At 71.6% G+C, this 57,671-nt stretch carries 45 protein-coding genes (2 of these 45 cut by a window edge); 14 read left to right on the forward strand and 31 right to left on the reverse strand.

The annotated features are described in order from the left end of the window. The 6 genes from ACWGR4_RS24950 to ACWGR4_RS24975 form a co-directional block, all read right to left on the reverse strand. Positions 1-537, reverse strand: partial view of a winged helix DNA-binding domain-containing protein gene (locus tag ACWGR4_RS24950; RefSeq protein WP_452129765.1) — the 5' end (the start) only. The gene continues 600 nt to the left of window position 1, outside the view; the window shows 537 of its 1,137 coding nt (coding positions 1-537); its start codon is at positions 535-537; the stop codon falls past the left edge of the window. A 601-nt stretch (positions 538-1,138) separates the two neighbouring features. Further along, entirely contained in the window at positions 1,139-2,791 is a 1,653-nt protein-coding gene (locus ACWGR4_RS24955; RefSeq protein ID WP_452129764.1) for a CocE/NonD family hydrolase, read from the reverse strand. Beyond that, complete coding sequence (locus ACWGR4_RS24960; protein ID WP_452129763.1) at positions 2,788-3,804, reverse strand: dipeptidase; 1,017 nt, start codon at positions 3,802-3,804, stop codon at positions 2,788-2,790. Before ACWGR4_RS24960 ends, ACWGR4_RS24955 begins: the two co-directional genes overlap by 4 nt. Continuing rightward, positions 3,801-5,129: a M14 family zinc carboxypeptidase gene (locus tag ACWGR4_RS24965; RefSeq protein ID WP_452129762.1), complete on the reverse strand. Its 1,329-nt coding sequence runs from the start codon at positions 5,127-5,129 to the stop codon at positions 3,801-3,803. The genes ACWGR4_RS24960 and ACWGR4_RS24965 overlap by 4 nt, the downstream gene beginning before the upstream one ends. 26 nt (positions 5,130-5,155) lie before the next feature. Next, on the reverse strand, positions 5,156-6,577 hold the full coding sequence (locus ACWGR4_RS24970; RefSeq protein WP_452129761.1) for an MFS transporter: 1,422 nt from the start codon (positions 6,575-6,577) through the stop codon (positions 5,156-5,158). Positions 6,578-6,599: 22 nt separating this feature from the next. After that, positions 6,600-7,823, reverse strand: coding sequence for an NAD(P)/FAD-dependent oxidoreductase (locus ACWGR4_RS24975; protein WP_452129760.1), 1,224 nt, complete (start codon positions 7,821-7,823; stop codon positions 6,600-6,602). Between the two features lie 103 nt (positions 7,824-7,926). Here ACWGR4_RS24975 and ACWGR4_RS24980 point away from each other — a divergent pair, with 103 nt between their 5' ends. Together ACWGR4_RS24980 and ACWGR4_RS24985 are read left to right on the forward strand one after the other, a co-directional pair. Continuing rightward, entirely contained in the window at positions 7,927-8,841 is a 915-nt protein-coding gene (locus ACWGR4_RS24980; protein ID WP_452129759.1) for an ornithine cyclodeaminase family protein, read from the forward strand. A gap of 77 nt (positions 8,842-8,918) precedes the next feature. Then, on the forward strand, positions 8,919-9,593 hold the full coding sequence (locus tag ACWGR4_RS24985) for a GntR family transcriptional regulator (RefSeq protein ID WP_452129758.1): 675 nt from the start codon (positions 8,919-8,921) through the stop codon (positions 9,591-9,593). A gap of 409 nt (positions 9,594-10,002) precedes the next feature. Here ACWGR4_RS24985 and ACWGR4_RS24990 read toward each other — a convergent pair whose 3' ends face one another. After that, a complete protein-coding gene (locus ACWGR4_RS24990; RefSeq protein WP_452129757.1) occupies positions 10,003-11,211 on the reverse strand; it encodes an ROK family transcriptional regulator in 1,209 nt (402 codons plus the stop codon). Between the two features lie 258 nt (positions 11,212-11,469). Between ACWGR4_RS24990 and ACWGR4_RS24995 the strand changes: the two genes are divergently transcribed. After that, the gene (locus tag ACWGR4_RS24995; RefSeq protein ID WP_452129756.1) at positions 11,470-12,951 is read left to right on the forward strand and encodes a carboxylesterase/lipase family protein; all 1,482 of its coding nucleotides are present in this window, start codon (positions 11,470-11,472) and stop codon (positions 12,949-12,951) included. Positions 12,952-13,077: 126 nt separating this feature from the next. Here the strand turns inward: ACWGR4_RS24995 and ACWGR4_RS25000 are convergent, their stop codons facing one another. Beyond that, positions 13,078-13,857: an SDR family oxidoreductase gene (locus ACWGR4_RS25000; protein ID WP_452129755.1), complete on the reverse strand. Its 780-nt coding sequence runs from the start codon at positions 13,855-13,857 to the stop codon at positions 13,078-13,080. Positions 13,858-14,034: 177 nt separating this feature from the next. On the opposite strand from ACWGR4_RS25000, the gene ACWGR4_RS25005 reads away from it, so the two are divergent. Then, positions 14,035-14,646 carry an isochorismatase family protein gene (locus tag ACWGR4_RS25005; protein WP_380007218.1) on the forward strand — a complete coding sequence of 204 codons (612 nt, stop codon included), beginning with the start codon at positions 14,035-14,037 and terminating at the stop codon, positions 14,644-14,646. Here ACWGR4_RS25005 and ACWGR4_RS25010 read toward each other — a convergent pair. Beyond that, the gene (locus ACWGR4_RS25010; protein WP_452129754.1) at positions 14,591-16,714 is read right to left on the reverse strand and encodes an AfsR/SARP family transcriptional regulator; all 2,124 of its coding nucleotides are present in this window, start codon (positions 16,712-16,714) and stop codon (positions 14,591-14,593) included. The genes ACWGR4_RS25005 and ACWGR4_RS25010 overlap by 56 nt on opposite strands. A gap of 114 nt (positions 16,715-16,828) precedes the next feature. Here ACWGR4_RS25010 and ACWGR4_RS25015 point away from each other — a divergent pair, with 114 nt between their 5' ends. Further along, a complete protein-coding gene (locus ACWGR4_RS25015; protein ID WP_452129753.1) occupies positions 16,829-17,887 on the forward strand; it encodes an NADP-dependent oxidoreductase in 1,059 nt (352 codons plus the stop codon). Positions 17,888-17,935: 48 nt separating this feature from the next. On the opposite strand, the gene ACWGR4_RS25020 is transcribed toward ACWGR4_RS25015, so the two are convergent. From ACWGR4_RS25020 to ACWGR4_RS25050, 7 genes are all read right to left on the reverse strand, one after another. Then, a complete protein-coding gene (locus ACWGR4_RS25020) occupies positions 17,936-18,700 on the reverse strand; it encodes a hypothetical protein (RefSeq protein WP_452129752.1) in 765 nt (254 codons plus the stop codon). A gap of 104 nt (positions 18,701-18,804) precedes the next feature. Next, positions 18,805-20,928, reverse strand: a complete 2,124-nt coding sequence (locus ACWGR4_RS25025; protein ID WP_452129751.1) for a right-handed parallel beta-helix repeat-containing protein — start codon at positions 20,926-20,928, stop codon at positions 18,805-18,807. 285 nt (positions 20,929-21,213) lie between these two features. Continuing rightward, positions 21,214-22,194, reverse strand: a complete 981-nt coding sequence (locus ACWGR4_RS25030; protein ID WP_380007451.1) for a hydroxyacid dehydrogenase — start codon at positions 22,192-22,194, stop codon at positions 21,214-21,216. A gap of 71 nt (positions 22,195-22,265) precedes the next feature. Beyond that, positions 22,266-23,216: a carbohydrate ABC transporter permease gene (locus tag ACWGR4_RS25035; RefSeq protein WP_380007233.1), complete on the reverse strand. Its 951-nt coding sequence runs from the start codon at positions 23,214-23,216 to the stop codon at positions 22,266-22,268. Continuing rightward, positions 23,213-24,118, reverse strand: coding sequence for a carbohydrate ABC transporter permease (locus ACWGR4_RS25040; RefSeq protein ID WP_380007236.1), 906 nt, complete (start codon positions 24,116-24,118; stop codon positions 23,213-23,215). Before ACWGR4_RS25040 ends, ACWGR4_RS25035 begins: the two co-directional genes overlap by 4 nt. A 131-nt stretch (positions 24,119-24,249) precedes the next feature. Next, complete coding sequence (locus ACWGR4_RS25045) at positions 24,250-25,584, reverse strand: ABC transporter substrate-binding protein (protein WP_380042914.1); 1,335 nt, start codon at positions 25,582-25,584, stop codon at positions 24,250-24,252. A 119-nt stretch (positions 25,585-25,703) separates the two neighbouring features. Next, positions 25,704-26,888, reverse strand: a complete 1,185-nt coding sequence (locus tag ACWGR4_RS25050) for a substrate-binding domain-containing protein (protein WP_452132902.1) — start codon at positions 26,886-26,888, stop codon at positions 25,704-25,706. Between the two features lie 249 nt (positions 26,889-27,137). Here ACWGR4_RS25050 and ACWGR4_RS25055 point away from each other — a divergent pair, with 249 nt between their 5' ends. After that, on the forward strand, positions 27,138-29,078 hold the full coding sequence (locus tag ACWGR4_RS25055; RefSeq protein WP_452132903.1) for a DUF2264 domain-containing protein: 1,941 nt from the start codon (positions 27,138-27,140) through the stop codon (positions 29,076-29,078). A gap of 13 nt (positions 29,079-29,091) precedes the next feature. Here the strand turns inward: ACWGR4_RS25055 and ACWGR4_RS25060 are convergent, their stop codons facing one another. The 3 genes from ACWGR4_RS25060 to ACWGR4_RS25070 all read right to left on the reverse strand — a co-directional run bounded on the left by ACWGR4_RS25060 (position 29,092) and on the right by ACWGR4_RS25070 (position 31,576). Continuing rightward, positions 29,092-29,760, reverse strand: a complete 669-nt coding sequence (locus ACWGR4_RS25060; protein ID WP_452132904.1) for a class I SAM-dependent methyltransferase — start codon at positions 29,758-29,760, stop codon at positions 29,092-29,094. 266 nt (positions 29,761-30,026) lie between these two features. Further along, positions 30,027-30,617, reverse strand: a complete 591-nt coding sequence (locus ACWGR4_RS25065; protein WP_380007251.1) for a lytic polysaccharide monooxygenase auxiliary activity family 9 protein — start codon at positions 30,615-30,617, stop codon at positions 30,027-30,029. A gap of 227 nt (positions 30,618-30,844) precedes the next feature. Continuing rightward, positions 30,845-31,576 carry a FadR/GntR family transcriptional regulator gene (locus ACWGR4_RS25070; protein ID WP_452132905.1) on the reverse strand — a complete coding sequence of 244 codons (732 nt, stop codon included), beginning with the start codon at positions 31,574-31,576 and terminating at the stop codon, positions 30,845-30,847. 153 nt (positions 31,577-31,729) lie between these two features. On the opposite strand from ACWGR4_RS25070, the gene ACWGR4_RS25075 reads away from it, so the two are divergent. From ACWGR4_RS25075 to argS, 4 genes are all read left to right on the forward strand, one after another. After that, entirely contained in the window at positions 31,730-32,284 is a 555-nt protein-coding gene (locus ACWGR4_RS25075; RefSeq protein WP_380007257.1) for a gluconokinase, read from the forward strand. Further along, a complete protein-coding gene (locus ACWGR4_RS25080) occupies positions 32,281-33,678 on the forward strand; it encodes a GntT/GntP/DsdX family permease (protein WP_452132906.1) in 1,398 nt (465 codons plus the stop codon). The genes ACWGR4_RS25075 and ACWGR4_RS25080 overlap by 4 nt, the downstream gene beginning before the upstream one ends. A 144-nt stretch (positions 33,679-33,822) precedes the next feature. Continuing rightward, positions 33,823-34,431, forward strand: coding sequence for a TetR family transcriptional regulator C-terminal domain-containing protein (locus ACWGR4_RS25085; RefSeq protein ID WP_452132907.1), 609 nt, complete (start codon positions 33,823-33,825; stop codon positions 34,429-34,431). 72 nt (positions 34,432-34,503) lie between these two features. Then, the gene (gene argS / locus ACWGR4_RS25090; protein ID WP_452132908.1) at positions 34,504-36,228 is read left to right on the forward strand and encodes an arginine--tRNA ligase; all 1,725 of its coding nucleotides are present in this window, start codon (positions 34,504-34,506) and stop codon (positions 36,226-36,228) included. Between the two features lie 119 nt (positions 36,229-36,347). On the opposite strand, the gene ACWGR4_RS25095 is transcribed toward argS, so the two are convergent. Further along, complete coding sequence (locus ACWGR4_RS25095; protein WP_452132909.1) at positions 36,348-37,163, reverse strand: hypothetical protein; 816 nt, start codon at positions 37,161-37,163, stop codon at positions 36,348-36,350. Between the two features lie 4 nt (positions 37,164-37,167). Then, the gene (locus ACWGR4_RS25100; RefSeq protein ID WP_380007272.1) at positions 37,168-37,845 is read right to left on the reverse strand and encodes a papain-like cysteine protease family protein; all 678 of its coding nucleotides are present in this window, start codon (positions 37,843-37,845) and stop codon (positions 37,168-37,170) included. Between the two features lie 237 nt (positions 37,846-38,082). Between ACWGR4_RS25100 and ACWGR4_RS25105 the strand changes: the two genes are divergently transcribed. Next, on the forward strand, positions 38,083-39,018 hold the full coding sequence (locus tag ACWGR4_RS25105) for a hypothetical protein (protein ID WP_452132910.1): 936 nt from the start codon (positions 38,083-38,085) through the stop codon (positions 39,016-39,018). A 117-nt stretch (positions 39,019-39,135) separates the two neighbouring features. Here ACWGR4_RS25105 and ACWGR4_RS25110 read toward each other — a convergent pair whose 3' ends face one another. From ACWGR4_RS25110 to ACWGR4_RS25120, 3 genes are all read right to left on the reverse strand, one after another. Next, entirely contained in the window at positions 39,136-40,080 is a 945-nt protein-coding gene (locus tag ACWGR4_RS25110; RefSeq protein ID WP_452132911.1) for a DUF6114 domain-containing protein, read from the reverse strand. A 72-nt stretch (positions 40,081-40,152) separates the two neighbouring features. Further along, positions 40,153-40,809, reverse strand: coding sequence for a DUF6230 family protein (locus ACWGR4_RS25115; RefSeq protein WP_452132912.1), 657 nt, complete (start codon positions 40,807-40,809; stop codon positions 40,153-40,155). A gap of 223 nt (positions 40,810-41,032) precedes the next feature. Beyond that, positions 41,033-42,523 carry an MFS transporter gene (locus ACWGR4_RS25120; protein WP_452132913.1) on the reverse strand — a complete coding sequence of 497 codons (1,491 nt, stop codon included), beginning with the start codon at positions 42,521-42,523 and terminating at the stop codon, positions 41,033-41,035. Between the two features lie 217 nt (positions 42,524-42,740). On the opposite strand from ACWGR4_RS25120, the gene ACWGR4_RS25125 reads away from it, so the two are divergent. Both ACWGR4_RS25125 and ACWGR4_RS25130 read left to right on the forward strand, forming a co-directional pair. Continuing rightward, on the forward strand, positions 42,741-43,064 hold the full coding sequence (locus tag ACWGR4_RS25125) for an ArsR/SmtB family transcription factor (RefSeq protein WP_380007287.1): 324 nt from the start codon (positions 42,741-42,743) through the stop codon (positions 43,062-43,064). Between the two features lie 110 nt (positions 43,065-43,174). After that, the gene (locus tag ACWGR4_RS25130) at positions 43,175-43,375 is read left to right on the forward strand and encodes a hypothetical protein (protein ID WP_380007291.1); all 201 of its coding nucleotides are present in this window, start codon (positions 43,175-43,177) and stop codon (positions 43,373-43,375) included. 69 nt (positions 43,376-43,444) lie between these two features. On the opposite strand, the gene ACWGR4_RS25135 is transcribed toward ACWGR4_RS25130, so the two are convergent. Together ACWGR4_RS25135 and ACWGR4_RS25140 are read right to left on the reverse strand one after the other, a co-directional pair. Then, a complete protein-coding gene (locus tag ACWGR4_RS25135; RefSeq protein ID WP_452132914.1) occupies positions 43,445-44,374 on the reverse strand; it encodes an LLM class flavin-dependent oxidoreductase in 930 nt (309 codons plus the stop codon). 51 nt (positions 44,375-44,425) lie between these two features. Then, complete coding sequence (locus ACWGR4_RS25140; protein WP_452132915.1) at positions 44,426-46,141, reverse strand: amidohydrolase; 1,716 nt, start codon at positions 46,139-46,141, stop codon at positions 44,426-44,428. 97 nt (positions 46,142-46,238) lie between these two features. On the opposite strand from ACWGR4_RS25140, the gene ACWGR4_RS25145 reads away from it, so the two are divergent. Continuing rightward, the gene (locus ACWGR4_RS25145; protein WP_452132916.1) at positions 46,239-46,931 is read left to right on the forward strand and encodes a type 1 glutamine amidotransferase; all 693 of its coding nucleotides are present in this window, start codon (positions 46,239-46,241) and stop codon (positions 46,929-46,931) included. 115 nt (positions 46,932-47,046) lie between these two features. Here the strand turns inward: ACWGR4_RS25145 and ACWGR4_RS25150 are convergent, their stop codons facing one another. From ACWGR4_RS25150 to ACWGR4_RS25170, 5 genes are all read right to left on the reverse strand, one after another. Then, the gene (locus ACWGR4_RS25150; RefSeq protein WP_452134241.1) at positions 47,047-53,562 is read right to left on the reverse strand and encodes a DUF5979 domain-containing protein; all 6,516 of its coding nucleotides are present in this window, start codon (positions 53,560-53,562) and stop codon (positions 47,047-47,049) included. 230 nt (positions 53,563-53,792) lie between these two features. Further along, positions 53,793-55,079, reverse strand: coding sequence for an MFS transporter (locus ACWGR4_RS25155; protein ID WP_452132779.1), 1,287 nt, complete (start codon positions 55,077-55,079; stop codon positions 53,793-53,795). A 9-nt stretch (positions 55,080-55,088) separates the two neighbouring features. Then, positions 55,089-55,655 carry a GNAT family N-acetyltransferase gene (locus ACWGR4_RS25160; protein WP_380007309.1) on the reverse strand — a complete coding sequence of 189 codons (567 nt, stop codon included), beginning with the start codon at positions 55,653-55,655 and terminating at the stop codon, positions 55,089-55,091. Then, entirely contained in the window at positions 55,656-56,840 is a 1,185-nt protein-coding gene (locus ACWGR4_RS25165; RefSeq protein ID WP_452132780.1) for a type III PLP-dependent enzyme, read from the reverse strand. A 19-nt stretch (positions 56,841-56,859) separates the two neighbouring features. Next, positions 56,860-57,671, reverse strand: partial view of a DUF6271 family protein gene (locus tag ACWGR4_RS25170; RefSeq protein WP_452132781.1) — the 3' portion only. It continues 502 nt past the right edge of the window; the window shows 812 of its 1,314 coding nt (coding positions 503-1,314); its start codon lies beyond the right edge, outside the window — the gene reads right to left on this strand; its stop codon occupies positions 56,860-56,862.

The following is a 57,671-nucleotide window of genomic DNA, read 5'->3' on the forward strand; positions in this document are numbered from 1 at the left end:
ATGCACGATCGGCAACATGCGCTGGACCGCCGCCGCGAGCACATACCCGGAACGACCGGGATACCGCTCACCCAGGAGCCGGCCGAGTTCGCGCCGGGCGAGCTGCCCGTTGGCAAGCAACTCCCGTCCCGTGGCGGCGAGTTCGTCGGGTTCGAGGCCGCGCGTCTCGGCGGCGTAGTAGCTCGCGCGCAGTTCGGTCCCGGACGCGGGTTGGAAGTGCGGCCGGATCCAGGCGTAGTCCTCGGCGGCGGCGAGGTGCTGGGTGCCGCGCAGGAGCGGGCCGCGGACGACGTCCTTGTCCGTGTACAGGTCGGTCAACTCCGCCTGCCGAAACTCCGCGATGCGCGACCACAGGCCCACATACGGCCAGTTCGGCTCCTGCGCCTGCATGGCGACCAGGTGCCGGACAACCTGCGCAGCGGGCCGGCGGGTGCGCTCGGCGAGCAGCTGCCGGGCGATCAGCGTCCGGTTGAGCACGCGACGGGACACCGGGGTGCGCGAGACCGGGGGGCGGGGTGCGCGGGAAGAGGGCTCCATGGGCACAAGCATGCGCGGGAATGCGGCAGAAGCCGTTCCGCATTATCACCTCGTGGGTGGCCTGGTTGGTCTGGGGATGCCCCGTGTCTCCCGGGCCTACCGCGCCGTCGGGGCACGCCGACGGAGGTCAACGAGGCGGGAACACGTTGTCGCGAAAGGCGCCCATCATGTCCCCCGGTGCCTGCCGGTGCACCACGACGTAGGTCTCGTACCACCGCGAACCGCGAACCGCGTCCGGCGGAACGGGCGGCGCCGATCCGGGTGCTGCCCTTCCATACGAGTTGGGTGAAGGGTGCCCGGTCCGGGGCCGCTCCGAGTCGATGACGGGCCGCCGCCGGCGTGCGGGGCTCCACCGACTCGGACCAGCCCCGCACCAGCCACCCGCAACCCGCAAGCGTGACGCGCGCCGGAAGCGTTCAGCCGACTGCGCCAAGTCCGATCCGATCAAGGATGGACTGTCCATCCGGGACTGAAAGGGTTCATGGGTTTTACGCCTACCATCAGCACTTTGGCCGGGGGCCGGCGGCGAACCCGGTGCCGGCCCCCCACGTCGGCAGGCAGGCCATGTCGGGCTCATTGCCAGGCGCCGAAGACCGACCGGTCAGGGGATCACGGGCAGGATCAGGCGGGAGGGATGCGCCGGGCTGTGCCGGATCTCGTTGTGCGCCACCCGCAGTTCGGTGCCGTGGACGATCGATCCGCCGGTGTTCCGGTTCCGGTCGTACTTCGGGAAGGCACTCGACGAGATCTCCAGCCCGACCCTGTGTGTGACGGCGAACTCGTGCGCGGTGCTCCACATGTCGATCTCGACGTGATACACCTCGCCCGGCCGCAGAGCGAGCTCCGTGGCGAAGCCCTCCCGGTAGCGTGCGCGGACGATCCCGTCGCAGAGGCGGCGCCGCACACCGTCGGGTCCGACGTCGACGAGCTTCGCGGTGAAGTCGGTGTCGGGGGCATCGCTTCCGACGAACAACTCGGCGCGGACCGGACCGATCACCGTCAGCGGCTCCCCGAGCGGCGGTCCGAGGTAGACGAGGACATCGTCACGATCCTCGACCTCGGCGTAATCGTCGGGGCCGCCGATCTGCATCGACGTCGGCTCGGTGAGGAACGGGACCGGATCAGCCGGGTCGTACCGGTAGGTGTCCGCCGGCTCCTCCGAGGCCGGGGCCTCAGGGGTCAATCGCCCGCCGCCGCCACGGGTGTTGGCGTCACCCTCGCTGTGCAGGTACAGCGACGTCCACACGGTTTCCGGCAGCGGCCATTCATCGGCGTCGCGCCATTCCCCGCGTCCCATCAGGAACAACCGTGCTCGTGCTTCCCGGTCCACGCCGTTGTCGACACCCCGCAGATGGTGATCCAGGAACCGCACCTCGAGTTCGGTCACATCGACGTCCTCGGCATGGTCACCGAAGTCGACGTCACCGATCCTCCGGCCGCCCGCGCGGCCGGCGTCGTGCCCCCAGGGGCCCATCACCAATCGTTGCGCGCGCCGCGTCGCCTCTGTGGGTGCCTTCGCGATCATCGCCGCGAAGTTCCGCAGCGTTCCCGGTTGCACGTCGTCGTACCAGCCGGTGACGTGCAGCGCCGGTACGTCCACTTCGGACAGTTTCGATTGGTAGACGAGCGGGGCCCAGTACTCGGTGTCGCCGGGCGCATGTCCGATGTCCGCCCGCCAGTTTGCGCTGACGAACCCGGCGGCCTCGTCCATGGTGTACAGCGGGAGATGGCCGTAGACGGCGCCCCAATCGAATCCGGCCACATTCTGCATGGCGCGGCGGTCGACCATCCGGTACCAGCAGAGCTCCTGCGGAACCCGGGTTCCGGTCGGAAAGTCCACGAAAGGATCCGAGGGTGTCGCGTAGGCGACGATCGCACGCAGATGCGGCGGCTTCTCCAGCGCGGTCAGCCATTGGGCGTGGCCGGAGTAGGAACCACCCCAGCTCGCGACGTTGCCATCGCACCAGTCCTGGGCGGCCACCCACTCGATCACGTCATAGCCGTCCGGGCCTTCGTTCCGGTACGGCTCGAACGCGCCGTCCGAATCGCCGCGGCCGCGGACATCGTAGATCACGACCGCGTAGCCCCGCGCCGCCAGGAGTTCCGCCTGCGCGGGCCGCCTCGGGTCGTTCTTGCCATAGGGCGTGCCGACAACGATCGCAGGCGCCGGGGCGTCACCGGCCGGCCCGTAGCGGTCGGCCGCGAGAGTAACGCCGTCCCGCAGCGGAACCGTCAGGTTGTACAGGTTCTTCACGTGAGCTCCCTGAGCACTCGGAACAGGTTCCCGCCGACGATCTTGGCCACGACGGGCTCGGCCACGCCGTGCCTGACGAGTGCCTCGGTGACCAGCGGCATGCCGGCAGGTCCTTCGAGGCCGGGTACGAAGGTCTCCGCGTCGACACCTTCGATCATGAGCGGCCGGTCGCAGGTGGGGATCTTCTCGTCTAACAACTCGGCGACGAAGTCACTGCCGAGGCCGACATGGTCTTCCCCCGCGATGGCGATCATGTGGGCGATGTGCTCCACCAGGTGCTCGATCGTGGGTTTCGCATCGGTGAGGAAGCCGGCGAAGAAGTTGACACAGACGATCCCGCCGGTCGCCGCGATCCCGCGCACCTGCTCGTCGGTGAGGTTGCGGTGATGCGGGTATACCGCGTCGGCACAGGAATGGGTGGCGATCACCGGTTTGCCGGCCAGCTCGAGAATGTGCTCGACACTCGCCCTGCCGACGTGCGAGACGTCGATCAGCAGCCCAAGTTCCTGCAGCAGGCCGACCGCTTCGACCCCGGCGCGGGTGAGCCTGCCCCGGGTGGCGTTCTCGGCCGAGCCGTCGGCGAGCATCGTGCGCCCGTAGTGGGTGAAGGATGCCATCCGTACACCGAGCCGGTGCAGGGTCTGGAAGAGTTCGATGTCCTCGTCCACCTGGGGACAACCTTCCAACGCCAGGACCAGCGCGATGCGACCGGACGCGACTGCCGCGGAGACCTCGTCACCCGTCCGGCACAGGGCGACGACATCGGCATTGCCCTCGGCCAGCCGGTGCGCGGCCTCGATCATCCGCAACGTTTCCCGCAGCGCGCCCTCCGGCCGGAACTCGTCGTCGATGAACACCGGCAGGACCTGGATGTCGATCCCGCCGCCCCGCAGCTGCGGATACCAGCGCTCGCGGAAGTAGGAAGCCCAGATCTCTCGTGGTCGGCGTGCGACGAGCACCAGGAGATCGTTGTGGGCGTCACCGACGATCACCTCGTCATGGAAGCCGGTCACCCCGCCTCCTGCAGAATCCGCCGCAGGGCGACCAGCCCGGCGCCCACCTGGACCGCGACCACGTCCCGCAGCGGAAAGGGATTCCCCTCCGATACCGTGCCCGCGGCGTGGCAGGCCTGGTCGAACAACTCATCGGCTTTCCGGACGGTCGCCCGGAGGGCCGGTGCGTGGTTACCGGTGGCGAGTTCGGCCCGCAGCAGCCGTCGCAGCTGCCCGAGACCGCGCATCCGGATCATGATCGGGGTTATCGCGCCGACGAAGACTTCGCCGACCGCGGCGGGCCGCTCGTCCATCGCTTCGGCCGCGGCCCGCATTCCTTGCCCCAGCAAGGGGCCGAACCGGACCAGTGACTCGACCGAGGCCGTGAGGGGAGATCCGCTGCGCAGCGCTGGGCGGACCGCCGCCATCAGGTCGGCGAGCAGGTCCGATGATTCGGCCGTCTCCGTGGCCGCCCGACCGAACACCTCGCCTATCGTCCGGCCGGAATCGGTTTCGTCCGCCGCACACGGGTCGTTCCACATCGGAATCTCGGCGACCAGGGTGGTGGTCCCGTAGCGGGCGGCCCAGTGCCCGCTGGTTCCGCCGACTTCGGCGATCCCGCCGTCGATCTGCTCCGCGGGCGGGTAGAGGTAGACGCCCTTGCCGGGGCTGTCGAGCCCCGCCACGGCGGCGGAGTCCATCGCAAGGGGAACGGCACATTGGCCGGTGAACGCCAGCAGGTCCTCGGCGAGCCCCGGTACGTCATGGTCGAGGACGTAGAAGACGCCACCGAAATCGCAGTTGTGCAGCGAGTACTGGAACACCGGACGCAGGTCTTCCAGAATCCGCATCACCGCTTGGGTTTCCGGCAACGGCCTGTCGTAGTAACCATTCTCGGAGAGGTTGGGGAAGGTGTAGTCGACGTCGTCCACCGGCGCCGGGCGGTACAGGTGCTCGTGATAGTCCCGAATGGAGCGTGGGCCGGCGAACCACCCTTCGTTCATCCTGGCGGCGTCGGGGTTGGCCCAGGGCAGGAAATGCCACGTCAGGTCGTCGCGCAGTTCGGCGTGCTCGGTCACCAGCCGGGACAGATGGCCGACCGTCAGAGCGCCGTACGGCTCGTTCGCGTGCGGGCCACCCAGGATCAGGACGTTTCGCTCACCGTGCCCGATCGACAGGACACGGAGCGGATCACCGAGACGGCTCGTCCCGTAACGCCGCCAACGGCACAGGTCTGCGTTCGAGGCCGCCAGCGTTTCGAGGTCGCCGATCAGGCCGTCGACGGTGGGGATCTCGGCCCAGTCCGGGATCGTGGTGAGGTATCGCGTGATGTCGTCGGGAATCATGGATCTCCTGTCCATTGCGGAGTTTTTCAGCCGGCCAGGACGGCATCGTCCTGAGCTGTCCTCTTGACCTTCGCCGGTAGTGCCCAGCTCAGTACGACGGCGACCAGGCCGATCGCCGCACTGAGAAGGAATGCGGTCCGGAAATCGCCCCAGCTCGGGATCGGGGTGCCTCCCGCGGCGAGAACGCTCGCGCCGACTTGAGCGCCCAGCGCACCGCCGACGGCCTTGATCACGAAGATCACGCCGGTGAGGCTCGCCGTCCGTTCCATCGGGACCGTGGCAACCACGATGTTCATCGCCTGAGTCATGCCGAAGCCGGTACCGGCGCCGGCAACGGCGGTCGCCACGAAGATCACCCACGGCTCGCCCGCGCCGAGGAGCACGACGCCGGCCCCGGCGAGGGCCCCGGTTCCGAGCACCATCACCGCCCTGGAGCCGATCCGGCGCTCGAGCCGGCCGGTCAACGGGGCGGCGACGGTCCCGACCAGCCCGAGAGGCACCAGGCAAAGACCTGTCAGGGTGGCCGTGGCGCCGAGACCGTACCCGGTTTCGGCCGGAAGCTGGACCAACGTCGGGACCAGCACGAAGACCGCGAAACCGCTGAAGCCGACCACGAACGACACGGCAGAGACCAGCATCACCGACCTTCCGGCGAGTATTCGCAGGTCGACCAGAGGCTTCTCGGTCCGCAGTTCGACCGCGACGAACACGGCGAGCAGGACGAGCGAAGCCGCGGTGAGACCCAGGACCTCGAGAGACACCCAGCCCCACCTCGAACTTCCGGTGATCGCCACGAGCAGGGCGGCGAGGCCACCGCCGAGCAACACCGCACCGGTGACGTCGACCCTGCCCGTTTCGCCCGGCGGGCACGGCGGGACGACGAACCACGCGACGGCGAACGTGATGACGAGGAGTACGAAAGGCAGCCAGAAGAGCCACGTGTAGGGCATCCTCGCCACGATCGGCCCGGCTGCGAGGAGTCCGACGGCCGTCGACAACGCCCCGACCCCGATGATCAGGCCGTTCGCGGACTTCACCCGCTCGGGCGACTGGGTGTCACGGATCATCCCGATGGCCAGCGGAATCAGTCCCAGTCCGGCTCCTTGCAGAAGCTGGCCGACGGTCAGGACCCAGACCGACGTCGCCAGTGCGGAGACCAGCGTTCCGGCGCAGACGATGGCCAGTACCGCGAGCAGGACCCGGCGCTTGTCACGAATGTCGGCCAGTCGGCCGATGACCGGAGCGGCGACCGCCCCGGCGAGCAGGACACCGGTGAACACCCACGCGATCGCCGGGGTCGAGGCGCCGACGGCCTGCTGGATGAGGGGCAACGCGGGAGCCAACATGGTTTCCAGTGCCTGGTAAGCGAAAATACCGAGGACCAGGACGGCGAGGACGAGCCGGGCACGGGCAGAAGAAGGAGCAGGAGCAGGAGCAGGTGCGGTCATGGCAGAACCTCCGGTGGGAAGGTCACAGAAAACGGGACGACGTACCGACACTGCCTTTCTGCGCGGGCGCCAGAAGCCGCGCGACGATCCGGCCGGTGACCGGGGCGAGGGTCAGACCGAGGGTGCCGTGGCCGGTGGCCACGACGACGTTGCCCGAGTCACCCCCGAAGCGACGGATCACGGGCAACCCGCTCGGGGTCATGGGGCGCGCACCGCGCCATGCGGTTCCGTCCGCGGTGATCCGACGCACTGCGGGTAGCGCGCGTTCGGCCACGGTGCGAAGCCTCGCGATGGCTTCCGCCCTGGGTGCCCCCGGCGACCCACCGAATTCCATGCCGCCGGTGAGGCGGAGCCGGCCGGGTGTGGACGTGAGGATCACGTGGTCGTCCGCGCACATCAGTGCGTGGTCGAGCAGCCGATGCGGAACGGGAAGCGTCAGGCTCCAGCCGTAACCGGCTTCGACCTTCAGTCGGAGGCCGAACAGCCGCCCGACTGCGGTGCTGTCCGCGCCGGCGGCGAGCACGAAGGCCCTGGCACGAACAGGCCCTCCGGTGGTTTCGATCGTGTCCGCCCGACGATCCCGCATCCGGACCCCCACCACACGGTCGGTGCGCACGACCGCGCCACTGCGCACGGCGGCCGCCAGGACCGCGTTCGTCACGGTTGCGGGATCGAGGGCTCGATCGTCGGGGAATCGAACAGCGCCGGCGAATCCGTCGGCCATCCCCGGTTCGGCGTTCGCGAGGGCGGCGGCGTCGAGCACCTCATGCCGGATTCCCAGCCCTGCCAGCCGCGAAGCGGCCTTCCGTTCGGCCTGCCAGAGCGCCGGATCGCGGGCAACGTGCAGGAACCCGGACGAATACGAGCGCACGTCGAGGTCGTCGAGGAGATCGTCGTAGAGCCTCATACTCGCGGCGGCGAGTTCACCCAGCCGTCGCGCGTCGCGCATGGCGCGTCCCGGCCGGGACGCCACTGTGAAGCGCCCGAGCCACAGCAAGGTGCGCAGGGACAACGGACGACTCAGGGTGGCGGCCGGATCGGCGCCCCACAACGACCGGACCCCTGCCAGCAGAACACCGGGGTTGGACATGGGCAGGCTGTAACTCGGCACGACGAGGCCGGCGTTCCCCGCCGACGCACCACGCCCCGGATCCGGGTCCACCACCACGACGTCGGCACCGGAACGCGCGAGGTAGTAGGCGGCCGCGCTGCCGATGACACCGCCGCCCACGATGGCGACGTCCACTCGATTCGAACCCATGCTCACCTCACTTGGCGTTGCCGATAGGTTGTAATACCTTACACCTTAGGTGTCAAGCCTTAGCGGGTCCGCGACGAGAGGAGAAACGATGACGACCACGTCAGAGGAGGTACTGAGCGCGGAGGACGTCCGGCGCCAGGTGCCGATGCGTCGTGCGATCGACGCCGTGCGCGAGGTTCTGCTCGAAGTCGCCGCAGGCTCGTTCGTCCTCCCACCGCGACTGGTTGTGGGCGACGGCCGGATCCTGGTGATGACGGCGTTCCACCAACCGACCGGAACCGCGGCCGTGAAAGCGCTCGAAGTCCGACTCGACCGCATGCCTGCGATCATCGGCACCGTGACCTGGATGGGCACCAACGGCCGCATGATCGCCGACGCCTCGGCGATCACCACCCTGCGGACCGGTGCGATCGCCGGTGTGGCCACCGACGCGCTCGCTCCCCGCGACGCGTCCGTGATGACCTTGTTCGGCGCCGGAGCCCAGGCCCCGGACCAGATCCGGGCCGTGCACACCGTCCGGCCACTGACCGCGTTGACCGTGTTCGACCGGGACCGCCCCCGCGCCGAGAAACTCCTGTCCGAGTTGGAAGGCGAACTGCCCGGGGTACACCTGCGAAGTGCCGATGACGTCACGACCGCCTTGACCGACGTCGAGATCGTCTCGTGTGCGACCTCGTCGAGCACTCCCCTGTTCCCGGCAGACGCCCTGCCGGTCCGAGTACATGTCAACGCGATCGGCTCGTTCCGGCCGACGATGCGCGAACTGCCGGACGAGTTGCTCGCGACCGCGGACCTGGTCGTCGTCGAACAGATCGAGGCGGCCACCGACGAAGCCGGCGAGATCATCCACGCGCTCGAGACCGGCACACTCACCCGTCACCGGATCCACGAGCCGGCCGAAATACTCGAAACCGCACCGGAGACCACCGGGCGAACGGTTTTCAAAACCGTGGGAATCGCCGCTCAGGACTGGGCTGTCGCCCGCCTTTTGAGCAAGACCTGAACCGCGATACCTTATACCTCGGATAGGGTGCCGCGGCGGCTGGGCCGGGCGCGGCTTCGACAACCAAGGGGTCCACTATGTCCCGTCCCGGCACCACGGTCACACCCGGCACCGGGCTGCGGCGGCAAAGCCTTCGCGACGACGCCCGCCAAGTGATCCGCGCCCAGATCGTGGCGGGTGAAATCCGTCCCGGGACGCTGTACGCGATCGGCCAGATGGCCGAACAGCTGGAGGTGTCGATCACCCCGGTACGGGAAGCACTGCTCGATCTGGCCAAGGAGGGCCTGATCGAAATGGTGCGCAACCGGGGCTTCCGTATCCGCGTTCTGACCGAAGACGATCTCGATCAGATCATCCAGATCCGGTTGATGCTCGAAGTCTCCGCCGTCCGCGAGATCGCCGCTCGCGGACTCGTCGACGACTTCGCTCCCCTGCGCGATCTGGCCGCGCGCACCGAAGAGGCCGCGCTGGCTGGGGACTGGGTCGGCTTCCTCGGTACCGACCGGGAACTCCACCTCACCCTGCTCGGCCACCTGGGCAATCCCCGACTGGTCGCCATCGTCGGCCAGCTACGCGACCAAGGCCGCCTGTACGGCCTGGACCACGTCGCGGGCACCCGGGACTTCCTCGAGTCCACACGGGAGCACGACGCGTTGCTCGACGCTGTCGCGGCCGGAAAAGCGGACGAGGCCGCCGAACTGATGAGCACGCACCTGAAACACGCTCGCGGGATCTGGGCCGGTGTCGTGTAGTCGGCCCCTCTACCGCGCCGTCCGCGCTCATCTGCACGTCGTCGACCCCGGTGAGGGCTTCGACGAGGGCTTCACCGGGGCCGGCCCCGAACCAGATGGTCGTTCGGAAGCAGGGCGAGTAACTACAGGCAATCGGACGGCTGTTTCGGCGTGTCGGCTTGCTTGGTGCAGAGAAGCCTCGCCCACTCGAAAGGCTTGCCGGCGGACTCGACCCGAGCGGTCTCCCTGCCCGCCGCTGCGGGCCGCTTTTTCGCCGGCCGACACACCCGCCTCGTCGGGAGCCCAAGTCTCGGAGTCGCGCACGCCGGCGCCCCATCACCGGCTCGCACCGGCTCAGGCCGGCCCGAGCCGGCCACCCGCAGCCGCCGACTCGCGGTCCACGGCGTGGCGTTCGGCGGCCTCGTCCGGGTTAGGGGTCCTGGGGGTTCAGGTGTGGGACCTGGGTCGGGGTGTTCAAGGTGGTTTCTCGGCTGGTTTGCAACGCGCCCCTCAGAGTGGCTTCCTCGGACAGCTTGCCTGGCGTGATGGTGGGTTCCAGGTGGGGGGCCACTGCGCGGCGGCCGGACAGGGTGGTGTTGATGCCGTCGGTGAGCCAGGGGTACCAGGTTGCCAGGTAGCCGCCGAGGATTACCTCGGCCGGGTCGACCAGGCCGGTGATGGCCAGTACCGCGGCGCCGACCGCGCGGCCTGCGGCGGTGAGGGCTTCGGTTGCGGTCGGGTCGCCGGCTCGTAGGCGGTGGTCGAGTTCGGTCAGGGCCGCGTCGACGCCCTCGTGTGTGGCGATGTCGGCGAGGCCGGCGGCTGCGGTGAGGGGTTCGGGGCCGACGTACATGGCCAGGCAGCCGCGTGCGCCGCAGGGGCAGTCGGGGCCGTCGAAGGCGAGTGGGATGTGGCCCACCTCGCCGGCCAGGCCGTGGGTACCGGTGTGGATTCGGCCGCCCACCACCAAGCCGCCGCCGACGCCGGTGTCGGCCTTGATGTACGCGACGGCGTGCGGGAGTTCGCCGCCCTGTTCGGCGCGGGCGTGGTACTCGGCCAGGGCGGCCACGTTCGCGTCGTTGACCAGATCCACCGGGCAGGCCAGGTCCGGCAGGTGCGCCGTCACCAGTGCCCGCAGGTCGGTCCTGGCCCAGCCGAAGTCGATCGCGGCGGCGACGGTGTGGCCGGGCCCGGTGACCGGCCCGGCCATGGCGATCACGACCCGCGCGAGGTGTGCGTCGGGCCGTGTGCGGACCACCTCCTCGGCGCGACGGATGGCGTCGGCGAGTACGGCGGCCAGCGGCTCGGGGTCGCCGAACGGCGCGTGGTGCGGGACGGACGCGCGGTGCACCACGTCGCCGGCCAGGTCGGCCGCCAGCACCTCGACCCGCTCCAGGGTCACCTGTACCGCGATCGCCACCACCCGCCCCGGCACCAGGCACAACAACCGACGCGGCCGGCCCCGCCCGCCGGAGGAGGCCGAGCCGACCTCGGCCACCAGGCCGCGCCCGATCAGTTCGGCGGCCAGCGCGGTGACCGACGCGTGGACCAGGCCGGTGGCCGCCGCGACCTCCGTCCGCGCGCACGGCCCGTGGGCGGCGATCTCGCGCAGGACCAGCGCCAGGTTGTGACGCCGCACGGCGGCGGTATCGGTGGGGCTGGGGCCAAGGCCGGGGCCAGGCCCGGGGCTGGGGCCCGGACCCGGGTCGGGTGTAGCGGCGGTGTTCACGTCGTCGATTGTGCCCTGGCCTCGCCCCGCTCCGGTGATTATTTTTTTCAACTCTTGCAATATTTATTGGCCCGGGTCGATACTCACCGACAAGACCCCGACAAGACCGTCGTACCAGTCGAACGCCGACCACCCCCGACGCCCGACCCCCGCACCCAAGGATCGCCCGTGTCCCAGCAGCCCCTCGTCACCACCACCCTGGGCCCCGTCCGGGGTGTGTGGCAGGACCGGTCCGCCCGCTTCCTGGGCATCCCCTACGCCAAGCCGCCCGTCGGCGACCTCCGCTTCGCCGCCCCCGAGGTCCCGGAGCCGTGGACCGAGCCACTGGCCGCCACGGCCTACGGGCCCACCGCCCAGCGTCGCGGCTTCGGCGAGGGGCCGACGATCATCCCCGAGCCGTCGATCCCGGGCGATGACGTACTCAACCTCAACGTGTTCACCCCCGACCCCACCCCGAACGCCGCGCTGCCCGTACTGGTCTGGATCCACGGCGGCGGCTTCGTGGCCGGCTCGGCCGCCAGTCCCTGGTACGACGGCCGTACCTTCAACCGCGACGGCGTGGTCCTGGTCTCGCTCGGCTACCGACTCGGCATCGAGGGTTTCCTGCACCTGGCGGACGCGCCCGACAACCGGGCCGTACTGGACTGGATCGCCGCCCTGCGCTGGGTCCGCGACAACATCGCGGCCTTCGGCGGCGACCCCGCCAAGGTGACCATCGCCGGCCAGTCGGCCGGGGGCGGCGCGGTCCAGACGTTGATGGCCACCCCGTCCGCGCACGAGTTGTTCCGGGCCGGCATCGCGGTCTCCGGCGCGGTGATGGACCCGCAGCGCCGCGCGGACGGCCTCGCCGTGGCCGCGCGCTTCACCGCCCGCACCGGCCTGCCCGCCACCGCCGCCGCGCTGCGCGACCTCTCGCACGAGGAACTACAGCGCCTGCAGGACCTGGTCACCGCGCCCGAGGACGGCGCCGCGCCGCTGCCCGAACTGCTCCTCGCGCCGTTCGCCGACGGCGAGTTGATCCCCGAGGACGTGCACGGCGCGTTCCGGGACGGCTCGGCCTCTCCGGCCCCGCTGATGCTCGGCGCGACCCACCACGAGTTCAACTTCGCCGCCGAACTCGGCATGGCGGACGCCCCGGTCGAGGCCGCCGTCGGCGTACTCGGCTCGATCGGCCTGTCGCCCGAGGGCACCGCGGCCTACCTCGCGCTGCACGAGGGCGCGACTCCCGCCGGGGTGATCGGCCAGGCGATCACCGACTCGCTGTTCCGGGTCGCCGCCTCGTCGATCGCCGAGGCGCGGGCGGGCCAGGACCGGCCGACCTGGATGTACGCCTTCGAATGGCGCTCCACCACCCCGATGTTCGCCGGCCAGGCGTTCCACTGCCTCGACCTGCCCTTCGCCTTCGACCTGCTGGGCGCCGAGCGCGCGCAGGACGCGACCGGCCCCGACGCGCCCGTCGCGCTGGCCGAGGCGATGCATGGGGCCTGGGTGTCGTTCGTCCGCGACCTCGACCCGGGGCGGTCCTGGCCGCGCTACACCCGCTCGGGGCGCGAGACGATGGTGTGGGACACGACGCCTCACGTCGCCGGTGACACCCTGGCCGCCGAACGCGAGATCTGGGCGACGCGCTCGGTTCCGACGACAACCTGATCGGGGACGGCCCATGGCGGGCCGGTACGACTGCCGACGGTGCCCGGTCCCGGGTGGGGCATGCCCACCCGGGACGGCCGTCCGCGCATGAGGGTCACGCGGTGGCGCGGTCCGCCCGCGGGCGGGTCACGCCGTGGTGCCGGCGAGCCAGTCGCGGTAGGTCGGGCCCGCGAGGGTGGCGTGCGGGCCGGGGAGCAGGCCGCCGTTCTCGAACAGGTCGCGATCCGGGTTGGCCGGGTCGCTCACCTCCTCGATGCGGACCGTGTGGCCGCGCCGTTCGAGCACCAGTCGCGCCATCTCGGCGAGGTTCTCCTCGCGCGGACCGGCGATCTCCGCGAACGGGGTACCCGCCGTCTCCGCGATCGGCCCGTCACCGGTGGCCAATTCGACCAGACCCTCCGCCACGGCCCGCGCGCCGATCAGCTGGGTACGCATCCTCGGCACATAGCACACCTCGCCGCGCATCCCCCAGCCCGCCAACTCCTCGACGAACTCGTGGAATTGCGCCGCCCGCAGGATCCGCACCGGCACCGGCCCGGCCAGTACGGCCTGCTCGTGGGCCAGCTTGGCCGCGTTGTAGCCCGCGACCGAGGCGTCGATCCCGATGATCGAGGCGACCACCATGCGCCGCACGCCGGTCTTGGCGGCCGCCGCCTGGAGGTTGCGCGCCGACGTGGTGAAGAACTCGGTGGCCTCCTGTTGGTCGGGCGAGGGTGTGCTGGACACGTCGATGACGCAGTCGACACCCTCCAGCGCCTCGGTGAGCCCCGCACCGGTGATCACATCCACGCCGGTGGACCGCGAGATCGCGACCACGTCGTGCCCGCGCTCCCGGAGCACGTCGACCACGTGCCGCCCGGCCCGACCGGTGGCTCCGACGACCGCGATCCTCGAACCAGTCTCCATGGTGTTCTCCCTCTTCGTATCCGTCCCGGGGCCGCTCGGCCCCGATGTGCTGCGACACCACGTTGACGATGCCGGGCACCCCCGTGTGACACCCGCGAGCAACCTATTTCAAACTCGAGTCGCGCAAGATTCGACCCCCTCGGCACCGTCGTGGGCGACCGGGCAGGATGGGGTGGCATGACGCAGAATGTGGACGCCGTCTCGGCATTGATCATCGTGGACGTACAGGTGGCCTTCGTCACCGGCGAAAGTGCGGTCCCGGACTCCGCGCGTGTGCTGGATCGGGTCGGCGCCCTGCTCGCCGAGGCACGGGCGCGCGGGTCGCTGGTGGTGCATCTCCAGAACGACGGAGCGGTCGGCGCGGACGACGAAACCGGTTCCCCCGGTTGGGAGTTGATGCTGCCGGTACGGCCCGGTCCCCGCGAGGTGGTGATCCGCAAGACCGAGGACGACGGTTTCGACGGTACGTCGCTGGCCGATGTCCTGGCCACGGCGAAGGTGGCCGGCGTCGCCGTGTGCGGCGTGATGTCCGAGATGTGCGTGGGAGCGACCGCGCGGGCCGCGCTGGAACGCGGCTACCGGGTGGTACTGCCGCACGACGCGCACGCCACGTACGACATCCCGGCCGCGCCCGGGATCAGCGAGGCGGTACCGGCCCCGATGGTCTCGCGGGTGGCCGAATGGGCGCTGGGCGACGAGGTCGAGATCGTCCCGCACGCCGAGGACGTCGTCTTCACCACCGCCGGCACGGACACCGCCCGCCCCGAAGGCGCGGAACACCCGGCGTAGCGCGGTCCACCGGCGCGGTACCCGCCGCCGCACCGTCAACGGTGGTCGTCCCTCGGATCGGGGCCGGTCGGCCCACGAGTTCGCCGGCTTCGCACAGCCGGTCCAGGCCGTACGCCCGGACCGATTCGGCCAACCGGTAGCGGGGGCCGCCGGGTTCGATCGTCATCGCGACGAGGGAGCGGTCCACCAGACGCGTCAGGGCGTCGATGACATCGAGGTCGCCGCCGTCCACCCCGGCGACCTCGATCACGTCCGGGAGCCGCCGGCCGCCCTCGGCCACCGACAGGCGGCGCAGCACGGCCTGTTCGGGTGGGGACAGCAGTTCCCAACTCCAGTCGAGGGTGGCGCGCAGGGTGCGGTGTCGGGTCGGGCCGGCCCGGCGGCTCGTAGTCACGATCGCGAATCGATCGTCCAGGCGGGCGGCCACCTCCGCCACGCCGAGGCCGCGTACCCGGCCGGCGGCCAGTTCCAGTGCGAGCGGGATCCCGTCCAGACGACGGCAGATCGTGGCCACGTCGGCGGCGTTGTGGGCATCGAGACAAAAGCCCGGCACGGTCGCGGCGACGCGCTCGACGAACAGCTCCACCGCCGCATGGCCCATCGCATCCTCCGGTGCCGCCTCGGGCGCGGGCACCGGCAGGGGCGGAACGGGCCACAACCGCTCGCCCGGTACGGCCAGCGGCTCCCGACCGGTGGCCAGAACCCGCAGACCGGGCACCGCCCGAAGCAGCCCCTCGGCGACGGTGGCAACCGCGTCGACGACGTGCTCGCAGGTGTCCAACACCAGGAGGAGCCGCCGAGACGCCAACACGGCGGCCAACAGGCGCGGTTCGCCGCCGACTCCCGGGGCCAGGCCCAGCTCCCGGGCGATCGTCGCGGCGACGTCGGCCGGGGTCGCGGTGGCGCGGTCAAGCTCCACAAGATCGACGAATCCGACCGCCTCGATGCCTGGGAGGCCATCGGCACCCGGCGGTGGTGCGTCCCGGGCCGCCTCGACCGCCAGCGCGGTTTTGCCCACACCACCGGGACCGGTCAGCGTGACCAGCCGTTCCGTGGCCATCAGCGCCCGCACCCGAGCCACCGCCTCCGCCCGACCGACCAACGGCGTGAGCGCGACGGGCAACCCGACCGGCACGGACGAAGCAGCGGCAAACGCGACGGAACCCGAGCCTGAGCCCGAAAGCGAGCCCGAGCCCGAAAGCAAACCAGAGCCGGAGTCGGGAACAGAACCCGCCTCCGCTGCCGAATCCGAAACCCATTCCGGTGCAACGGCCGCCCCCACTCGGGACTCCACCATCACCGAACCCCGCGCAGTCGCCTGCAACCCGGGATCCTGTCTGAGGATCCGCTCGTACAGCGCCGCCAGCTCCGGCCCCGGATCCACGCCCAGTTCGTCCGCGAGCCGCTCGCGCAGTTCCGCGTACACCGCCAACGCCTCGCTCTGTCGCCCGGCCAGATACAGGGCGCGCATGTACACCGCGCGCAGCCGTTCACACAGCGGGTGACGGGTCACCAGGTCGCCGATCTCGTCGACCGGGGACGGTTGTTCGCCCAGGTCGAGCCGGGCCAGCGCGTGCTCTCCCTGCGCGGTGATCCGTTCCTTGTCCAGCCGCACGGCCACCGAGCGGGCGAACTCCTCGTCGGCGACGTCGGCGTACGCGGGCCCGCGCCCCAGCGCCAACGCGTCGCTCAGCAGCGTCTTCCGCGTCTGCGCGTCCTCGGTGATCCTGGCCCGCTCGACCAGGACCCGGAAGCGGCCCGCGTCCACGGCGTCGGGCGAGACGGCGAGGCGATAGCCGGGCGGTTGCCACACCACCAGGTCGCGTCCGCCCGGTTCGGCGGCTTCCAAGGCGCGGCGCAGTTGGGACACCCGGGTCTGCAGCGTGGCGACCGGGTTGCGCGGGAGTCGGCGGCCCCACAGGTCCTCGATCAGCCGGTCGGCCGGCACCGGTCGGCCCTCGTGGATCAGCAGATCCGCGAGCAGCGCGCGCACCTTCGCCTCCGGAATCGGCACCGGCGCGCCGTCCTTCGTCCAGACGGCCAGCGGGCCGAGCACCCCGAATCGCACCCTCGCACGCTACCCCACGCGGATCTACAGCCGATCGGAAGGAAACCGGAAGTGCGGTCCGCCAACGTATGAAGTGCCGCACCGACCGAGAGACAAGACAAGGAAGCCCCCGCGATGAACCCAAAGAACAACAACAGCACCGACAACTCCAACGGCACCGACGCCCCGCGCCCCTCCTTGAACCGGGAAATCCACTTGGTGTCGCGCCCGGTGGGTGAACCGCAGCCGGCGAACTTCGCATTGGTCGAGACGGAGATCCCGGAGCCCGCCGAAGGGCAGATCCTGGTTCGCAACACCTGGATGTCGGTGGACCCGTACATGCGCGGCCGGATGAACGACGACGCCTCCTACATCGTCCCGTTCGCGATCGGCGCCGTGCTGGAGGGCCACGCGGTCGGCGAGGTGGTGGCCTCCCGCAGCGCGGAGGTCGCCGTGGGCGCGACGGTGTCGCACTTCGCCGGATGGCGCGAGTACGCGGTGATCGACGGCGCCGAGGCCACCGTCCTGGACGTCTCGACCACCCGCCCGCAGGACCACCTCGGCGCACTGGGGCAGGTCGGCTTCACCGCCTACCTCGCGGTCGCCGAGGTCGCTCCGGTACGCCCGGGCGACGTCGTCTTCGTCTCCGGCGCCGCCGGTGCGGTGGGCAGCCTGGCCGGACAGATCGCCCGCAACCTCGGCGCATCCCGGGTGATCGGATCGGCCGGCGGGCCCGGGAAGGGGCGGATCCTGACGGACGTGTTCGGCTTCGACGCCGCCATCGACTACCGGGCCGGTTCGATCGCGGAGCAGTTGGCGGAGGCGGCGCCGGAGGGCATCGACGTGTACGTGGACAACGTCGGCGGAGACCACCTGGAGGCGGCGATCGGGGCGATGCGGATGCATGGGCGGGCCGCCATCGTCGGCATGATCAGCGGCTACAACTCCACCGAGCCGGTCCCGGGCCCGAGCAACCTCTACGACCTGGTGCTTCGGCAACTGACCCTGAAGGGCCTGCTCGTGGTCGACCACTACGACAAGTTCCCGGCCTACCTCACCCAGGCGACGAAGTGGCTCGCGGACGGCAGCCTGCACACCCGGGAAACGATCGTGCACGGCATCGACCGCGCCCCGGAAGCCTTCCTCGGCATGCTGCACGGCGCCAACACCGGCAAAATGCTGGTCCGCCTGTGAGGCCCGCCCCCGGCAGCGCGGGAACGGGGATGCCCTTGACTTGCTCGGTCACTCCGCCTGGTGGACCACCGTGTCCGCACCCGGGCTCGGGAGGAGTCGGGTGGTTGCCGTGCGGTGGGTCAGTTCGGTGTTGAATGCCGTTGTCGTCAGGTCGCGGCGGAGTCGGTCGCGGGCCTCTTCGAAGGGTGGGGGGTTCGTCGAGGGGGGTGCCGTGGCCAGGAGTTCGGTGTATCGGGCGCGCAACCTGGGCTCCGACAGGTCTACTTCGAGGGTGGCTGCCAGTGCCGCCGACCACTCGGCGGTCTCGGTGCGGGCGAAGCTCTCCTCGTCATAGCGTGGTACCCCGGGGATCGGGCGGCCGGACGAGCGTGCCGCCTCTCGACGGGCGTTCTCCGTGTCCAGGCGGGTGCGGAAGCCCGCCTCGCTCGGGTCGGTCGACAGTCCGGCCTCGTACGCCCACCGGCGCAGCACGGTATCCGCGGCCGCCACCCGCAACGACCGCTCGACCAGTACCTCGTGCGGCGTGCGACCGGCGACCGGTGTGGCCCAGTAGGCGGCTCGCCCACCGTGCATCGGGAACTCGGCCACCACCTCCGCCCGCAGCCGCGTCGCCACCCGCCGCAGATGGGCAGCCGTCACCGGAACGTCGTCCACGGTCGCGACGACGGCGGCCGGATCGATGGTGGCGGCGGGCGGGGTCGCCGAGGACGAACCCGCCCGCCCGGTAGCCGCCGGGAACGGGTCGAGGAGAAGCACCGCGAGCGCCCCGACCACGCCGAGCGCGGCGAAGCCGAGCGCAACACGCGCCGCCACCCGGCGCCGCGCAGCGGAATCGGCGCCCGCGGCACCCTCCACCACGCGACCCCGCGCGGCGGGACCGGCGCCCCGTGCCCCCGCGGCCCGTCCTCGGCGGGACATCAGACGACCTTCACGTCGAACACGTGCAGGCCGGGCCCGGCGATCGGGCTGCCCGTCGGCAGGGTCACCGACGCCACCGTCCGGCCGGGGTCGATGGCGAGGGCGGCGACCCGTACCGTGACGTCCTCCTCGGAGCGGGCCGAGGCCGGCGTGCGGTAATCGGTCTGCGGTTTGTGGTGGTAGGCCGCCCGTACCGCAACCTGGTCGCTCGGGCCGGCGGTGGTGCTCCACCAGTCGCCGAGGGTCAGGGTCGCGGTCGTGGTGGTGCCGTCGGTGTAGGTGACGGTGGTCGTGCCGGTCTGTGCGCCGTACGCGCCCGCGCCCAGGACCACCAGGCGACTGCCGCTGCCGCCCAGCGCGATCCGCTGGCCGGCGGCCTTGACGTTGTCCGGCAGGCCGTACGCGCGCGGGTGCCACGTGAACTCGGCCCCGCCGGCGGTGACCCGGGCCCCCGGGACGTAGCCGGCCGCCGCGAGCGCCTGGCCGGAGTAGCTGCGGCCGGACAGGCCGAAGCCGCCGACGTTGGGATTGGCGTCGTCGCCGACCCCGACGTTGTTGTAGGCGGCGGCGATCGAGGGGTACAGCGGCGGCGCGGCCACCGCCGGGCCGTTGTACGCACCCCGGTTGACCCCGGCTCCGTCGGCTGGGACGGCGTTGCCGAAGTAGTCGCTCGTGCCGAGCCCGGGGACGGCGACTCCCGTACCCAACGCAGGAGATCCGGCGAGCAGCGCGTAACCTGCCGCGTCGGTGCGGCCGGTCGCCGTACCCGGTGCGGCCAACCTGGGATCGGTGGTCACGGCGGAGGTGTCGCCGGTGGGCGCGGTGAATCCGCCGTGGTAGACGTTGGCCCGATAGTCGACGCCCGTGCCGGTGGGCAACGCACCCTGGCCCGCGACGAAGACGTTGTTGGCGACGAGGGTGTTCGCGCCGGGACCGTTGGGGAGTTCGACGTCGAGCTTCTTGCTCGGGCAGAAGAAGGTGTTGTTGTACATCCGCAGCGGACTGGTGTTGTCCCCCGAGGCGTTGGCCCTGATCCGGCAGTCGTCCTGGGCGATGTTGAAGCGCAGCACCTGGGTGGCGTGGAAGTTGCCGAAGGAGGTGCAGTTCTGGCAACCCAGGTAGAAACCGCCGCCGTTGTCGTGCGAGTAGTTGTACTGGTAGGTGCACGATCCGGTGATCGCGCCGTCGCAGTCCCACGCGGTGGAGTCGAAGATCGACGGCCGCTGCCGGGTGACCTCGTTGTATTGGAACACCGGGTCGCGCGAGTTGATCGGCCACATGCCGGCGAAGTTGCCGTTCAGATACGGGTACTTGCCGCCTCCGCCGTCGTCGAAGAGGTTGTACTCGACAAGCGGCGCGTCCGAGCCGTGCACCACGATGCCGTCGCCGCCGACGCTGCGGATGCTGTTCGCCCGGATCAGTACGTCGCGGTGGAAGTCGGCGGGCTTGACCGAGATCTTGATGCCGCCGCCACCGGTGTCGTGGACCTGGTTGTCGGCGATGGTGATGCCCTCGATCGGGCCGGCGGTCGCCTTGCCGAGCACGACGATGCCGGCCGACGCGGAGAACCAGCCCGCGTTGGTACCGGTCTTGTCACTCCAGCCGGCGACATCGGAGACCTCCAGGTCGCGCAGCACGATCCCGTACTTGCGGTCCGGGGTGGTGGTGTCGACCTGAACTCCGGTACGCAGCGCCTGAGTCGGCGCCGGGTTGGTCACGTGCAGGCCCTGTACGGTCCACCAGCTCTGGTCGACCAGGCGGAGGGTGGAGGGGCCGCCGGTGCCCTGCACGATCGGGCGCGGGCCTTCGCCGTAGGCGCCGATCGTGACGGGGTTGCCGGGGGCGCCGTTGCCCTTGGGTTGCAGCGTGCCGACGCAGACGGTGCCGGCGCGGAGCAGGATGCGGTCGCCTCCGGCGTAGGTGCGGGAGTTGACGGCGCTCAGGTCGCCGAGCGGGTCGTCTGGGCTGCCGCCGCCGTCGGGTCGGCCCACACCGCAGTCGACGTAGGTCGTGGTGGGGCCGGCCGTCGCGGCGCCGGCGGTCGGGGCGAGAGCGGCCAGGCCGGCCAGGCTCGCGATGAGGGTTGTCGCCAAAGTGGCGGCAATCGGTCTGAAGCCGTGCATGTGACCTCCGGTCGAGGGGGTCTTGCAAGTGCATCCGGCGGGGGCCGGAAGAGTGTGGCTCGGGTTGACTCGTCGGGTGGCCCCAAACGCCGGCCGGGCTGAGATGGCTTGGGTACGAACAGCCCGGACCGAAATCACTCGGCCTGGGGTGGCCTCGGACGCCGGCCGGGCTGAAGTGACCGGCCGGGGGTGGCCTCGGACGCCGGCCGGGCTGGAGCGGGTGTTCGAGGTTGACCCCGCCCCGACGCCCGAAGGCGGGGTTCGGGCGTCGGGGCGGACGGAGGGTCAGGCCGAGCGCGTGAGCGTGGCCGGTTCCACCTCGTGGGCGAACGGCACGCCCCGGGTGTAGCGGTCCAGTTCGTCGAGGGCCGAGGCGACCATGCGGCGGAGTTCACCGCCGAGAGAGCCCGCGATGTGCGGGGTCAGCAGGACGTTGGGCAGGTCGTAGAGCGGGGACGCGGGCGGGAGGACGTCGGGCTCCGTGACGTCGATGACCGCGTCCAGGCGGCCCGCCACCAGCTCTTCCGTAAGGGCTTCCTGGTCCACCAGCGAGCCGCGCGCGGTGTTGATCAACGTGGCGCCGTCCCGCATCAGGGCCAGGCGGCGGCGGTCCAACAGGTGGTGGGTGGACTCCAGTTCGGGGGCGTGCACGCTGACCACGTCGGAGCGGCGCATCAGTTCGTCCAGGTCCACCCGTCGCGCGCCCAGTGCCTCGGCCTGATCGGTGGTCACGTACGGGTCGTGCAGCAGCAGTTCGAAGTCGAACGGGCGCAGCAGTTCGAGCACACGCCGGCCGATCCGGGACGCGCCGACGATCCCGATGGTGCGCCGGTAGTTGCCGAATCCCGGGAACCGGGCGTCCCAGTCGACCAGGCGTCGCTCCGCCCGGTAGGCGTCCCGGATCCGCAGCACCCGCTTGTTGGCGAACAGCACGGCGGCGACGGTGTATTCGGCAACCGGCAGCGCGTTGGCCGCCGCTCCGGAGGAGACGATCAGCCCGCGCGCCCAGGCCGCGTCGGTGAGGTGGTGCTTGACCGATCCGGCCGCGTGCACCACGGCACGCAGCCTCGGCGCACGGGCCAGGGCCGCCTCGTCCAGGGGCGCGCTGCCCCAGCAGGTGAACAGCACCTCGGCCTCGGCCAGCGCCGCGACCGCGTCGGGGGCGGCGAAGTCGGCCGCGATCAGGTCCAGGTCGACCTCGGCGAGCGCGGCCAGTCGGGTCCGGGCCTCGTCGTCCAGGATGCGAGCGGCCACGGCCGGGTCCATCGCGAGCAATACCCTCGGTCGCCGCCGCTCCGGGCCGCCGAGTCGGGTGGTGGTGGTAGTCGTACCGTCGGTCACTTGACGCTCCCCGCGGACAGCCCCGAACGCCAGTGGCGCTGGAGCGAGACGAAGGCGACGACCAGCGGGACGACGGCCATCAACGATCCGGTGATCACCAGCGGGTAGAACTCGGGCGACGCGTGCGCGTTGGTGTTCCACGAGTACAGGCCCAGGCTCACCGGGTAGAGCTTCTGGTCGGAGAGCATCACCAGGGGCAGGAAGAAGTTGTTCCAGATCGCGGTGAACTGGAACAGGAAGATGGTCACGAAGCCCGGCATCATCATCGGCAGGGCCACCGAGCGGAAGGTGCGGATCTCGCCGGCGCCGTCCATCCGGGCCGCTTCCAATACCTCTCCGGGGATGTATCCGGCGCTGAACACCCGCGCCAGGTAGACCCCGAAGGGGTTGACGATCACCGGGATGAACACCGCCCAGAAGGTGTTGACCAGGCCCACCTTGGAGGCGAGCAGGTACAGCGGCAGCGCCACCGCGGTGGTGGGCACGAGTACGCCCAGGAGCACGCCGCCGAACAACTTCTCCTTCCCGGGGAAGTCGAACTTGTCGAACGCGTAGCCGGCCAGCACGCTCACGAACGAGCCCAGAGCGGCGCCGACGCCCGCGTACAGCAGGCTGTTGAGGTACCAGCGCCAGTAGATCCCGTCGCTCTCGTTGTTCACCGCCTTGACGTTCTCGGTGAAGTGGAATCCGTCGAAGGCGAAGCCGTCGCCGCCGAACAGGCCGCCCATGTCCTTGGTTGCGGCGATCAGCAACCAGGCCAGCGGCAGCAGCATGTAGAGGGTGGCCAGGACCAGGGCGCCGTTGACCGCGATCCTGGACATCAGCGCCTCGGTGGCGCGGCCCTTGGCGCGGGGGCGGCGGGCGGGTCGGCCGGTGCGGGCGGGGGTCGGCGCGGGCGCGTCGGCCGCAGCGCCGCCCGAGCCCGGGTGCTGCACGGTGGTGCTCATGCGGTCCTCCGTCCGGACGACAGGCGGGTGACGCCGAACGACAGCGCCGCGGCGAACACGGCCAGCAGCACCGAGGCGGCGGCGGCCAGGCCGAAGTCGTTGGCGCGGAAAGCGGCCGAGTAGGCGTACATGTTGGGCGTCCAGGAGCTGCCGACGGCCGGATTGGCGTCGCTGAGGATGGACGGCTCGGTGAACAGTTGCAGCGAGCCGATGATGGTGAACAACATCGTCATGGCGACGGCGGCGCGGATCATCGGGATCTTCACCGACACCGCGATGCGCACCGGTCCGGCGCCGTCGACGGTGGCCGCCTCGACCACCTCGCGCGGGATCGCCTGGAGCGCGGCGTAGAAGATGATCATGTTGTAGCCGATCCACTCCCACGTGGCGATGTTGACGATCGAGAACAGCGCGGTGTCCGAGGCCAGGAAGTCCCAGTGCAGACCGCCGGATTCGAGCAGGTCGATGATCGGGCTCAGGCCGGGGGTGTACAGGTAGACCCAGATCAGCGCGGCGATGATGCCGGGCACCGCGTGCGGCAGGAACAGCGCGAGTTGGAAGAACCTGCGGGCCCGGGCCAGCGCCGAGTCGAGCAGCAGCGCCAGCGCCAGTGCGGCACCGACCATGATCGGGATGTACAGCAGGCAGTACAGGCCGATCGCGATGAAACCGTCGCGGAACTTGTCGTCGCCGAGCGCGTCGGCGTAGTTGCCGAGGCCGGTGAACACCCGTCTGGTGCCGCCGAAGCCCAGGCCCGAGGTCTTCTCGGTGAACAGGCTGAGCCAGATCGCGTACCCGATCGGCACGATCATGGTGGCGATGAACAGCACGTAGAACGGGGTCAGGAACAGGGCGGCGGTGGTCTTCCGGCGCCGGCGGCCGGCGCGCAGGGATGAGTTCATGGAGTGGAGCTGCTTCCTGGTGGCGGTCCCCCGACGCGCGACGGCGCGGCGCGCGTCGGGGGCCTGCGGATCTCGGATCCGGAATCGTCGTCGCCGGGCGGGCCCGGCGCGAGGCGTCGACGGTCGGTCGGCTACTTGACCGAGATGCCGCGCTTCTTCAGCTCCTCGACCGTGGTCTTCTGGGCCTCTTCCAGGGCGCCCACGATGGTGCCGCCGCTGGAGAGCTTGCCGAACTGGTCCTTGAGGATGGTGTTCGTCTGCGTCATCGACGGGCCCCACGTCCAGCCGGCGCCGACCTTGCCCGCGGCGTCGGTGAACAGCGGGTAGATGTCCTGCTTGCCGAAGTAGCCGGTGTCGAAGAACTGCGAGGCGGTGGGCACCAGTTCGGTGGCGGCCGGGTAGGCGCTGGAGGTGCCGGAGGCGATCCGCGCGGAGATGCCCTCCTTGGTGGTGGTCATCCACTCGATGAAGGTGAGCGCGGCCTTGCTCTTCTTGCTGTCCTTGCTCACCGCGAAGGTCGAGCCGCCGAGCATGGCGTTGGCCGGGGTGCCCCAGTCGGGCAGCGGCGCGACGGCCCACTTGCCGGCCAGGTCGGGCTGGCTGCTCTTGAGCACGCCCGCGCTCCACGAGGCGCCGACGATGCCGACGGTGCCGCCGCTCTTGAGGTCGGCGTTCCACTGCTGGCTGAACGAGGGCTGCACGCGCACCAGGTCGTCGGAGACCAGCTTGTTCCAGTACTCGCCGACCTTGCGCGAGTTGGGGTCGGTGAGCGAGACCTTCCAGGACTCGCCCTCGGTGCCGAACCACGCGCCGCCGGCCTGCCAGGTCAGGCCCGCCATGGTGCTGGGGTCGTCGGGGTAGAAGGTGCCGATCCGGGCGTTCGGGTCGGCCTTCTTGACCTGCTCGGCGGCGGCCCGGTACTCGTCCCAGGTCTTGGGCACCGCGATGTTGTGGTCGGTGAAGAAGTCCTTGCGGTAGTACAGCGCCATCGGCGCGGCGTCCAGCGGCACCGCCCAGGTCTTGCCGCCCAGTTCGGTCAGCTTGTTGACCGACGCGGGGAACTTCGACTTCAGCCCGGACACCTTCGAGGTGATGTCCTGCACCGCGCCCTGGCTGACGAAGTCGGGCAGTTGCGGATACTCGATGGTCAGCACGTCGGGGGCGTTGCCCGCCTTGACCGCGTTGGACATCTTCGCGTAGCCGCCCGCGTTGCCGGACGGGATCTGCTCGTACTTGACCTGGATGTCGGGGTGCGACTTGTTGAACGCGTCCACCACTTCCTGGGTGCCCTTGGTCCAGGACCAGAAGCTCAGCTCCTGCTTCTGCCCCGGGGCGCCGCCCGCGGCGGGGCCGGCGCCCGTGTCCTTCTTCTTGTCGTCGTCGCCACCGCCGCAGGCCGTGACGAGGCTCAGGGCGGTGACTATGCCGACGAGAGCCGTGCCGAGTCGGATGGATGTGCGCTGCATGGATGCTCCTGGGTCGAACCTGCATCGAAGGCGATAGCGAGCATCATTCGTTCAGGAGCGAACAGCGTCAAGAGCAAATGAACAATCGATGAAAAACGAAACTCGCTATGATCGTTCGATCACGCAGGGGTTCGGTCGGTTTCGCTCGTTCGCGAGGGGGTGGTCGGTGTCGGTACGGCGGACAGGGTCGCTCCGCTCGCCTCGATCGGCGCGTCCGGGTCGACCGGCTCGGTGGTCGACCGCAGCCGCAGCCTCGGCACCAGCGAGATGTGTCGGGGTGCTCGTCCCTCGTCGCCGTCGGCGAGCCGCGCGGCAAGCAGTTCGACGGCGATCCGGCCCACCTCGTGCTTGGCCGGCGCGATCGCACTCAGCGGCGGGTCGGCCAGCGCGGCCACCTCGTCGTCGTAGGCGATCAGCGCCAGGTCGCCGGGCACGTGCAGGCCCGCCGCCCGCAGCCGGGACACCAGGAGCAGTGCGTCCTGGTCGTTGTGCACCAGCGCGGCGGTGGCGGCGCCGGTACGCGCCGCCTCGATCACCCGCGTCACCGCCCGGTCGAAGCCGTCCGCGTCCTCGCCCGGATGCGGCGTCTCCACCCCGGCCGGATCCGGCGGGGTCAGCCCGAGCGCGGCCATCGCGGCGGTGTACCCGGCATGCACGGCGGGCGTGGTCGGGCTGCCCAACCGGGCCACGAGCAGGATGCGCCGGTGGCCGAGCGTGCCCAGCCGGCGCACCGCCTGGGCAGCGCCGAGCGCGTGGTCGGAGGCGACCCGGTCCAGGTGTTCCAGCCCGGAGCCGATCTCGGCGCGGCGCTCCACCAGGACCACCGGCACCGGCAGGCGCCCCATCCACGCGTCCTCGCCGCCCGGTCCCGGCGCGCGCGAGGGGGTCAGCAGCAGCCCGTCCACGCCGCCGCGCAGCAGCTGGTCGACCTGATCGCGGTCCTCTGCGGGCAGATAGCGCGAGATGCCCAGCACGAGCCGGCCGCCGATCGCCTCGACCGCGTCCCGGGCGCCGCGCACCACCTCCGGGAAGTAGTAGGTGGCGGACGGGACGAGCATGCCGATCGTCGGGCCGTCGTGGCCGTTCACGGGAGGCCGGCCCGCGGTGGGCGCGGCCGGGCGCGCGTGCGGCAGGGTGGCGCCGCCGTGTACCCGCGCGAGCAGCCCGCTCGCCACCAGCGCGGTGACGTCGCGCCGCACGGTGACCAGGGAGACGCCCAGTTCCTCGGCGATCTCCACCACCTTGACGCTGCCCCGCTCGCGGGCCGTCCTGAGAATGAGTTCCTGTCGCTGTTCCGCCAACACCGTGGACGTCGTCCTTCCGAGTCGCGCACGCCTGCGCCCGGCGTGCCCCCCTGGCGTCCGGCTGCTGTCCGGCCGCCGCCTCAGCCTAGGGCATCGCCATTCGATTTTGATTGAAAAGGATCGTTCGATCAAACCGACTCTTGACCTGATCGATCGACCCCACCTAGCGTGTCGACGGCCGAACGGGTCGAACGGTCGATCGGTGGGCGCGAGAACGCCGACGGCCGAGCCGCCGAGTCGAGGAGATCCGTGAACACACCGCACCCCTTCGTGCTCCCGCCGGAGGACCGCACGCTGAGCCCGTACACCGGTTGGACGCGCGCGCATTGGGAAGCGGTGGCCGACGGCCTGCTCGCGGCGGTGCGCCCGTACCGCTCCCCCGGCGGCGCGCTGATCACCCTGCCGGGCCGCACCAGCTGGTCGGGCGTACGCTCCGACGGCCTGGAGGGGTACGCCCGCACCTTCCTGCTCGCGGCGCTGCGCGCGGCCGGCGCCGCGGCCTCCGGTCGGCCGGTCCCGGCCGGCCTGCTCGAACCGTACGCCGACGGTCTGCGCGCGGGAACCGCCGCACCGGGCACGGCGGATCCGGAGTCCTGGCCGGCCGTGGTCGACCGCGGCCAGGCGATGGTGGAGGCCGCGTCGGTGGCACTGGCGCTGCATCTGACGAAGGCGCACCTGTGGGACCGGCTGGACGAGCCCACCCGGGAGCGGGCCGCCGACTGGCTGGCGGGCGCCCTGCGGCACGAGCCGGTGAACAACAACTGGTGGCTCTTCCCGGTCGCGGTCGGCACCTTCCTGGAGGCGGCCGGCCGGTATCCCGAGCAGTCCCGCGCGGCGATCGAGCGCGGTCCGGCCCGCATCGAGGACTGGTACGTCGGCGACGGCTGGTACACCGACGGCGCGGGCCGCTACTTCGACCACTACAACGGCTGGGCCCTGCACCTGTACCCGCTGCTGTGCGCGGTGGTGGCGGGCGAGCCGGTCGACCCGGTCCGGCGCGAGCGGCTGCGCACGTTCCTGACCGGCTACGGCCGCCTGTTCGACCGCACCGGCGCGCCGCTGCACCAGGGGCGCTCGCTGACCTACCGGTTCGCCGCGGCGGCTCCGTTGTGGCTGGGCGCGCTGGTGGACGCCACGCCCTACTCCCCCGGCACCACGCGGCGGCTGGCGAGCGGCGTGCTGCGGCACTTCCTCGATCGGGGCGCGGCGGCGCCGGACGGCCTGCTGTCCCTGGGCTGGTACGGCCCCGACCCGGCGACCGTGCAGTCCTATTCGGGCTCGGCGTCGCCGTACTGGGCGGCCAAGGGCTTCGTCGGCCTGCTGCTGCCCGAGGACCACGAGGTGTGGACCGCGCGCGAGTGCGCGGGGCCGGCCGAGAGGGAGCGCGCGGACAGCGGGCTCGGGCTGCCCGGGCCGGGTCTGCTCGTACACTCCGGCGGGGGCTCGGCACGGTTGCTCAACCACGGCGCCGACCACCAGCCGGCCGCGCCGAGCGACGAACTCGCCCCCGACGACCCGCTGTACGCCCGCCTGTCCTACTCCGCGGCGACCGGCCCCACCCGCGAGGGCGACCTCGCCGACAACCACCTGGGCCTGGTCCTCGACGGTCGGGTCACCGAGCGCGGCCGGGTCGAGCCGCTGGGCGCCGGGTCGCACTGGGCGGCCTCGACACATGTGCCCACGCTCGACGGGAAGCCGGTTCCGGGCACCCGGGTCGTGTCGGTCGCCGTGGTGCGCGGTGCGTACGAGGTGCGCGTGCACCGGGTCCTGGCGCCGGCCGGCACGGCGGTGCGCGAGACGGGGTGGGCGCCGGCGGCGGCGTTCGGCGCGGACCTGCGCTCCTCGGTGCACGGACCGCGGGCATGGGTGCACACCGACGCCGTACACGCCGGCCTCACCGGTCTGCTGGGCTGGGACCGGGCCACGATCCACCCGGCGCCGCACGGGACGGCGTTCGGCGCGGCGGCCGAGGTGCCCGCGCTCGACGGCGTCGCGACGGCCGGCCCGCTGGTCACCGTGCTGTCCCTGACCTGGGCCGACACCCCGCCCGGCCCGGCGCCGCGCGCGACGGAGCCGGCGCCGGGCGCGGACGCCGGGTGGGGTGTGGACATCCGGTGGGGCGACGGCACCGTCGGCCGGGTGCGGGTGTCCGCGTCGGGAGAGTGCTCGGTCGCCCACGAACCGGCCTGACGGCCGGGGAGGTTCAGGTCTTCGGCAGGCGGCGCACCATCAGCGTGTTGTCGATGCGGGTGACCGGCCGGCCCTCGGGGTCGTTCTGGATGCGCTCGTGCTCCTCGCTGCGCAGCACCTCCCACTCCCCGTCCGGGAGTTCGAGCGAGGCCAGCACCTCGTCGGGCGTGGGGAGCGCCATGTCGGGCGTCGGGTCGGTCTCCCACGGCGGCAGTCCGCAGTGCCCGACGACCAACAACACCCCGCCCGGGGCGACCGCCGCGACCGCCTTGCGCAGGATGCGATCGCGGTCGATGCCGGCGTGCGAGTGCAGGAAGTGCGCCGAGATCAGGTCGAAGTCGCCCTCGGGGAAGGTCTCGTCCAGGTTGTGCCACTGCCAGTCGACCAGGTCGGCGACCCGCGCCTCCTCGGCGTGGACGGCGGCCCGCTCTAGGGCGATCCGGGAGACGTCGACGCCGGTCACCCGCCAGCCGCGCTGGGCCAGCCAGATCCCGTCGGCCCCCTCGCCGCAGCCCAGGTCCAGGGCGCGGCCGGGCGGCAGGTCGGCGGTCTCGCGGACCAGCGGGGCGTTCGGCTTGCCGCTCCAGATCCGCTCCTTCTCCGCGTAGCGCGCATCCCACGACTCGGCGGGCGTGAGCGGGGCGGTCGGCGGCTCGGCGGTCGGGGGCTTGTCGTCGGTCATCGCGGACGTCCTCCAGGGCGATGGCGGTGAGCCCGGTCGGCGCGACCGGGCGGGCGGCGCGTGGTCCGTCGCCCGTGCGCATGCTCCGCCCGACGGGGGTCGCGTGACAAACCTTGTTGCCGAGTCGGCAAACGGGGCCTGCCGGAGGAGGACATCGCGAACGTGCGTGGGCCGGTGGGCCGTCGCATCGCGGCGACCCACCGGCACGTTCGCGATCGTGTGCCGTCCGAACCGTCCGGGCTACTCGGGCTACTCGGGCTGCCGGATCAGAACGTCACGTCAGTGCACTGGTAGAAGGCGTTGCCGGTGTCCGCGATGTCCCAGACCGCGAGGACCACGGCCCGGCCACTGCGCCCACCGGGGATCGTGCCGGTGTGCGAGACGACGGAACCCGGCTGTACGCCGTTGTAGGGGACGGTCAGGAAGGGCGTGCTCTCCAACTGGGCCCGGGTGATCTTCTGGCTGGGCGACCAGCTCGCCTTGGTGATGAAGTAGCGGAACGACGTGGTCGCGTGCCGCGCGGTGAGCTTCCAGGTGAAGGTCTTGCTTGCGCCGGAAGCCAGCTGGGAGGTCGGCCACGCGCCGCCACGCGGGTCGTCCAGTTCGGCGAAGCGGCTGTTGCCGCCCGCACACAGGGTGCCGTCGGCGGGACCGCGGGTGGGGAATCCCTTGGGGCCCTCGACGCTCTGCGGCTCCCACTGGATCTCGCCGCAGTTGGTGACGGTGCCGTTGGCGCAGTAGGCGGCCCGGCTGGGCGGGCTGGTGACCCACCCGTGGCCGCTGGCGGTGCCGGCCAGGATCAGGGGAACCGAGACGGCCGGTACGGCCATCGCCGTCAGGATGGTCCTTGTACGCATGGAACTCTCCTTGGGGACGAGTGAATGCGAAGGACGTTCGAACGGTCCGGGTCCGCGTCGCACGCCTCATTTCACCGCGTGTTCACATCCGTATTACGTTCCTCAAGTTAAGAGGTCCAGACCAATCGGTCAATGGTTCGGATGCCGGCGCGGGTAACGAAGTCCCTTTTGGGACAAGGTGGTTGGTGATCTTCGGGGGGATATCGGGGGGTTGGTGATCCCCGACGTCAGCCGCGCCCGGCGGCCGGTTGCCCGGACTCCGGTGCCAGCACCTCGAGTTCGGCCATCGCCCCGACGGTGATCTCCCGGGTCAACCGCTCGGCGGCGGCCGCGTCACCCTCGCGGATCGCCTCGGCGACCCGCACGTGCAGGGTCACGGCCGGCGGGTCCGGGTCGGGGAACATCACGTGGTGGTGGGTGCGTCCGCTCAGCACCTCGGCAACCACGTCGCCCAGGCGGGCGAACATCTCGTTGCCGGAGGCGGTGAGGATCTCCCGGTGGAAGGCGATGTCGTGCACGAGGTACGCCGCCAACTGTCGACCGCGCGAGGTGGAGACCATGCCGAGCGCGTGCCCGGTCAGCGCGGCGCACTGGGCCGGCGTGGCGAACCGGGCGGCCAGCGCGGCGGCGGCGGGCTCGATCGCCGAGCGCAGTTCGGTCAGCGACCGCAGTTGGCGCGGCCGGTCGGCACCGGCCAGACGCCAGCGGATCACGTACGGGTCGAAGACGTTCCACTGCTCGGGCGGGCGCACGGTGACCCCCACCCGCCGGCGCGACTCGACCAGTTGCATGGATTCCAGTACCCGCACGGCCTCGCGGACCACGGTGCGGGAGACCTCGAAGCGCTCTTCCAGCTCGTCGGTGCGGAGCACCGTGCCGGCCGGGTAGGCGCCGGCCGCGATGGCGGGCCCGAGGGATTCCAGCACCTTCATATGCAAGCCCCGGCCCTCGTTCTCCATGGCGTCACCCTACTGGGCGGGGCCCGCCGAGCCGGTGCGATTATGTATGACTTAATTGCATCGAAGGCTTGATTAAGTACTACCTTTAGGTTTGGGTATGGGACGGCGCCCGAGCACGAGCCGGGCCGGCCGGGCCGAGACAGCGAGGTATCGATGAGCGCACCCCACGTCGTGGTCGTCATGGGTGTGTCCGGCACGGGCAAGTCCACCGTCGGTCGCCTCCTGGCCGCCGAACTGCGGGTGCCCTACGCGGACGCGGACGACTTCCACCCGCCCGCCAACATCGCGAAGATGTCGGCCGGGATCCCACTGGACGACGTGGACCGCGCACCCTGGCTGGACGCCATCGGCGACTGGCTCGGCGCGCACGCCGACACCGGAGGCGTGGTCGGCTGCTCGGCCCTCAAGCGGGCCTACCGCGACCGGCTGCGCCGCGCCGCGCCCGACGCGGTCACCGTCCACCTCGCCGGCGACCGCGCCCTGATCGCCGAACGGCTGCACGAGCGCACCGGCCACTTCATGCCGGAGACGCTGCTCGACTCGCAGTTCGCCGACCTGCAACCACTGGAGCCGGACGAAGCGGGTGTCTCCCTCGACATCACGCCCGGCCCGTCCACCCTCACCACCCAGGCCGTCGCCGCGCTGCGCCGCCTGGAGATATCACGCAATCCGGACACGCACCGGAATCCGAATCAGGGAACCCCATGAGCACCATCGACCTGCCGGCACTGGCGGCGGCTCCGGCCGCGCCGATCACCTCGGCCGGACACGCCCAACTGGGCCTGGCCGTCCTCGTCGGCATCGGCGTCATCGTCCTGCTGATCGGCAGCCTCAAGCTGCACGCCTTCCTGGCCCTCACCATCGGCTCGCTCGTCCTCGGCGCGGTCGCCGCCGCGCCGATGGACAAGACGATCGCGAGCTTCACCTCCGGGCTCGGCTCCACCGTCGCGGGCGTGGGCGTACTGATCGCGCTCGGCGCGATCCTGGGCAAACTCCTCGCCGACTCCGGCGGCGCCGACCAGATCGTGGACACCATCCTGGCCAAGGCGAGCGATCGCACCATGCCGTGGGCGATGGCGCTGATCGCGGGCATCATCGGGCTGCCGCTGTTCTTCGAGGTCGGCGTGGTCCTGCTGATCCCGGTGGTGCTGCTCGTGGCCAAGCGCGGCAACCACTCGCTGATGCGGGTCGGCATCCCCGCCCTGGCCGGGCTGTCCGTCATGCACGGCCTGGTCCCGCCGCACCCCGGGCCGCTGGCCGCCATCGACGCGATCCACGCCGACCTGGGCGTGGTGCTCGCGCTCGGCGTGGTGGTCGCCATCCCGACGCTGGCCATCGCCGGTCCGCTGTTCGGCCGCTACGCCGCCCGCTGGGTGGACATCGCACCGCCGGAGCAGCTCACCCCGGAGCGGCCCTCGGAGGAGTTGGAGCGCCGGCCGAGCTTCGCCGTCACCGTGTCCACCGTGCTGCTGCCCGTCGTACTGATGCTCGGCAAGGCCCTGGTCGACATCGTCGTGGACGATCCCGCCGACCGGGTCCAGCGGGTCGCCGACGTGGTCGGCTCACCGCTGATCGCGCTGCTGTCCGCGGTGCTGGTGGCGATGTTCACCCTCGGCCGGGCGGCGGGCTTTCGCCGCGACCGGCTCGCGACCACCGTCGAGAAGGCGCTGTTGCCGATCGCCGGGATCCTGCTCATCGTGGGCGCGGGCGGCGGCTTCAAGCAGACCCTGGTCGACGTCGGCGTGGGCCGGATGATCCTGGACATCTCCGAGGACTGGTCCATCTCGCCGCTGCTGTTGGCCTGGCTGATCGCGGTCGCCATCCGCCTGGCCACCGGATCCGCGACGGTGGCCACCATCTCGGCGGCCGGCCTGGTGGCACCGCTGGCGGCGGACATGAGCACCACGCACACCGCCCTGCTCGTCCTGGCCGTGGGCGCCGGGTCGCTGTTCTTCAGCCACCTCAACGACGCCGGGTTCTGGTTGGTCAAGGAGTACTTCGGGATGAACGTCGGTCAGACGATCAAGACCTGGTCGCTGATGGAGACGATCATCTCGGTGGTCGCGGGCGGCTTCGTGCTGTTGTTGTCGCTGGTGTTGTAGCCCGACGAAGGTCGTGTCGTGGCCCGACGACGGTCGGGTCGTGGCTCACCAAAGGTCTGGACCGATCGCCGGGTCGACGCACGCCGCCCGCGCCCCGGGCACCGGGTCCACCGGAATCGCCCGGTCAGGCCGTAGGCTGCCGGTATGTCGGGTCCCCGGGATGCAGCTCGTGACGAGGACCGGGTGCGCGCCGTCGCCTTCCGGCTGGTGGTCGCGGGCGGCGGCGCGGCGGTCGCGCCCGAACGGGTCGCCGCCGCGCTCGAACCCCCCGTGACCGACCTCGGCCTGGCCGACGCCGACGACGTCCTGCTCGCCGCCGTGCACTGGTCGCACCGGCGCATCGCCCGGCGCTTCTTCGACCTCACCGCCGGCCGCTTCGGTCTGGCCGCGCTGCGCGAGGGACTGACCGACCTGCTCCCGCTCGACGCGGACCGGGTCGACGAAACCGTCCTCGAACTGGCCATGTGGCACCGGGCCCGGGTCAGCGCCAAGGTCGCCGAGAACAACCGGCGCGAACGCGAGGACCTGCGCGTGATCGTGCGCGGCGTGCTGGCCGACGCCCGCGACGACGGCGAACTCGTCGACGGCGTCGACGTGGACGCCGTCGCCGCCGGCCTGCTCGCGCTGATCGACGGATTGAGCGTGCACGTCCTGCTCTACCCCGACCGCATGCCGGCCGCGACCGCGGCCCGCACCCTCACCGCCGAACTGGACCGCATCACCCGCCCGGCCCCGCCCGCCGACGATCGCTGAACAACGCCGATCGCCGCGCAGGCGCCGGAAATCCAGGTGAGCGCAGCACGCCGAGTCGGCTAACTTCCGGGCATGGTCAATCCGGAGAAGCTGCTGATCGAGCGGCTGGCCCCGGCGTTCGCACAGGTCGCGGGTACGCCCGTCGACCCGTCGATACGCCGCGGCCGGCACGCGGACTTCCAGTGCGACGGGGCCCTGGGCCTGGGTCGACGACTGGGCCGCGACGCGCGTGAGGTGGCGGCCGACGTTCTCCGACTGGCCCGACTCGGCGACCTGTGCCCGACGGCCCGCGTCGCCGGACCGGGCTTCATCGAACTCGACCTCGACCCCGCCCGACTCGGCACACTGCTCGCGGACATCGCCGCCGATCCCCGGCTCGGCGTGCCCCGCACCGACCGTCCCGAGACCGTCCTCGTCGACTACTCCGGCCCCAACACCGCCAAGGAGATGCACGTCGGCCACCTGCGCTCGACGATCATCGGCGACGCGGCGGTGCGGATCCTGGAGTGGCAGGGCCACACCGTGCTGCGGCGCAACCATCTCGGCGACTGGGGCACCCCATTCGGCATGCTCATCGAGCACCTGCTCGACGTCGGCGAGGCCGAGGCCGCGCACGAGTCGTCCGTCGGCGACCTGACCGGCTTCTACCAGGCCGCCCGCCGCGCGTTCGACGCCGACGAGGCATTCCGTGAGCGCTCGCGCCGGCGGGTGGTCGCGCTCCAGGCGGGCGATCCGAGCACGCTGCGTCTGTGGCACGTGCTGGTCGCCGCGTCCAAGGCGTACTTCACCACCGTCTACACCCGTCTGGGCGTGCGGCTCACCGAGGACGACTTCTTCGGCGAGAGCCACTACAACGACCGACTGCCGTCCGTCATCGAGGAGTTGTCCGCGGCCGGGCTGCTGCGCGAGAGCGAGGGCGCACAGTGCGTCTTCCCCGAAGGCTTCACCAACCGCGAGGGCGAGCCGCTGCCACTGATCGTGCGCAAGAGCGACGGCGGCTTCAACTACGCCGCCACCGACCTGGCCGCCGTGCGGCAGCGCGTGCGCGAGGAGGGCGCGACTCGGCTGCTGTACGTCATCGGCGCACCGCAGCGCGAGCATCTGGAGATGGTCTTCGCGACCGCGCGGTCCATGGGCTGGTTGCCCGCGCCCACCCGGGTCGAACACGTCGACTTCGGCTACGTGTTGGGTGACGACGGCCGGATCCTGCGGACCCGGGCGGGCGCGTCGATCAAGCTGGCGGACCTGCTCGACGAGGCGGTGGCCCGGGCACGGGCGGCGATCGCCGGGAAGAACCCGGACCTGGACGCGGACACCCGGGCGGAGGTGGCCCGCGCGGTCGGCATCGGCGCGGTCAAGTACGGCGACCTGTCGGCGGATCGGCGCAAGGACTACCGCTTCGACTACGACCGTATGCTCGCCTTCGACGGCAACACCGCGCCGTATCTCCAGTACGCCCGGGTCCGGAGCCTGTCGATCCTGCGCCGTGCCGGCATCGAGACGCCGGACCCGAACGTCGTGCCGATCGTGCGCGAGCCGGCCGAACGGGAGTTGGCCCTGCGCCTGCTCGCGCTGCCCGAGGTGATCGAGGAGGTGGGCGCAACACTGGACTTCCACCGGCTCACGCAGTACCTGTTCGCCCTGGCCACCGCGTTCACCACGTTCTTCGAAAGGTGTCCGGTACTGCGCGCGGAGCCCGGGACCCGCGACTCCCGGCTGACCCTCTGCGAACTCACCGCCCGCACCCTGGCGCTCGGCCTGGACCTGCTCGGCATCGAGGCGCCCGACCGCATGTAATGCGCGCAGCGCGAAAGGGCCTTCCCGGCAAGGGAGTCGGCGGGGGTGGAGACCCGACTCCCCGTCGCCGGGAAGGCCCTGCTCACGTCGCCGGCAACCGCACCGGCGTCGGCCCGGGTTCAGGAACGGCGCCGCCGCACCCGCACCACGACGCCGCCCAGACCCGCCACACCGAGCAACCCGGCCGCGGCGAACGCGGTGGGCGCCATGCCGAACGGGTCGTCGCCGGAACCGGACCGCACCGCACCCGGGTCGGTGGGCCCGAAGCCGCCCGCCAACCCCTTCGCGTCGTAGCCGGAACCGGGCAACTTGTCGGCGTACGCCCGGTGTACCCGCCGCTGGTAGGCCGCGACGGTGGTCCCGCCCGCGCCGATCGCGTGCTCGGCGTCGGCGTTGAGCGGCGACACCCGGTCGCCGGCCTGTACGTACCAGGCGTTGATCTGCGGCTCGCGGAAGACCACCCCACCGGGCGCCAACCGCGCCCCGGTGGCGACGTAGCGGGCCTCGTCGTCACCCTCGGCGATGTTGACCACCTGCGGGCCCTGCGCGGTGTCGGCCGTCCAGACCGACGCCCGGCGGCCGTCCGCGGCGACCGCCGTGCCGGCCAGGAACTCCCGCCGGGCGATCGGTACCGCGGCGCCCGGTCGGGCCGCGACGAACTCCGGGGACAGCATGTACACGGCGACCACGTCGCCGTCGATCCTGGGCGCCGCGTTCGGCGCCGTGAGCGCGCCGTCCCGGGCGAAGAACCTGGCCAGTGTGTCCAACGTGCCCGGCGCGGCGACCACGTCCCGGGCGGCGCTCACGCTCGCCGCGTCCGGCGCCGGCGGCGCGGGAACGGACGAAGCGTGCGCGGCCTGGGGGGTGAGCGTCAGGGTGAGCGCCGCGGCCAGGGTGCCGGCCGCGAACAGACGCTTGATGGGGCCTGTGGTCATGGCGTCACGCTCCGATCCGGTAGAGCGAGTGGGTCCAGGAGAACTGGTTGTTGTTCACGTACCAGTTGTGCGACGCCCAGTTGTAGCGGGTGCTCGACGGCCACGGGTCGCCCCAGTAGACCCAGCTCTGCGCGGTGTCGTAGCCGTAGATCACGTGCATGTGCCCGCCGCCGGACGACCATTGGATCCGGGTCTCGATCGGCCGGTTGGCGTTGATCTCGGTCTGTACGGTGCTGTACTGGAGCCAACCGTTCACATAGGAGCCGGAGTTGATCCCGGCCCAGTCCAGCGCGTTCTGCACGTTGCCCAGGTTGGCCTGGGAGTTGGGGCACTCGGTGTTCTGGGATCGGCCGAATGCCGCGTTGCAGAACTGGTTCTGGCTGTAGCCGCGGCCGTACCAGGTCGCGATCGTGTTGCCGGCTCCCGCCCAGCACCAGTTGCTCTTCTGCTGGGCCTGCATGGTGATGTTCAGCCGCTTGGCGCCGAGCGCGACGGGCGCCGCGACGTCGGTCGCGACGGAGGCGGAAGTGGAGCCGGAGCCGGCGGCGGCCGAGGTGGACGTGGTGGCGGAAGCCGCCGACGGCACCGCGAACAGCGCGGAGAGCAGGGCGACCACGGCGAGGGTCACCGCGGCACCGCGCCGACCGGACGCGGGGCCCGTGCGTGGGGACGTTCGAGTCATGGCGTTCCTTCCGTAACGGAGGGACGAGAGGTGGAACGTGGCGCGCGTCCGGACGCTGCAAGGTGGAGCATCGGGTGTTGTCGTGGTGTCTTTCAAGACGCTTCAATGCGGGGTGAAGCGGTGGTGTGAACGTCTCGACCGGCGTGTGAACGACATGCGACCGGTCGACCGGGACACCTCGGCCTGGACCGCCGGCCCCGACCGGACGGCCGTGAACGTTCACAAGGGAGGCGAGCGATGTCGCGGACCGATACCCGACCCGATCCGGTCGAGGCGGAACTGGCGAGGGCGTTGCGCGCGGGCCCGTTCCATCTGGCGTTGCGCGCGGCACTGGCCGCGCGCGGCCTCGCCCTGCACCGCGTGCAACACCGGCTGGCCCAGCGCGGCGTACACGTCGGGGTGACCAGTCTCAGCTACTGGCAACAGGGCGCCAGGCGCCCGCAGCGCGCCGAATCGTTGCGCGCGGTAAGGGCGTTGGAGGAGGTACTGGAGTTGCCGCCGCGCGCGCTGACCCGGCTGCTCGAACCGGCGACCGGCGAGCGCACCGCGTCCCGGCCGTATCGCGCGGTGGTCGAGGAGTCCGGCTCGCTGGGGCGATTGCTCACCGATCTGGAATCGCCGGCCGATGGCGGACTGCACACCGTCTGCCAGTTGGAGCGGGTCCGGGTCGGCCCGGCCCGCGAACTCCAGGGCCGCGCCTCGCAACACGTGGTGCGCGCGCACCGCGACGGGGTGGACCGCTATCTCGCCATCCACGTCGGCGACCCGGGCTGTGCGCCCGAGCGGGTACGGGTGCGGGCGAACGAGAACTGCCGGGTGGGCCGGGTGCGGTGGAGCGGCGATTCGGCCGTTCTGGTCGCGGAGTTGTTGTTCGACGCGCGGTTGCGGGCCGGTGACACCTACGTGTTCGGCTACGGCTTCGAGGACGGCACGGGCGGACCGAGCAAGGAGTATGTCCGCGGATTCACCTTCCCCTGCGGGCAGTACGTGCTCCAGGTGCGCTTCGACCCGGCCGCACTACCCGTGCACTGCCGCCGCTTCACACAGAGCACGGCGACCGCACCGCGCGCCGGCCGACGCGACCTGACCCTGAACGGCCGCCACTGCATCGTCCACCTGGCCGAACAGGACGTCGGCCCGGGCCTGCTCGGGATCGGCTGGGACTGGACCTGAGCGGCGGCCCGATCAATCCGACGTCACCGCCCCGCCCTGGCCGAGGCGGTGCGCCGGATCCACGACGGGGAGGGCGTCAGCGCGCTGTTCGACATGTGACGGTGGGGTCGCGCCCGCTCAGGTGAGCTTCAGGTCCGTGGTGATCCGGTCGGTGCGGACCAGCGCCTGCTCGGCGCGGACGTCGGTCATGAACACGAACGGCGGGATGATCGGGGGCAGCGGCAGGCCGTCGGCCGCGAAGTCGAGGCAGAGCAGGCCCTCGATACAGCCGTGCAGCCTGGTCAGGTAGATCCGGACGTGCCCGTCCAGGTCGAGCCGGGTGGTGTCGATCCGCATCCCCGGCCCGGCGCCGTCCCGGGTGGACAGGCGATAGTCGCGCAGGCGGGCCGAGTCCATGGTCAGCACCAGTACGCGCAGCGGTCCGCGCGCGGTGTCCAGGGTGGTCACCCCGGCCAGGGCGAAGCCGACCGGGGCGAAGAAGCTCGCGGTGATCGCCGGGGGTGTGGCACCGACGACGATCCGCTCGGCCGGTGGCGCGGCGGTGACGGTGGTGGCGGTGCTCCGGCCACCGCCGTGCGCCACCGCTCCGGCCCGGTTCTCGACCGGGCCGAGGATGGACGCAACGAGCAGCAGGGGCAGCAACACGGCGATCGTCACGGTCTCGCCGCCGGCGGACACCCGGTTCGGCCGCCACGCGACGCCCATCGCGCTGCCGAGCACGCCGAGCAGCATGCCGAGCAGGAAGCCGCCGAGGTTGGCCGCCACGAACGACGAGATCGAGACGATCATCGCGAAGATCCCGACGAAGTGCCGGTGTCGGGCCGCGAACCACATGAACAACCCGGCGACGATCAGGATCACTCCGATCGCCAGGCTCGCGATGCCGGCAATCCCCAGGCTGATCATCACCGGCAGCGGGGACAGCGGGACGGCCAGGATCTCCAGGCCGCCCGCGATCAGATACACCCCGCTCCAGAACGGCCGGGTGCGCCGCCAGCGGCGCACCACCCGCCGCGCGGCCCGAAACGGCAGGTAGCGGTCCAATCTCGATCTGGGCTCCATGTCGTTCCGTCCTCCGGAGGTGACGTGCGAGCGCAAGCGGCAGCGGCAGTGACCGCACCGGTGGGATCGGGATCAGAAGCAGCCGGCGCCGTCGAGGCTCACCCCGACGCGCAGGCCCCGGAGGTTGAACGTGCCGCCGGTGGCCGACCATGCGTGCGAACGCACGCCGGCCACCGAGACGTCGCCCGCCTGGAGGCCGAACGTGCCGCGCTCGCCCTGCGCACCGGACACCTTGTCCAGGGTGGACGCGTCGCGGCCGATCTCCACGGTGCCGAACTGCGCGTCGCCGACCAGGTCTTCGGCGCTGATGATCAGGTTCTTCGCGGTCACCGCGCCCGCGTCGCCGCCGGCGGTGAGCTTGAACGTGATCGTCCCCAGTGGGGTTTTGACCTTGGCCGACTGGCAGATGTCGCTCAGCGTCGCGTCGCCGACGGCGAGCATCGAGACCGGGTGTCCCTTGCCGTCGAGTGAGGTGTTGGTGCTCACGTAGGACGACAGGCCGGCGCTGCTCAGCTTGCCCGAACTCACCTGGAAACTGGTCCCGGACACCGCGAACGAGGCGGCGAGGGCGCCCTGTGCCATGGCCAGGGTGAGGACGCCGACCACGCCGAAACCCACCGCGCCGAGCGCCGCCGCACGCCGCCAACTCGTGCCCCCCTCGTCGGCCTGCGCCGACGGGCCGCCCGTACCGAGGTCGCGTTCCGATGCCGAGCCGTTTCGTGCGGACACTGTGTTCCCCTCTCGTGGGACCGGGCCGTTCACGAGTCGCCGAGACAACGCGCACGCACGCGAGTGGGCCGGGACGCGTCGCGGGACATCGGGGCGGGGCAGCGGGGCGGGGCCGGATTTCGGTGCCGCGGGGCGATGCCGTGGGACGCGGAGCGGAGCTGCCTTCGACGCTGTGCGTATATACCGTGCCGGGGCCGAGAATAGGCGCTGTTTTGAATAAAAGTCAACGGATTTTCGGGAACTCTCCGGCATCCTCCTCAAGCGCCGAACGGGCTGCGATGGGGGTCGTGGTGGTGGAGTGGCGGCGTAGCGCCAGGGTGGCCAGGAGACCGATGGCCATGCCCACGGCGGTGAGCAGGACGACCACGAACTCGCCGTCGGCGGTGGCCGTTCGCAGCGCGGCGCCGGACTTGCCGTCGGTGCCGATGTCGGCGATGGCGGTGAACACCGCGAGACCGATGGCGTTGCCGAGGTTGAGGGTGGTGGAGGCGATGCCGTTGGCGACACCCTGCTCGGCGGGAGCGGTGCCGGTGGCCGCTGCGATCCACATGGCGGTCCAGACGATGCCCTGCCCGACGCCGGAGACCACGAGTCCGGGTACGAGCAGGCCATAGCCGGCGCCCTCGTCGAAGCCGACGGCGAGTACGGCGGTACCGATCGCGCCGATCACGAAGCCGATGATGAGCGTGCGGCGATTGCCGAACCGGGTGGCCAGGCGCTCGCCGAGTTGGGTGCCGGCGGCGATGGCGACCGAGGGGATCAGGAAGGCGAGTCCGCTCTCCAGCGCGCTGTAGCCGTGCACGCTCTGCAGCAGCACGGTGAGGAAGTAGGGCAGCACGCCGAAGGTGGCCATGTAGATGAACGTGATCGCCATCCCGACGGTGAGGCTGCGATTGCGGAACAGCCGGAACGGCATCAGCGGATCCCGCGTGCGCGCCTCGACGGCGGCGAACGCCGCGAGGAGCAGCACGGCCAGGACGAACGCGCCGACGACCCACGGGCTGCCCCAGCCCAGTTCGGGACCCTCGACCAGGGCGGCGACCAGGAGGGTGGAACCGCCGGTGACGCCGAGCGCGCCGGGCAGGTCGAACGGGCGGCGGATACCCCGGGCCGGGTCACGGGGGATGACGAACAGCGCGGCGAGCGCGGCCAGTCCGGCGAGCGGGACGTTGACGAAGAACACCGCGGGCCAGCCGAAGTTCTCGGTCAGCACGCCGCCGAGCAGGGCGCCGATGGTCAGCCCGCTCGCGCCCGCGCCACCCCACACCGCGAGAGCTCGATTACGCTTCGGGCCTTCCTCGAACAGGGTGTTGATCAGGGACAGGGTGGCCGGCAGCAGCAGTGCGCCGCCGATGCCCTGGATCGCGCGTGCCACGATGATCGTGCCGGAGTCGGGCGCGAGGCCGCCCGCCAGCGAGGACAGCGCGTAGACGAGCAGGGCCGTCACGAAGGTTCGGCGTCGGCCGAGCAGGTCCGCGGCGCGCCCGCCGACCAGCAGGAAGCCGCCGGCGAAGACGACATACGCGCTGACCACCAACTGCTGGGTCTGGCCGGGGAAGCCGAGGTCGTCGCCGATCTCGGGCAACGCGACGAACACGATGTTGAGATCGAGGGCGTAGATCAGCTGCGCGAGGGCCAACAGGGCCAACGTCCAGCCGAGGTGTCGCCCGCCGGCAGCGGCCCTCGGCGGTGTCGGCGCGGAGAAAGTGGACATGCGGATACGCCCTTCGTGGGTCACCGGATGGTTCCGGCACTCGACGGGCGAGGTCACCCGGCCGAGGCCGACCGTACGAATGATTGCGTACAGTCGGACTGACAGGCAAGGCCGGTCCTTGCTGGAACCGCCGTCACGGGCCCGCGCGGGACCACATCGGCGCAGGTCATCCGGTCTGTAGAAATGGATTGTTCGAATGTCGCGGTACAGTGGGAGCATGAGTTACCGCCACCCGGACCGGGATCAGATCCGGATCGAGAGCGTCCTGTCGGCACTCGGCAACCCGCTGCGACTCGGCGCGGTGCGGGTGCTCGACGCGGGCGGGGAACACAACTGCGGCAGCGTGCTCGCCGTGCTGGGCGTGACCGCGAAGTCGACGATGACGCACCACTGGCGCGTGTTGCGGGACAGCGGCGTGATCACCCAGGAGCCCTCCGGTCGGGAGAACCTGCTCTCGCTGCGCCGGGCCGACCTCGACGCCCGCTACCCGGGCCTGCTCGACGCGATCCTGAGCGGCGCCCGCACCGACGCCGACGAGTAGGCCCCGGCTCCGTCGCCCGGGGCCGCCGCGATCGGCGCAACGCGTGGTGTCCGATTTGCATCGGTCGGGTACTACCACCGATTCCGGTATCACGGCGAGGGAAGTGTGCGATGGAGATCGGTACGAAGGTCAGGGCGATCACGGCGCTCGGCGGCGGACTTCGCCAGGAAGTGCCCGCGGACGCCGAGGGCTGGGTGGTGGCCAACCGGTTCGGCGGCGAGATCGAGGTCGCCTTCACCCTCCCGGGTCTGCTCGGCGGCACCCGTACGGTCAACGTCCCGGTGGACCCGATCCACGTGGCACCGGTCTGAGCGGCGTCAAGGTACCCCGAGGCGCCGGGACCAGGCGGGGTCGCGCACCGCACGGCGCGCGGGCGGGGCTCACATCGTCGCGACCCGTCGGACGATGTCGCGGCACAGCGCGCCCACTTCGGCCCGGTCGTCGGTGTACTGGGAGGGCTTGACGCAGATCGTGCCGAAGCCGCGCTCCAGTTGGCCGGGGATGGACTCCAAGGCGAGTTCGATCGGCGCGGGGCTGTGCGCGTCCGGGAAGGTGGGCCGGATCCCGCCGACCATCTCCAGGGCGTCCGCATCGCGCCCCGCCTCGCCCAAAGCGGCGCGCAGGTCGGTCAGTTCGGCGTCGGTGGGCCGGCCGAGCGGGTGGAAGCCGTGGCCGTACCGGACCAACCGGCGCAGCAGCGCGGGATGTACCGAACTGCCGCCGATCCACAGGCGCGGGCCCGATTCGCGGTAGGGCTTGGGCACCAGGTAGGCGTCTTCGAAGCGGTAGTCCTCGCCGGCGAAAGAAGCCGGGGTGTCCCGCCACAACACCTCCCAGGCGGCCAGGTGTTCGTCCAGGAGCCGGCCGCGGCGCTCGTACGGGACGCCGAGGGCGGCGTATTCGGGCGGGTGCCGGCTCACGATCGGCTGCACCACCAGGCGCCCCTGGGCCAGCAGATCGAGGGTGGCCAACTGCTGGGCCAGCGCGAGCGGATGGCGCAGCGGCGCGATCACTCCGGCCGCGATCAGGCGCAGTCGGGTGGTCCGCGCGGCGATCGCGGCGAGCAGGAGCAGCGAGTTCGGCCACGGCGTCGCCGGGTCCTGGTTGCCGGGCAGGGCGTACTCGCGCGGGTTCGCCATCAGCCCGTTGGCGTCCGAGCCCGGGCCGAGCACGATGTGTTCGCTGACCATGACGCCGTCGAACCCGGCGTCCTCCGCCTCCACCGCCATGCGGACCAGGGCGGGCAGGTCGCGGGGGTCGGTCAGGGTCCAGTTCTCGCTGAGCACGAGGATCATGCGGGGCGCGGGCATGGCGGTCCTTACGTCGGGCATCGGGCATCGGGAAAGGGGCTTCGGGGCGGGTCAGGCCGAGTACACGATCCGGCCGTCGAACACCGTGAGTGCGACCGGCAGTTCGGCGATCTCGTGCGGGGTCGCCGTGGTGAGGTCGCCGGCCAGGACGCAGATGTCGGCGACCTTGCCGACCTCCAGGGAGCCCTTCCAGTCCTCGGCGAAGTCCTGGCGCGCGGCGTTGATCGTGTACGCGCGCACCGCGGTGGCCAGGTCCACACACTGCTCGGGGCCGCTGGGTTTGCCGGTCGCCTTCGACTCGCGCAGCATCATCGCGGACACCCCTCGGCGCCAATCGGGGTGGGTGATCGGCGCGTCGGAACTCGCGGTGACCGCGATGCCGGCCTGCACCGCGCTGCGCACCGGCCACTGGTAGGCGGAGCGTTCGGGGCCGACCACGCCGTCCATCAGGTCGGCGATCGTCCACTTGATCGCCGGGTTCATGTTCACTCCCCAGCCGTGCTCGGCGAGGGTGCGCAGGCTGCGTGGGGTGCAGAAGTCGCCGTGGATGACGTAGTGCCGCTCGTCCTCGCGCGGGTGCGCGTCGGCGGCCTCCGTGAATGCCTCGACGAGGGCGTCGATCGCCTGATCGCCGGTGACGTGCACGCCGATCTGGTGGCCCGCCGCGTGGGCGTGGCGCACGATGGTGCGCAGTTCGCCCACACGCAGCTCGTCGGTGGAGCCGTGCATGCACAGGCAGCCGTTGCCGCCGCCGACGTACTCCTCGTGCATCCACGCGGTCCGGCTCGGCGGGATCCCGTCCGCGAAGACCTTGACCCCGAGCACTCGCAGGATCCGGGGGTCCAGGTCGTCGATGCCCTCGGGAAGCGGTGCGGCGAGGCGTTCGGGCAGCACGTCGGCGGCTTCGCCCATGGCCAGCGGCAGTAGCAACACGCTGACCCGCGCGTCGAGTTCGCCGCTGCGCGCCAGGTCGGCGTAGACCGCCAGGGTCTCCGCGCCGGCCGCGCCGAGGAAGAGCGAGCCGCCGCCGGGGCCCAGGCCCGGCTCGGTGAAGCCGGTGATGCCCTCGGCGTGACAGATGGCCACCGCCGCGCGGATCGCCCGTTCCCGATCTGCCCGGGTCATCGGCGGTACGGCCGCGTTGACCAGGTTCTGCGCGCCCTCGCGGAGCAGGCCGGTGGGTTCGCCGTCGGGGTCGAGTTCGATGATGCCGCCGGGCGGGGCGACGGTGTGCCGGTCGATGCCCGCCAGTTCGAGGGCGCGGCTGTTCAGCCAGGCGGTGTGTCCGGTGAACTCGTAGAGCAGGACCGGGCGATCGTTCACCACGGCGTCCAAGTCCCGGCGATGCGGCGTACGTGTGCGGGCGCCGCCGGTCGCCGACGGCCCGCACTCGGCGAGGTAGCCGACGTCCCAGCCGTTCCCGATCACCCAGGCGTCCGGCGGGAGGGTCGCCGCGTGTCGGGCGACGGCGGCGGTGATGTCGGCGATCGAGCCGACGGCGGGATGGGACACGTCGACCGCGAGCGGCGGCCGGGTGGCGCCGAACGCGCACGCGTGCAGATGCGAGTCGTCGATGCCGGGCAGCGCACTGCGGCCGGCCAGGTCGATCACCGTCGTGTCGGGGCCGATCAGCGGCCGGATCTCGGCGTCCGAGCCGACCGCGACGATCCGGCCGGCCCGGACGGCGAGTGCCTCGGCGATGGTGAACGCGGTATCGACGGTGAGTACCCGACCATTGATCATGACGAGATCGGCGCCGACCGACATGGAGGTCTCCTAACCCGATATTATTTGAGGCCAAACGATATGGATCGAACCCGGCCGCCACAAGACCTCGGGCCGGATCGACGGAAGGAGAGCTCCGGTGCGTGCCCTGATCATTCGCCACGACCACCCCTCACACGCCGGATTCGTCGGCATGCGACTGGCCGAACGCGGCTTCGAGTCGCACGACGTGACCGTCGTCCCCGACGAACGTTTCCACTCCCCCGACGTCCGGTTCGCCTTCCCGAACCCGACCGACTTCGACGTCATCGTGGTGCTCGGCGCGCCGTGGTCGGTCTACGACACGGCGACGATAGGCACCTGGGTGGGCGACGAACTCGATCTGCTGCGCGAGGCGGTCGCGGCGGACGTCCCGGTCCTGGGCATCTGCTTCGGCGCCCAGGCGCTGAGCGCGGCGCTCGGCGGCACGGTCGAGCCGGCCCCGAAGTACGAACTCGGGTGGCACCGGGTCGAGACCGACGATCCGAACCTGATCGCCGCCGGGCCCTGGTACCAGTGGCACTTCGACCGCTTCACCGTGCCGCCGGGCGGCCGGGAGATCGCCCGCTCGACGGCCGGGCCCCAGGCGTACGTCGTCGGCCGCTCGATGGGCGTGCAGTTCCACCCGGAGGTCACCCCGGACATCGCGGCCGCGTGGCTGGCCCACGGCGGTGCCGACCAGGCCGCCGAACTCGGCCTGGATGTCGAGGACTTGCGGCGGAGCGAGGCGGGTGCGCGGGAGCGGGCCGCCGCGCTGGTGGACGTGTTCCTGGCGGAGATCGCCAAGCTCTGAGCAACGGGCGTTCCGGACGCCTCTCGGCGAGCACCCGGGTTCGGGCGCTCGCCGAGGGACGTCTTCGGGCGTGGGCCCGTGTCCCGGAGACCTGCTCGGGACGCGGGCCGGTGGCCTACTGCTGCTTGCGGCGCCTCCGTGCTCCGGCGCGGATCAGCACGAGGCCGATTCCGGTGAGCGCCGCGGCCAGGGCCGCGAGCAGAACCGGGGACAGGCCGACGCCGGTGCCCGGGAGCGGCGTGGGCGTGGGCGCGGGCGGGGACGGCAGCAGCGCGGGCGGTGTCGACGGCCCGGTCGGCGGGGTGGGCCCGGTCGGCTTGGTCGGCTTGGTCGGCTTGGTCGACTCCGTCGGCGGTACGACCGGCGCCGTCGGCGTCGTGGGCGGACCGGTGGTCGCCGGACCCGTGCTCGGCGGACAGGTCGTCGGCGGCTGCATCGTGGGCGGCGCGGTCGTCGGCGGGTGCGTCGTCGGCGGGTGCGTCGTCGGCGGGTGCGTCGTCGGCGGGTGCGTCGTCGGCGGGTGCGTCGTGGGCGGCACCGTGCTCGGCGGGTGCGTCGTCGGCGGGTGCGTCGTGGGCGGCACCGTGCTCGGCGGCGCGGTCGTGGGCGGCACCGTGCTCGGCGGCACCGTGGTCGGCGGCAGCGTCGTAGGCGGCACCTCCCGGTGGCTGTTCGTCACCGTCACCGCCGCCTGACTCCCCACCTGCACCACCCCCGGCGGCGTGCTCGGATCGGTGTCCACGATCGTCACGTCGGTGTTCGGCGGCCGGTTCACCTCGTCGACCGTGCAGCGCGCACCGGCCGGCACCGTGATGGTCCGGCTCTGGTCGGCGGTCAGCGTGAACCGCGCGTCGCCGGCGGGCAGCACGATCGGCAACTCGCCGCCGTCCGACTCACGCGCGACACACTCGACGGTGATCGTGTACCGACCGTCCCCACCCGTGCCCGACACCCGCTTGGTGACCATGAGCTGTGCCACGTCGAAGGTGTTGACGGCGGTGATCGTCACCGGCTTGTCGCTGCCGATCGTCACCGCCTTGTCCGGGGTGTCGTGGTCCACGACCACCGAGGTCGCCCCGCCGGTGCGCGATTCGGTCGCCCGGCAGCGGGCCCCGGTGGGCAGCGGGTAGCCGAGGTCGACCTCACGCTGTCCCGCGCCGTCGAAGGTGTACGGGCGCCGGTCGACCAGGGTCTGTACCCGCCCGTCACCGGTGTCCAGGACACAGGTCAGGAGCAGCGTGTACTCCCGGCCGGCGGCGAACCCGGCGCCGGGGCCGGTCACCTGCTTGGCCAGCCGCAACTTCCCGGTGGTGAAGGTGTTGACCGCGTTGATCACCACGTTCGGCGCGTCCTTGGTGACGATCACCGCGTCGGCGTGGTTGCCGTGGTCGATGGTCACCTCGGCGGCGCCCCCGGTCGCCGTCTCCTCGGCCCAGCAGCGGGCGCCGATCGGCAGGTCGGGGATGTGCAGGCTCGCGCCGGCCCTCAGTTCGTAGCGTTTGCGGATCACGAAGGCCACGGCCGGCGATCCGCCGTCGCCCTCCGCCTCCCGGATGCAGGTGACCCGGAAGCCGAACACCGCGTCGCGGACGTACGGCGCGTCGGCCGGCGCGCCGGCAACCCGCTTGTTCAGCGTCAGCGATCCGGTGGAGAAGGTGTTGGTGAAGTCCGCCACGACGGTGTCGGCCTGGTCCTGGCCGGGCCGGATGGTGATCGGGCCGACCGGCGGCGGTGCCTGGTCGGCGCCGGCCGGGTCCGCCTCGGTGACGACGCACTCGGCGCCGGCCGGGAGGTCGTCGAGCGATCCGGTCAGGTCCGGGGCCTTGAGCGCGAGGGTACGGATCACCGCGTCGGCTTTGCCGTTGAACGCGCAGGCCACGTGGAAGCGGAAGGTGCGGTCGGCGAACGTGCTGCCGGGGCCCTCGATCCGCTTGACCACACGCAGTGAGCCGGTCGGGAAGTCGTTGGCGACGGTCAGGCTCGCGGTCCTGCCCGGAACCGAGTCGACCACCGCCGTGTCGGGCGCTGCGCCGACCGAGTCGCCGGCCGTGACGGTCACCGTGCCGGCTCCACCGCCCACCGGCTCGGTCGCGGTGCAGTGTGCGCCGGTGGGCAGTTCGTCCAGGGTCTGCAGGCCGGCGCCCGCGAACACCAGGTCCTTGGGGAAGCCGGTCAGCCGCTGTCCGGCCAGGGTGCAGTCGACGCGGACGGTGAACGGTCCGGAGCCGACCTCGCCGGCGGCGGCGCCGGTGACCGTCTTGGCGACGCGCAGGCTCGCCTTCTTGTACTCGTTGGTGATCACCAGGTGTTGGCCCTCCTCGTCGGGCCGGGCCGGGGTGATCACCGCCTGCAGGGCGTTGGCCTCGCCGAGATTGGCGCTGTGCGCGCCGGCCGAATCGGTCTCCCAGACCCGGCAGTTCGCGCCGGCGGGCACGCCGACCAGGGCCATCGGGGTGTACGGGGTGATCTCCCACGTGCCCTCGCGCACCACCTGCGGCGTGCCGCCGGCGGGGGTGACGGTGCACTGGTAGGCGACCGTGTACGGGCCGGGCGGCAGGCCCTCGGGCAGGCCGGCCACGGCCTTGTCCACCCGCAGGTTGCCGAAGCGCATCCCGATGCCGACCTTCGGCGGTTCGGTGACCGGGAGTTCCTCGGCGGCGCCGTTGCGCACCACGGTCTCCGAGTGGGCGAACGAGTTCCAGGCGATCGCGGGATCGCCGGGCTCCCGCAGGTCCGTCGGCGCGGACATCGGCAGCCGGACCAGGATCTCGCCGCCGGGGGCGAGCAGCGGGTCGAACGTGACACCCATCTCCACGCCGGTGGCGTCCGGGGTGTGGGTGGGCTGCCAGTTGCCCGGGGCGCAGGGGCGGCTCGGGGTCGCGATGGTGGTACCGCACGGGCTCGCGACGGTGGAGTAGCGGGTGGTCAGCGTGCCCGGCCCGACCAGTTCGGGGGCGCCGGTCAGCAGCGGGCGCGGGACCCACTCGGTGCCGCGCTGCTGGTTGCCGAGCAGTACGCCGGTGTCGCCCCGGTAGGGGAAGACGTCGAGGAGACGGACCTCGCGGCCCGGCTCGGTGCCGGTGTTCACGGCGCGGATCAGGTATTCGAAGCGTTGTCCGGGCAGGACGAGCGCGGTGCACGGGTACTGCGTGTAGGTGACGCCGGCGCGCTTGAACAGCGGGCAGGCGGGCGAGTCGAGTGGGACGTAGGTGTGGGTGACCGAGTTGTACAGGCCGAGCGTCGGGTCGCCGGTCACCCACTTGGATGCCTCGAACGCGGTGCCGGGCAGGGTGGTGACCTCGGCGCGGGAGGTGCAGTACGTGCCCCGGCCGAAGTTGGCCAGGTCGTCCACGGCGATGCCCTCACGGGCCGAGCCCGGTGCGCAGTCCAGGTCGGGACGCCGGTCGGAGCCGGCGCCGGCGATGTTCTGGATCACCGAGTCGCCGGGCACGCCGGGCGCGAGCCGGACCTGGAAGGTGATCTTCAGCTCGGCGCCCGGCAGCAGGTCGGTGCCGGTGAAGCGCCAGATCACCTTGGTGATGCGTCCGGTGCCGTCGCGCTGCGGTTCGTACGTGGGCACCGGCGGCGGGGTGGTGCCGGGGCCGGTCGCGGTGACCCGGAAGGGCATGCCGCCGGGGCCGGCGAAGGATTCGTCGAAGCGCAGCAGGTCGGGGATCGGGTCGGCGACCACCGGATCGGGCACCACGCCGGTGCCGGTGTTGCGCACAGTGATGGTGAACGGAGCGGTCTCGCCGGGTCCGATCCGCGAATCGGGGGTCTTGGTGACCGCGAGTTGCGCGGTGCCCTCCCGGAGGGTGAGCGTCGCGGTGCTGTCGCCGAACGGGAAGAGCCCGCCGGGTTGTTGCAGCCGGCTCTCGCCCGCCGCCGAGGCGGTGTCCGCGAGCGTGTCCGGTACGGGGGTGCCGGGCGCGGAGCGCAGCGCGGCGCGGGCGGCCACCTTCAGGCAGACCGTGGCCTGCGGACAGGGCCCGTCGGCGGGGTAGTCGGAGCGGGGCACGAGGTCGTAGTCGCCCCGGGACGAGGTGAAGGTGAAGCGCAGGCCGCGCACGTCGGCGGCGGCGACCCCGCCGGGCAGGCCGGGGGTGTTGCTGCCGGTCGTGGTACCGGTGATCCAGGTCGCGCCGGGATCGGCGCAGGCGGTGGTACAGGCGTCCACCCGGACCTGGTCGGCGCCGGGCGGGAAGCTCACCCCGGCGATCCGCAGCAGGTCGGCGGCGTCGAAGAAGTCGGCGTCGTTGTCGGTGACCACGAGCTGCTTCAGGTTGGTGTTGCCGGTGTTCTCGGCCCGGATCCGCAGGTCCACCTCCTGGCTCGGCACCCCGGGCAGGGGCCGCGCGACGGTGGAGGGGGCCAGGCTCTTCTGTACCGAGCCGCCGGTTCTGGCGGGCGCGGTGGTGGTGTTCTCGCTGGTGCAGGCGGGGCCGCCGATGGGGGTGCCGGCAGAGCCGATCTGCATGCAGTTGTGGATCTGCGCTCCGTCCGGGACGCCGTCGCGGCGTTCCACGGTGACGTTGAGGATGATCCGGCCGTGCGAGGGCAGGTCGCCCTCGACGTGGGCGCGCACGCCCCGGGCCCGGGTGAGCAGCGCGGCGTCGCCGGCGGCGTAGGGCACCCAGGCCGAGGCGGCCGGGTCGTACACCTCCAGCACGATCGGCAGGCCGTACGGGTAGCGGTAGGCGACGCTCAGCGAGGTCAGCCGGGCGATGTCGAAGACGGTGCCGGTCGCGGTGGGGTCCGGCGGGTCGGTGATCGAGGGCCGGTCCATCGCGCCGTTGCCCTCGTTGGCCAGGTCCAGGGTGAACGTCACCGGGGTGCCGGGCGGCAGTTCGGCCTGGTCGACGCTCTTGCTCTGCCGGACATCGGTCCGGGGCGATTCGAGCGGCAGCGACGTGCAGGCCGTGGACGAGCCCGCGCCGGAGCCGTCCACGGGGTTGGTCGCGCCGGCGTCGGCGCAGTTCGCCACGCCGTCGCGGGCGTCGGACTGGTCGACCCGGGCGTTGAGCGTGCCGTGCAGGGCCAGGCCGCCGGTCGCATTGGGCACGATGGTGCCGTGTCCGGCGGCGTCCGTGCCGGTGTAGGCGATCGAGACCCGACTCGGCGGACTGCCGTTCGGACAGCCGGTGTTCGGCAACACCTGCTGGTCCGGCGGCCGGGTCAGCGCGACCGGGCTCGGGGTGCTGCCGTCGCGGCAGGTGACGGTGAGCGTCGCGGCGACCGCGCCGCGCGGGAAGTCGACCCGGAGCTTGGTGACGTCGACCTTGTCGAACTCGCTCACGGCGGAGCCGGACGGCTCGGTGATGGTCAGCGACGCGACCGGGAAGGAGGCGGTGTTGCCGGCGCCGACGACCATGGTCACCGGTGCGCGGGTGCCGAGCACGGCGGCGCCGTCGGCGACGAAGTCGCCGTTGGTGTCGGAGAAGAACTCCTTGGTCGCGGTGACCGTGGCGATGTTCGGCAGGATGTCGAAGTCGGCGCAGGCCGGGGCGCCGGCCACGCTGCCCGCGATCGGGTCCTGGGCGGTGGTGGCGGCGCAGTTGTGGATCGTCGTGCGGGTGGCCGGAGCCGGCGGGTCACCGGTCGAGCGGACCGTGTCCCGCAGGGCGAGCCGCATCGGCACCTGGCCGCCGGTGGGGTCGTAGGGCAGCGCGGAGCCGGACCCGTTGGTGAACTCCAGGCGCACACCGGTGACCCTGCCCGGCTCGACACCGGGGGGCAGCGGTACATCCGGGCCGGCGGTGAGCGGTCCGGCGACGTACTCGGCGTCGGTACACGGGGTGCCGATCGGCTTCGTGCAGACCAGGACCCGCACCCGGTCGGCGCCGGCCGGGAAGCGGTCCACCGGGCCGACCCCGACCAGGTCGAAATTGTCGAAGGTGGCGGGGGTGGTGTCCTCGACGGTGAGTCGGGTGACCTGGGCCGAGGTGGACGACGCGTTGCGCACGCCGAGGGTGATGGTGCTCTGCGCGTGCGACTGGGCCACCGCGGAGCCGTCGGCCCAGCGTTTGGTGGTGATCGGGCGGACCTCGCGCGGGATGTGCACGGTGACGTCCGCGCTCGCCTCGGCCGGGTCGGCGTTGTCCGCCTTGATCGTGGCGGTGTTGGTGATCCGCGTGCCGTCCTCGAACGTGGTCTCCCGGGGCACCCGCAGGCCGATGGCGAGGTTGCGACTGGCGCCGGCGGGCAGGCCGGTGCTGCCGGCCGGGGCGGGCGGGCTGGGCAGCGGCTCGGTGAAGGTGATCACCAGCCGGCGGGTGGCCGGGTCGTAGCTCACGGTCCGGGTATCAGTGGTCATCGGCAGCGAGGTGACGTCGAATCCGGCCGGGAGTACGTCCTCGACCACGGCGCCGACACAGGAGGTGGTCAACGACGAGCAACTGGCCGTCAGTTCGTAGGAGAAGACCGCGCCGGGCTCCAGGGGCATGGTTGCCCCGGTCACCTTCTTCCGGATGCCCACGACGGCGTCGGCCGCGGCGACCTTGTGGGCCGCGGGCCGCGTACGCCCGTCGTCGGCGGCCGACGCACCGTCCCACGAGGGGAGCGCGAACAGGCCGGCGACCATGGCCGTGACCAGGATGAGGCAGGCGACGCTCAGCCTCGGGTGTACGCGCATGCGTTTCCTCGCGGGGTTACGGCACTCCATGGGATCGGGCGGCCACATTATGTGATGGATGATCATCATTTGTGCACATTGATCACCGCGGCGGGTCGCGCGTCGGGCGTCGTCGATCGCCCGGCCGTGCGCGCAGACGAGGAAGCCCCGTCGCCCGCCTTCTCGTAAGCGGGTGACGGGGCTTGCGTCCGTGTCGTGGCTCGTTGGCCACGGACCGGGGCTCGCGCGGGTTACGCAGGTGCGTCGGTGAGCGGGGTGCGGTCGGCGGGGGCGGGGATGGGGGCGGGCTCGGCGTCCGTGTCGGTGTTGACGTCGGCGTCGGCGTCGGCGTCGGCGTCGGTCACGCTCGTCCAGTGGATCTGCGTCGCGCAGACGGAGACCAGGAGGGCCGAGGCGGCGACCGCGCCCATCCCCCACACGAGGCTGCTGCCGCTCGCGATGAAGCCGATCAGGGCCGGCCCTGCCAGCAGGCCGGTGGTACCCATCGCGGCGACCAGGGCCAGTGCGTCCGAACCCGCGCGCGCCGCCGCGACGTACACACACGGGGTGACCGCGGCGACGCCCAGGCCGACGCACGCGAAGCCGATCAGCGCCGGCACCACGCCGCCGACCACAAGCGCGACCGCCAACCCGGCACCGGCCAGCACACTTCCGACCCGGACGATCCGCCCGTCGCCCCAGCGGGTGCGCCACCCGTCGGCGAAGACCCGGGCGAGCACCATCATCACCGAGACCACGGCGATACCCAGCGGGGCCACCTCGGCCGACGCGTGCACGACGTCCTTCATGTACAGCGCCGACCAGTCGTTCATCGCGCCCTCGGTCACCGTGCCGAAGGCCATCGCGCAGCCCATCCAGATGGTGATCCGCGACGGCATGCTCAACCGGCGCCGGCCCGCGGGCGCCGGCTCGTCGGCGGCCGGCTCCGGTGCGGCCTTGGGCGCCGCCTCGTCCTCGGTCAGCAGCCCGGGCCGGGCGTAGCCGATCAGCAGCGCCAGCAGTACGGCGGCCACCGCGAAGTGCGCGGCCAGTGTCGAGGTGAGCGCGTTCATCCCCGAGGCGAGCAGCGCGGCGCACAACGACCCGCCGCTGAACGTGGCGTGCAGCTTGGCCATCGCCGTGCGCTGGTACCGCACCTCGAGCGCGGCGCCCTGCGCGTTCATCGCGACGTTCAGGCAACCCACCGCCACCCCGTCGAGGCAGATGATCAGCAGCGCCACGGGGTAGTTCGGCGCCACCGCCAGGGCGAGCAGCAGGACACCCAGGGCGAGCGCGGACAGCAGCGCGAGCAGACGCGAGCCCAGGCGTCGGGTCAGGATCGCGACGAGCGGGAACGAGGCCGCCGCCCCGGCTCCGCAGGCCATCAGCAGCAGACCGACCTCGGCCTCGCCCAAATCGAGCTTGCTCTTGATCGCGGGCAACCGCGACGCCCAGGTGGCGTACTGGAGTCCGAGAAAACAGAACAGTGCTGCGATCGCCACCTGTGCCCGGCGGAAATCATCGCGAACGCGAAACATGTGATCGGCCTACTTCGTCATCCGAGGGTGATCCGCGCGACGGATCGTCGATGGTCCGCGCCGGGCCGGACGGGGGTCCGCGGCCACCGGCATGGACATGTACACCGCGTCCGGGCCGTAGCTCGCGGGGAGTGCGATCTCGCGCAGGGCGTGGAACCCCTGCGCCGACCAGAACCCCTCGCTGCCGCCGACGGAGACGAGGGAGATGCGCTGGTACCGCTTGGCGCGCGCCGCGGTGCTCACCCGGCGCAGCAACTCGCCCGCCAGGCCCTCGCCGCGGTGCGCCTCGCCGACCACCAGGTCGTGCAGGTGCAGGTTGCGCGAGTGGAAGACCACCTCCTCCTCGCGGTCCAGGTCCGGGTATTGCCCGACCGGGTATGGCAACGACAGGACGTAGCCCGCGAGTTGCCGGCCCACCTCCAGCACGAAGCAGGTGGCCGGCGAGGAACGGGCCCGCGAGCGGAGCGCGGCCCGTCCCTCCGACAGTGCGCCGTCGGCATAGGTAGCGGCTTCCAGCGCGACGATGTCGTCCCAGTCGCCTTCGGTGATGTGCCGAATGCGCACGTCGTGGTCCATCTACACCAGACCTTCCACGGATACGTCGACGCAGGTGTACGGCAGCGGGGCGAACCCGTTGAAGCCCTGTGTGGTGTAACTGGTGGCGTAGGCGCCGCTGGAGAGGATCCACACCGGATCCCCCGAGGCGACCGCCCTGGGCACCTGGACGAGGTCGCCGTCCGCCCCGAAGGCGTCGTCGCTGTCGCAGGTGGGCCCGGCCACCACGGCGGGCACGTACTCGGCGCCGCCGTGTGTGGGGAACACCAAGCGGTACTGGAGTTCGTCCATCTCGTACAGGCCGTTGAACTTGCCGCAGCTCAGGTACAGCCAGTTGCGGCGCTGCCCGTCGGGCTGTTCGCGCGTGGTCAGCCGGGACACCCGGGCCCGGATCGCACCGTTGTCCGCGACGAAGTAGCGCCCCGGCTCCATCAGGAAGTCGAGCGGCACGGCGGACACCCGGCGCAGCCGCCGGATGCCCTCGCGGATGACCTCGAAGATCTTGTCCAGTGGGGGTTCCAGCGGTTGGCCGTGTCGGTCGAGGTAGCCCAGCGCCGGCAGTCCGCCGCCGAGGTTGACGTGGTCGGGGTGGATCCCGCGCCGGTTCAGTGCCGCGAGGGTGTCCGCGATCCGGTCGAACGCCTCCTGCCAGCCCTCGGTGGTCATCTGTTGCGAGCCGACGTGGACGGACAGTCCGGCGGGGATCAGGCCCTCGGCGCGGGCCCGTTCCAGGATCCGCAGGGCATCGGCGCCGGAGCAGCCGAACTTGCGGCTGAGTCCCCACAGCGCGCCCTCCCCGCTGGTGGCGAGGCGGCAGAAGACTCGGGAGCCGGGGGCGTGTGCGGCGATCGCGGCGACGTCCTCGATGCTGTCGGTGGCGAAGTCGCGGATGCCGAGCCGGTACGCGTCGGCGATGTTCCGGTCGGACTTGATGGTGTTGCCGTAGTGGATGCGGTCCACGGGTACGCCGGTCTCGATCGCCTGCGCGATCTCCTGCGGGCTGGCCGCGTCGAAGCCCGCTCCCTGGCGGGCCAGGCAGCCGAGCACCTCGTCCACGGGGCAGGCCTTCATCGCGAATCGCACCGCCACGTCGGGGAGTTCGCGGGTCAGCGTGTCGTAGCGTTCTTCGATGCCCGCGAGATCGAAGACGATCAGGTCGTCGTCGGCGGTGGCCAGGGCGGCGCGCATGTGTGCGTTTACGTGCATGATGTCGGTCCGGGTCCCACTATCCGTGCGGTTCGTGGAGGCTTGTGGTCCGGCTCGCCCGGACCAGCGAATCCCATGTCTCGATCAGCAGCGCGAAGTCCTCGACGTCCTCCTGGACCTCGTCGAGCAGGCGTGGGCCGCGGGTGGCGAGCGTGTCGGCGAACTCGGCGTAGCGCCCGCCCAGTCGCCGGTAGGAGCGGTCCAGGCTGCGCAGTCGGGCGATGTTGTCGGTGCGGTCCGACCGGGTGCTCTCGCGGGCGAGTTCGGCGATCACCGCGGGACGTACGTGGCGTTCGTCGTCCAGGAGCGTGCCGCCGGCCGCCGCCATGCGGTCGTAGATGAACTCGAAGTAGAGCATCGAGAGAAAGAACTTGGTCAACCGGGTCTGGTAGGCCGCGAATCCGGGGTCGGTGCGGCGTTCCGCGGTGTAGAAGTTCACGATGTTGCGGTTGTGCAGGACTCCGGGCAGCGCGGCGTCGTGGATCAGGTGCAGGAGGAAGTAGTCGCTGCCGATGGTGTCGGTGGCCGGCGGCAGCGGTACCCGCTCGTACACCGCGTGGTCGAACGCGACGTTGCACATGTCCACCCGCATCGGGTCGACGACGGTCAGGAGCGAGTGGTCCGCGACGAACGGCGCGGTGCCCGCGCCCGTGAACGACTCGTCGACCAGCTCCCGCTTGCGCTCGTCGGACCAGGCGGGCGGGGCCCACAGGCCGACCACGTCGTAGTACACCTCGGGGTCGAGGCGGCGGATCTCGCCGATGTCGACCGAGAGTTCGCCGACGAACGAGCTGCCGACCAGGACCACGGGGTCGGCGGCGAGGGTCGGGT

It is taken from the genome of Embleya sp. NPDC055664 (genome assembly GCF_053618075.1).

Coding starts and splice junctions, on each gene's coding strand:
- ACWGR4_RS25110 (WP_452132911.1), bottom strand. CDS start 40,080: ATGGAGCCCAGATCGAGATTGGACCGCTACCTGCCGTTTCGGGCCGCG.
- ACWGR4_RS25120 (WP_452132913.1), bottom strand. CDS start 42,523: ATGTCCACTTTCTCCGCGCCGACACCGCCGAGGGCCGCTGCCGGCGGG.
- ACWGR4_RS25130 (WP_380007291.1), top strand. CDS start 43,175: ATGGAGATCGGTACGAAGGTCAGGGCGATCACGGCGCTCGGCGGCGGA.
- ACWGR4_RS25125 (WP_380007287.1), top strand. CDS start 42,741: ATGAGTTACCGCCACCCGGACCGGGATCAGATCCGGATCGAGAGCGTC.
- ACWGR4_RS25105 (WP_452132910.1), top strand. CDS start 38,083: ATGTCGCGGACCGATACCCGACCCGATCCGGTCGAGGCGGAACTGGCG.
- ACWGR4_RS25165 (WP_452132780.1), bottom strand. CDS start 56,840: ATGCACGTAAACGCACACATGCGCGCCGCCCTGGCCACCGCCGACGAC.
- ACWGR4_RS25080 (WP_452132906.1), top strand. CDS start 32,281: ATGAGCACCATCGACCTGCCGGCACTGGCGGCGGCTCCGGCCGCGCCG.
- ACWGR4_RS25150 (WP_452134241.1), bottom strand. CDS start 53,562: ATGCGCGTACACCCGAGGCTGAGCGTCGCCTGCCTCATCCTGGTCACG.
- ACWGR4_RS25015 (WP_452129753.1), top strand. CDS start 16,829: ATGAACCCAAAGAACAACAACAGCACCGACAACTCCAACGGCACCGAC.
- ACWGR4_RS24965 (WP_452129762.1), bottom strand. CDS start 5,129: ATGATTCCCGACGACATCACGCGATACCTCACCACGATCCCGGACTGG.
- ACWGR4_RS25060 (WP_452132904.1), bottom strand. CDS start 29,760: ATGACCGACGACAAGCCCCCGACCGCCGAGCCGCCGACCGCCCCGCTC.
- ACWGR4_RS25155 (WP_452132779.1), bottom strand. CDS start 55,079: ATGTTTCGCGTTCGCGATGATTTCCGCCGGGCACAGGTGGCGATCGCA.
- ACWGR4_RS25035 (WP_380007233.1), bottom strand. CDS start 23,216: ATGAGCACCACCGTGCAGCACCCGGGCTCGGGCGGCGCTGCGGCCGAC.
- ACWGR4_RS25075 (WP_380007257.1), top strand. CDS start 31,730: ATGAGCGCACCCCACGTCGTGGTCGTCATGGGTGTGTCCGGCACGGGC.
- argS (WP_452132908.1), top strand. CDS start 34,504: ATGGTCAATCCGGAGAAGCTGCTGATCGAGCGGCTGGCCCCGGCGTTC.
- ACWGR4_RS25040 (WP_380007236.1), bottom strand. CDS start 24,118: ATGAACTCATCCCTGCGCGCCGGCCGCCGGCGCCGGAAGACCACCGCC.
- ACWGR4_RS25095 (WP_452132909.1), bottom strand. CDS start 37,163: ATGACCACAGGCCCCATCAAGCGTCTGTTCGCGGCCGGCACCCTGGCC.
- ACWGR4_RS24980 (WP_452129759.1), top strand. CDS start 7,927: ATGACGACCACGTCAGAGGAGGTACTGAGCGCGGAGGACGTCCGGCGC.
- ACWGR4_RS25005 (WP_380007218.1), top strand. CDS start 14,035: ATGACGCAGAATGTGGACGCCGTCTCGGCATTGATCATCGTGGACGTA.
- ACWGR4_RS25100 (WP_380007272.1), bottom strand. CDS start 37,845: ATGACTCGAACGTCCCCACGCACGGGCCCCGCGTCCGGTCGGCGCGGT.
- ACWGR4_RS25065 (WP_380007251.1), bottom strand. CDS start 30,617: ATGCGTACAAGGACCATCCTGACGGCGATGGCCGTACCGGCCGTCTCG.
- ACWGR4_RS25135 (WP_452132914.1), bottom strand. CDS start 44,374: ATGCCCGCGCCCCGCATGATCCTCGTGCTCAGCGAGAACTGGACCCTG.
- ACWGR4_RS25140 (WP_452132915.1), bottom strand. CDS start 46,141: ATGTCGGTCGGCGCCGATCTCGTCATGATCAATGGTCGGGTACTCACC.
- ACWGR4_RS24985 (WP_452129758.1), top strand. CDS start 8,919: ATGTCCCGTCCCGGCACCACGGTCACACCCGGCACCGGGCTGCGGCGG.
- ACWGR4_RS24970 (WP_452129761.1), bottom strand. CDS start 6,577: ATGACCGCACCTGCTCCTGCTCCTGCTCCTTCTTCTGCCCGTGCCCGG.
- ACWGR4_RS25085 (WP_452132907.1), top strand. CDS start 33,823: ATGTCGGGTCCCCGGGATGCAGCTCGTGACGAGGACCGGGTGCGCGCC.
- ACWGR4_RS25160 (WP_380007309.1), bottom strand. CDS start 55,655: ATGGACCACGACGTGCGCATTCGGCACATCACCGAAGGCGACTGGGAC.
- ACWGR4_RS25045 (WP_380042914.1), bottom strand. CDS start 25,584: ATGCAGCGCACATCCATCCGACTCGGCACGGCTCTCGTCGGCATAGTC.
- ACWGR4_RS25030 (WP_380007451.1), bottom strand. CDS start 22,194: ATGGACCCGGCCGTGGCCGCTCGCATCCTGGACGACGAGGCCCGGACC.
- ACWGR4_RS25000 (WP_452129755.1), bottom strand. CDS start 13,857: ATGGAGACTGGTTCGAGGATCGCGGTCGTCGGAGCCACCGGTCGGGCC.
- ACWGR4_RS25070 (WP_452132905.1), bottom strand. CDS start 31,576: ATGGAGAACGAGGGCCGGGGCTTGCATATGAAGGTGCTGGAATCCCTC.
- ACWGR4_RS25025 (WP_452129751.1), bottom strand. CDS start 20,928: ATGCACGGCTTCAGACCGATTGCCGCCACTTTGGCGACAACCCTCATC.